The organism is Metabacillus idriensis (assembly GCF_009674765.1).
GTDB classification, from domain to species: Bacteria; Bacillota; Bacilli; order Bacillales; family Bacillaceae; genus Bacillus_P; species Bacillus_P idriensis.
The window spans coordinates 745,214-802,884 of record NZ_WKKF01000002.1 but is presented as its reverse complement, the minus strand read 5'-3'; the positions used below and the strand labels follow the sequence as shown (position 1 = coordinate 802,884).

Annotated in this window: 56 protein-coding genes (1 of these 56 cut by a window edge); 10 read left to right on the top strand and 46 right to left on the bottom strand. The window is 41.3% G+C overall.

The window, feature by feature from the left end; translation table 11 throughout:
- Positions 1-49 precede the first annotated feature (49 nt).
- From GJU41_RS12310 to GJU41_RS12270, 9 genes are all read right to left on the bottom strand, one after another.
- Positions 50-439: a hotdog fold thioesterase gene (locus GJU41_RS12310; RefSeq protein ID WP_070876095.1), complete on the bottom strand. Its 390-nt coding sequence runs from the start codon at positions 437-439 to the stop codon at positions 50-52.
- Complete coding sequence (locus GJU41_RS12305) at positions 439-1,536, bottom strand: PQQ-dependent sugar dehydrogenase (protein WP_224771273.1); 1,098 nt, start codon at positions 1,534-1,536, stop codon at positions 439-441. Before GJU41_RS12305 ends, GJU41_RS12310 begins: the two co-directional genes overlap by 1 nt.
- Before the next feature lie 267 nt (positions 1,537-1,803).
- A complete protein-coding gene (locus tag GJU41_RS12300; protein WP_083328173.1) occupies positions 1,804-2,490 on the bottom strand; it encodes an SIMPL domain-containing protein in 687 nt (228 codons plus the stop codon).
- 87 nt (positions 2,491-2,577) lie between these two features.
- Positions 2,578-3,219: a response regulator transcription factor gene (locus tag GJU41_RS12295; protein WP_154318737.1), complete on the bottom strand. Its 642-nt coding sequence runs from the start codon at positions 3,217-3,219 to the stop codon at positions 2,578-2,580.
- A gap of 80 nt (positions 3,220-3,299) precedes the next feature.
- Entirely contained in the window at positions 3,300-4,532 is a 1,233-nt protein-coding gene (locus tag GJU41_RS25000) for a sensor histidine kinase (protein WP_224771404.1), read from the bottom strand.
- Positions 4,533-5,641: 1,109 nt separating this feature from the next.
- Positions 5,642-5,803 (bottom strand): competence pheromone ComX, encoded by a 162-nt coding sequence (comX, locus tag GJU41_RS12285; RefSeq protein ID WP_083328172.1) that lies wholly within the window; start codon positions 5,801-5,803, stop codon positions 5,642-5,644.
- A gap of 3 nt (positions 5,804-5,806) precedes the next feature.
- Positions 5,807-6,718 carry a polyprenyl synthetase family protein gene (locus GJU41_RS12280; protein WP_170292786.1) on the bottom strand — a complete coding sequence of 304 codons (912 nt, stop codon included), beginning with the start codon at positions 6,716-6,718 and terminating at the stop codon, positions 5,807-5,809.
- Positions 6,719-6,893: 175 nt separating this feature from the next.
- A complete protein-coding gene (gene degQ / locus GJU41_RS12275) occupies positions 6,894-7,034 on the bottom strand; it encodes a degradation enzyme regulation protein DegQ (RefSeq protein ID WP_101567816.1) in 141 nt (46 codons plus the stop codon).
- A gap of 238 nt (positions 7,035-7,272) precedes the next feature.
- Positions 7,273-7,500 (bottom strand): hypothetical protein, encoded by a 228-nt coding sequence (locus tag GJU41_RS12270; RefSeq protein ID WP_070876091.1) that lies wholly within the window; start codon positions 7,498-7,500, stop codon positions 7,273-7,275.
- Positions 7,501-7,748: 248 nt separating this feature from the next.
- Between GJU41_RS12270 and GJU41_RS12265 the strand changes: the two genes are divergently transcribed.
- A complete protein-coding gene (locus GJU41_RS12265) occupies positions 7,749-8,039 on the top strand; it encodes a YuzC family spore coat inner layer protein (RefSeq protein ID WP_070876090.1) in 291 nt (96 codons plus the stop codon).
- A gap of 25 nt (positions 8,040-8,064) precedes the next feature.
- Here GJU41_RS12265 and GJU41_RS12260 read toward each other — a convergent pair whose 3' ends face one another.
- The 5 genes from GJU41_RS12260 to GJU41_RS12240 all read right to left on the bottom strand — a co-directional run bounded on the left by GJU41_RS12260 (position 8,065) and on the right by GJU41_RS12240 (position 14,863).
- Positions 8,065-10,044 (bottom strand): methyl-accepting chemotaxis protein, encoded by a 1,980-nt coding sequence (locus tag GJU41_RS12260; RefSeq protein WP_070876089.1) that lies wholly within the window; start codon positions 10,042-10,044, stop codon positions 8,065-8,067.
- A gap of 90 nt (positions 10,045-10,134) precedes the next feature.
- The gene (locus GJU41_RS12255; RefSeq protein ID WP_070876088.1) at positions 10,135-10,743 is read right to left on the bottom strand and encodes a pyroglutamyl-peptidase I; all 609 of its coding nucleotides are present in this window, start codon (positions 10,741-10,743) and stop codon (positions 10,135-10,137) included.
- Positions 10,744-11,278: 535 nt separating this feature from the next.
- Positions 11,279-12,181: an aldo/keto reductase gene (locus GJU41_RS12250; RefSeq protein WP_070876087.1), complete on the bottom strand. Its 903-nt coding sequence runs from the start codon at positions 12,179-12,181 to the stop codon at positions 11,279-11,281.
- 72 nt (positions 12,182-12,253) lie between these two features.
- Positions 12,254-13,489: an EAL and HDOD domain-containing protein gene (locus tag GJU41_RS12245; protein WP_070876086.1), complete on the bottom strand. Its 1,236-nt coding sequence runs from the start codon at positions 13,487-13,489 to the stop codon at positions 12,254-12,256.
- Between the two features lie 102 nt (positions 13,490-13,591).
- Positions 13,592-14,863: a helix-turn-helix transcriptional regulator gene (locus GJU41_RS12240; protein ID WP_070876085.1), complete on the bottom strand. Its 1,272-nt coding sequence runs from the start codon at positions 14,861-14,863 to the stop codon at positions 13,592-13,594.
- A 138-nt stretch (positions 14,864-15,001) separates the two neighbouring features.
- On the opposite strand from GJU41_RS12240, the gene GJU41_RS12235 reads away from it, so the two are divergent.
- Positions 15,002-15,142 (top strand): lipoprotein, encoded by a 141-nt coding sequence (locus tag GJU41_RS12235; protein WP_154318736.1) that lies wholly within the window; start codon positions 15,002-15,004, stop codon positions 15,140-15,142.
- A gap of 148 nt (positions 15,143-15,290) precedes the next feature.
- Here GJU41_RS12235 and GJU41_RS12230 read toward each other — a convergent pair whose 3' ends face one another.
- From GJU41_RS12230 to GJU41_RS24665, 3 genes are all read right to left on the bottom strand, one after another.
- Positions 15,291-16,544 carry a S8 family peptidase gene (locus GJU41_RS12230; RefSeq protein ID WP_070876084.1) on the bottom strand — a complete coding sequence of 418 codons (1,254 nt, stop codon included), beginning with the start codon at positions 16,542-16,544 and terminating at the stop codon, positions 15,291-15,293.
- Between the two features lie 467 nt (positions 16,545-17,011).
- On the bottom strand, positions 17,012-17,401 hold the full coding sequence (locus GJU41_RS12225) for a YueI family protein (RefSeq protein WP_070876083.1): 390 nt from the start codon (positions 17,399-17,401) through the stop codon (positions 17,012-17,014).
- Positions 17,402-17,482: 81 nt separating this feature from the next.
- Complete coding sequence (locus GJU41_RS24665; protein WP_170292785.1) at positions 17,483-17,632, bottom strand: hypothetical protein; 150 nt, start codon at positions 17,630-17,632, stop codon at positions 17,483-17,485.
- 280 nt (positions 17,633-17,912) lie between these two features.
- Between GJU41_RS24665 and hpaB the strand changes: the two genes are divergently transcribed.
- Positions 17,913-19,373, top strand: a complete 1,461-nt coding sequence (gene hpaB, locus GJU41_RS12220) for a 4-hydroxyphenylacetate 3-monooxygenase, oxygenase component (RefSeq protein ID WP_070876082.1) — start codon at positions 17,913-17,915, stop codon at positions 19,371-19,373.
- On the opposite strand, the gene GJU41_RS12215 is transcribed toward hpaB, so the two are convergent.
- The 7 genes from GJU41_RS12215 to GJU41_RS12185 all read right to left on the bottom strand — a co-directional run bounded on the left by GJU41_RS12215 (position 19,364) and on the right by GJU41_RS12185 (position 27,036).
- Positions 19,364-21,418: a molybdopterin oxidoreductase family protein gene (locus tag GJU41_RS12215; RefSeq protein ID WP_070876081.1), complete on the bottom strand. Its 2,055-nt coding sequence runs from the start codon at positions 21,416-21,418 to the stop codon at positions 19,364-19,366. The genes hpaB and GJU41_RS12215 overlap by 10 nt on opposite strands.
- A 302-nt stretch (positions 21,419-21,720) precedes the next feature.
- A complete protein-coding gene (locus tag GJU41_RS12210) occupies positions 21,721-22,695 on the bottom strand; it encodes a LacI family DNA-binding transcriptional regulator (protein WP_070876080.1) in 975 nt (324 codons plus the stop codon).
- 93 nt (positions 22,696-22,788) lie between these two features.
- The gene (locus GJU41_RS12205; protein ID WP_070876079.1) at positions 22,789-23,004 is read right to left on the bottom strand and encodes a spore germination protein; all 216 of its coding nucleotides are present in this window, start codon (positions 23,002-23,004) and stop codon (positions 22,789-22,791) included.
- A 408-nt stretch (positions 23,005-23,412) separates the two neighbouring features.
- Entirely contained in the window at positions 23,413-24,561 is a 1,149-nt protein-coding gene (locus tag GJU41_RS12200) for an AI-2E family transporter (protein WP_070876078.1), read from the bottom strand.
- Between the two features lie 152 nt (positions 24,562-24,713).
- Positions 24,714-26,048 (bottom strand): hemolysin family protein, encoded by a 1,335-nt coding sequence (locus GJU41_RS12195; RefSeq protein WP_070876077.1) that lies wholly within the window; start codon positions 26,046-26,048, stop codon positions 24,714-24,716.
- Between the two features lie 83 nt (positions 26,049-26,131).
- Complete coding sequence (locus GJU41_RS12190) at positions 26,132-26,545, bottom strand: MerR family transcriptional regulator (RefSeq protein ID WP_070876076.1); 414 nt, start codon at positions 26,543-26,545, stop codon at positions 26,132-26,134.
- A gap of 344 nt (positions 26,546-26,889) precedes the next feature.
- Positions 26,890-27,036: a hypothetical protein gene (locus GJU41_RS12185; protein ID WP_170292784.1), complete on the bottom strand. Its 147-nt coding sequence runs from the start codon at positions 27,034-27,036 to the stop codon at positions 26,890-26,892.
- Between the two features lie 257 nt (positions 27,037-27,293).
- On the opposite strand from GJU41_RS12185, the gene GJU41_RS12180 reads away from it, so the two are divergent.
- The gene (locus GJU41_RS12180; RefSeq protein ID WP_070876074.1) at positions 27,294-27,860 is read left to right on the top strand and encodes a TVP38/TMEM64 family protein; all 567 of its coding nucleotides are present in this window, start codon (positions 27,294-27,296) and stop codon (positions 27,858-27,860) included.
- Positions 27,861-27,878: 18 nt separating this feature from the next.
- Here GJU41_RS12180 and GJU41_RS25225 read toward each other — a convergent pair whose 3' ends face one another.
- Complete coding sequence (locus GJU41_RS25225) at positions 27,879-28,010, bottom strand: hypothetical protein (RefSeq protein WP_263596913.1); 132 nt, start codon at positions 28,008-28,010, stop codon at positions 27,879-27,881.
- 380 nt (positions 28,011-28,390) lie between these two features.
- On the opposite strand from GJU41_RS25225, the gene GJU41_RS12175 reads away from it, so the two are divergent.
- The gene (locus tag GJU41_RS12175; protein WP_083328170.1) at positions 28,391-29,896 is read left to right on the top strand and encodes an esterase/lipase family protein; all 1,506 of its coding nucleotides are present in this window, start codon (positions 28,391-28,393) and stop codon (positions 29,894-29,896) included.
- 41 nt (positions 29,897-29,937) lie between these two features.
- Here GJU41_RS12175 and GJU41_RS12170 read toward each other — a convergent pair whose 3' ends face one another.
- Positions 29,938-30,471 (bottom strand): HD domain-containing protein, encoded by a 534-nt coding sequence (locus tag GJU41_RS12170; protein WP_070876072.1) that lies wholly within the window; start codon positions 30,469-30,471, stop codon positions 29,938-29,940.
- A gap of 238 nt (positions 30,472-30,709) precedes the next feature.
- Here GJU41_RS12170 and GJU41_RS12165 point away from each other — a divergent pair, with 238 nt between their 5' ends.
- Positions 30,710-31,171, top strand: coding sequence for a helix-turn-helix transcriptional regulator (locus GJU41_RS12165; protein ID WP_070876071.1), 462 nt, complete (start codon positions 30,710-30,712; stop codon positions 31,169-31,171).
- A gap of 131 nt (positions 31,172-31,302) precedes the next feature.
- Here GJU41_RS12165 and GJU41_RS12160 read toward each other — a convergent pair whose 3' ends face one another.
- The 4 genes from GJU41_RS12160 to GJU41_RS12145 all read right to left on the bottom strand — a co-directional run bounded on the left by GJU41_RS12160 (position 31,303) and on the right by GJU41_RS12145 (position 39,384).
- Entirely contained in the window at positions 31,303-31,854 is a 552-nt protein-coding gene (locus GJU41_RS12160; RefSeq protein WP_070876070.1) for a hypothetical protein, read from the bottom strand.
- Positions 31,855-32,182: 328 nt separating this feature from the next.
- A complete protein-coding gene (locus tag GJU41_RS12155) occupies positions 32,183-32,935 on the bottom strand; it encodes a (S)-benzoin forming benzil reductase (RefSeq protein WP_070876068.1) in 753 nt (250 codons plus the stop codon).
- 163 nt (positions 32,936-33,098) lie between these two features.
- Entirely contained in the window at positions 33,099-37,619 is a 4,521-nt protein-coding gene (locus tag GJU41_RS12150) for a cell wall-binding repeat-containing protein (RefSeq protein ID WP_224771415.1), read from the bottom strand.
- A gap of 361 nt (positions 37,620-37,980) precedes the next feature.
- Positions 37,981-39,384, bottom strand: a complete 1,404-nt coding sequence (locus tag GJU41_RS12145) for an alanine/glycine:cation symporter family protein (RefSeq protein WP_070876067.1) — start codon at positions 39,382-39,384, stop codon at positions 37,981-37,983.
- Between the two features lie 278 nt (positions 39,385-39,662).
- Here GJU41_RS12145 and adeR point away from each other — a divergent pair, with 278 nt between their 5' ends.
- Both adeR and ald read left to right on the top strand, forming a co-directional pair.
- On the top strand, positions 39,663-40,895 hold the full coding sequence (gene adeR / locus GJU41_RS12140) for a sporulation transcriptional activator AdeR (protein ID WP_154318734.1): 1,233 nt from the start codon (positions 39,663-39,665) through the stop codon (positions 40,893-40,895).
- 152 nt (positions 40,896-41,047) lie between these two features.
- Complete coding sequence (ald, locus tag GJU41_RS12135) at positions 41,048-42,178, top strand: alanine dehydrogenase (RefSeq protein ID WP_070876065.1); 1,131 nt, start codon at positions 41,048-41,050, stop codon at positions 42,176-42,178.
- A 70-nt stretch (positions 42,179-42,248) separates the two neighbouring features.
- Here ald and GJU41_RS12130 read toward each other — a convergent pair whose 3' ends face one another.
- A complete protein-coding gene (locus GJU41_RS12130) occupies positions 42,249-42,980 on the bottom strand; it encodes a DsbA family oxidoreductase (protein ID WP_070876064.1) in 732 nt (243 codons plus the stop codon).
- A gap of 172 nt (positions 42,981-43,152) precedes the next feature.
- Here GJU41_RS12130 and GJU41_RS12125 point away from each other — a divergent pair, with 172 nt between their 5' ends.
- Positions 43,153-44,088, top strand: coding sequence for a DMT family transporter (locus tag GJU41_RS12125; protein WP_070876063.1), 936 nt, complete (start codon positions 43,153-43,155; stop codon positions 44,086-44,088).
- On the opposite strand, the gene GJU41_RS12120 is transcribed toward GJU41_RS12125, so the two are convergent.
- The 5 genes from GJU41_RS12120 to GJU41_RS12100 all read right to left on the bottom strand — a co-directional run bounded on the left by GJU41_RS12120 (position 44,085) and on the right by GJU41_RS12100 (position 48,781).
- Complete coding sequence (locus tag GJU41_RS12120; RefSeq protein WP_154318733.1) at positions 44,085-45,857, bottom strand: ATP-binding protein; 1,773 nt, start codon at positions 45,855-45,857, stop codon at positions 44,085-44,087. The genes GJU41_RS12125 and GJU41_RS12120 overlap by 4 nt on opposite strands.
- Before the next feature lie 197 nt (positions 45,858-46,054).
- Entirely contained in the window at positions 46,055-46,378 is a 324-nt protein-coding gene (locus GJU41_RS12115) for a YolD-like family protein (protein WP_154318732.1), read from the bottom strand.
- A gap of 60 nt (positions 46,379-46,438) precedes the next feature.
- The gene (locus GJU41_RS12110; RefSeq protein ID WP_154318731.1) at positions 46,439-46,861 is read right to left on the bottom strand and encodes a TrbC/VirB2 family protein; all 423 of its coding nucleotides are present in this window, start codon (positions 46,859-46,861) and stop codon (positions 46,439-46,441) included.
- A 41-nt stretch (positions 46,862-46,902) separates the two neighbouring features.
- Positions 46,903-47,505 carry a replication-relaxation family protein gene (locus GJU41_RS12105; protein ID WP_154318730.1) on the bottom strand — a complete coding sequence of 201 codons (603 nt, stop codon included), beginning with the start codon at positions 47,503-47,505 and terminating at the stop codon, positions 46,903-46,905.
- Complete coding sequence (locus tag GJU41_RS12100) at positions 47,441-48,781, bottom strand: FtsK/SpoIIIE domain-containing protein (RefSeq protein ID WP_224771403.1); 1,341 nt, start codon at positions 48,779-48,781, stop codon at positions 47,441-47,443. Before GJU41_RS12100 ends, GJU41_RS12105 begins: the two co-directional genes overlap by 65 nt.
- Before the next feature lie 290 nt (positions 48,782-49,071).
- On the opposite strand from GJU41_RS12100, the gene GJU41_RS25220 reads away from it, so the two are divergent.
- A complete protein-coding gene (locus GJU41_RS25220) occupies positions 49,072-49,302 on the top strand; it encodes a helix-turn-helix domain-containing protein (protein ID WP_154318728.1) in 231 nt (76 codons plus the stop codon).
- Between the two features lie 58 nt (positions 49,303-49,360).
- On the opposite strand, the gene GJU41_RS12090 is transcribed toward GJU41_RS25220, so the two are convergent.
- From GJU41_RS12090 to GJU41_RS12045, 10 genes are all read right to left on the bottom strand, one after another.
- Positions 49,361-49,849 (bottom strand): hypothetical protein, encoded by a 489-nt coding sequence (locus GJU41_RS12090; protein WP_154318727.1) that lies wholly within the window; start codon positions 49,847-49,849, stop codon positions 49,361-49,363.
- Positions 49,850-49,978: 129 nt separating this feature from the next.
- Positions 49,979-50,200 carry a phage holin gene (locus tag GJU41_RS12085; protein ID WP_154318726.1) on the bottom strand — a complete coding sequence of 74 codons (222 nt, stop codon included), beginning with the start codon at positions 50,198-50,200 and terminating at the stop codon, positions 49,979-49,981.
- The gene (locus tag GJU41_RS12080; protein ID WP_154318725.1) at positions 50,197-51,234 is read right to left on the bottom strand and encodes a peptidoglycan recognition protein family protein; all 1,038 of its coding nucleotides are present in this window, start codon (positions 51,232-51,234) and stop codon (positions 50,197-50,199) included. Before GJU41_RS12080 ends, GJU41_RS12085 begins: the two co-directional genes overlap by 4 nt.
- A 91-nt stretch (positions 51,235-51,325) precedes the next feature.
- Positions 51,326-51,625 (bottom strand): hypothetical protein, encoded by a 300-nt coding sequence (locus GJU41_RS12075; RefSeq protein ID WP_154318724.1) that lies wholly within the window; start codon positions 51,623-51,625, stop codon positions 51,326-51,328.
- A gap of 19 nt (positions 51,626-51,644) precedes the next feature.
- Positions 51,645-51,887, bottom strand: a complete 243-nt coding sequence (locus GJU41_RS12070) for a hypothetical protein (protein ID WP_154318723.1) — start codon at positions 51,885-51,887, stop codon at positions 51,645-51,647.
- A 12-nt stretch (positions 51,888-51,899) separates the two neighbouring features.
- The gene (locus GJU41_RS12065; protein ID WP_154318722.1) at positions 51,900-54,128 is read right to left on the bottom strand and encodes a phage tail protein; all 2,229 of its coding nucleotides are present in this window, start codon (positions 54,126-54,128) and stop codon (positions 51,900-51,902) included.
- 89 nt (positions 54,129-54,217) lie between these two features.
- Positions 54,218-56,125 (bottom strand): hypothetical protein, encoded by a 1,908-nt coding sequence (locus GJU41_RS12060; RefSeq protein WP_154318721.1) that lies wholly within the window; start codon positions 56,123-56,125, stop codon positions 54,218-54,220.
- A 122-nt stretch (positions 56,126-56,247) separates the two neighbouring features.
- Positions 56,248-56,646, bottom strand: a complete 399-nt coding sequence (locus GJU41_RS12055) for a hypothetical protein (RefSeq protein WP_154318720.1) — start codon at positions 56,644-56,646, stop codon at positions 56,248-56,250.
- Between the two features lie 14 nt (positions 56,647-56,660).
- Positions 56,661-57,488, bottom strand: a complete 828-nt coding sequence (locus tag GJU41_RS12050; protein WP_154318719.1) for a phage tail domain-containing protein — start codon at positions 57,486-57,488, stop codon at positions 56,661-56,663.
- A protein-coding gene (locus GJU41_RS12045; RefSeq protein ID WP_154318718.1) for a phage tail tape measure protein crosses the window boundary here: on the bottom strand, positions 57,485-57,671 show its 3' portion. 2,504 nt of this gene lie beyond the right edge of the window; 187 of the gene's 2,691 nt are visible here — the last part of the coding sequence; its start codon lies beyond the right edge, outside the window; it ends in the stop codon at positions 57,485-57,487. Before GJU41_RS12045 ends, GJU41_RS12050 begins: the two co-directional genes overlap by 4 nt.

Below are 57,671 nucleotides of genomic sequence, written 5' to 3'. Positions count from 1 at the left end.
TTCCCCTTTATATAAAACATGCCCCGATGGTATCAGGGCATGTCAGGAATTATTTTTTCTGCAAAATCGCCATCGTGCATCTGGAAATGCAGATCAGGCTTTCTCTTTCATCAACAATCTTAATCTCCCAGACCATTGTTGTTTTGCCGCGGTGCATCGGGATGGCGTGAGCAGTGACGGTGCCGTCCTGCTTTCCTCTTATGTGATTCGCATTAATCTCCAGACCAACGCACATTTCCGTTTCCTGGTTGATTAAATGAAAGGCCCCTATACTTGCAACTGTTTCTGCAAGAGCTACTGATGCGCCGCCATGAAGAATGCCAAAAGGCTGTCTCGTGCGGTCATCTACAGGCATTGTAGCTACAACGCCATCATTTGTGACGCTTTTTATTTCAATTCCAAGTGAGTTCAGAAGCGTATTTTCAACATTATATTCCATTATAGTTCCTCCTCTATCGCGGGCTTAAGTTTCATCAGCAGCATCTGATCATCATCTTTGCGCGGATTTCCTCTGCCATCACGATTGTTGGTTACCGTATATAAACGATCATCTTCAATTAATACATCGCGCATCCTGCCCCAGCCTTCCAGGTAAGTCTGCACCTCTCCTGTACGAACTTCAAATCGCTTCACTGCATTTCCCGATAAAGTAGCCACATACAGGATTCCTTCCTTATAGGCAATACCGGAAGGGGCCCACGTCTCTTCCCCGGTGTGATAGAGCGGCGCCTCCATGCCTTCCTGCTGCTCGTCCCCTTCAATGACAGGCCATCCATAATTTTTTCCAGGCTGAATCCGGTTAATTTCATCATGTGCAGACTGGCCATGCTCTGTACTGAACAGCGAGCCTTTCTCGTCCCATGCAAGCCCCTGGGGATTACGGTGACCATAAGAGTATACAAACGAACCAGGGAAAGGATTGTCACTCGGCACAGATCCGTCAAGTTCAAGCCTTAGAATTTTTCCCGCAAGAGAATTTTTATCCTGTGCAAGGTCAGGATTCAGAGAATCTCCCGCTGTTGCATAAAGCTTGCCGTCAGGCCCAATTTTGAGGCGCCCGCCATTATGGAACTGTGCACCCGGAATATCTTCTAAAACAGGCTTTACTTCCTCCCATTGGTCTGCATTTTCCTTTAGGATGACAATTCGGTTTTTCACTTCGTTTCCATCTTTATATGTATGGTAGGCGAACGCTTGCCGGCTCTCTTCAAAATCAGGGGCAAGCTGAAATCCAAGAAATCCGCCCTCGCCTTCTAGATGCAGCTTCTTTTTCAATTTCAGTTTTTGAATCACTTTTTTGTCTGAATCATGGTCCCATTTTACAACTTGACCTGTGCGTTCACTCAGATAAAAAACGGCATTATTCTTTGCAATGGACCATGGAACATCCAAGTTCTTTAGAATACTTTCAGAATTCTGCCGCTCAGACTGGCCGATCACTTCCCTGTCTTCCTGACTTTCATTCTGAACAGACTGACATCCGGCTATGACCAAACTGCTGAAAAGAATAACCCATAACCTCTTCAGGTAAATCACCTCTTATTCCCATTTTCTTTAAGTTTAACGAAAAATAAGAAATGATTCACGGATTTATACTTCCGTGATTTATTTTCGAAGGGCGTATACAGCAAAGAAAAAGTAAACCATCATCAACATAAGCACGGGCAATACCGCCATCACGTCCATCATAACCTCCTGTTTAAGAAAGCGCTTTCTAACGCTTGGATCTGTATTTAGATTTCATCTTATCGCAGGTTTGTGATGGGGATATTGAGAGAAATTATAAATTTTGTAAACTTATGCTTACTGATACGTAAACAAAACCGTCAGTTCTGCAATGATTTCTATATTCTTTACAAAGACAGGGGTCTGTCCTGACGATTGCGCACCTAAACTTAATTCTTTAGACAAAGGGAAAAATCCTCTAGATTCTTCTGTTATTTTTACAGGTTTTCGCATCAGATTGAGCTGATAAGAACGGGCAATCGCTTCTGCCTTATCCAGAGCTTGTTTTGCAGCAAGATTCAGAGCTTCATTGATCCATCTCTCTTGATTGGACAAGGAAAATTGTAAAGAATCTGCCCGGTTGGCTCCATTAGAAAAGGCTGTATCATAGATCAAGCCAATGTCATCTAAATTTTGAGTGGTGATGGAAATCGTATTGGTGACTTCATACCCTTTTAAGACTGGATCTGAACCTGCACTATAGTCGTATTGGGGAAAAACGGTGTAGGAAATGGTCTCAATTTGATCTTCTGACATGCCAATTGACTGCAAGGCTTGAATAAGCTGATTGACGCGCCTTTTATTTTCCTGCTGAGCTGCAGCAACATCCTTGTCTATTGTCACCACCGCAAGCTGCAAAACGGCAGTATCCGGTTTTGCTTCCACTCTTCCTGTTCCGCGAACAGAAATCAAATTTTGGGATTTTGTTTCTCTCGCGCGGGTTCTGTAAGCCGGATCAAAAGGCTGCCCATACATTGGAAACATACACAACACTCCTCTCAGAATCTAACACTCTTTTCAATCTATATGCCTGAACGATAAAAAAAAGTGCGCAAGAATGATTCTTGCACACTAATCGATAATTCCTTCTGATTTAGAAATCAGGACAGCTTCTGTTCTTGAGCCGACATTTAATTTATTAAAGATGGAAGTTAAACTATATTCAATTGACCGCTTGCTTAAATGAAGCTTATCGGCAATCTCCTGATTTGTTAAACCTCTTTCAACCTCCTGAAGAATGGCTTTCTCCCGATCATTCAAGGCCTCTGTATCATTTGAAGAGGAGCTGGTTTTCATTTTTTGCTGAAGAATAAGAGACTTTAAATAGGAATACGGCACAACGATGTCTCCCGAGAGAGCATGCCGGATGGAAGAAAGAATCTTTTCCTTTGTCTCTGTTTTGCTGATCGCCCCGTGAATCCCAAGGCGAATAGCCTCTTCATAATAATCCTCAACATCATATCCTGTATACAGGATAATCTTGCAATCCTCAGAATGCTTAATGATTTCAGTGGAAAGCTCCATTCCATTTATATCTCCGAGATTCATGTCCATCAGGACAGCATCGTATTCGTGAAAGCTGATGCGCTTAATAACATCAATTGAATATGGGGGATTTAAGCAGGACACCCTCACATCAGACTCTGTTTCCAAAATCGCTTTTGTTCCCTCACGTACTGCTGGATGATCATCCACTACTAAAATATGTATCATGTAATCAACCTCTCTGACCCGAGCATTTACTCTCTATTTTATAAAAAAGACCTGGCAAATGCCAAGTCTGAACTATTCTTTCAAAGTTCAACAACCACTTTAAATCCATTTCCCTTTGAAGTCTCAATATGAAGGGAGCCATTTAGAGCTTTTACCCTTTCTGTTATCCCTGAAAGACCCATGCTTTGATTATTGGAATACAGTTCGCTTTGATCAAAACCGATGCCGTCATCTTCATAATGAAGAACAATTTTATCCTTAATGCAAACAAGCATAACCAGAACATGAAGTGCATTGGAATGCTTTCCCGCATTAGTTAAGAGCTCCTGAACGATCCGGTATAAATTCAGCTGTGTATCAATATCAATCGCTTTAGTAAAGTTGCCTGTATTTAATCTCACATCAAAAGCTGCAGACTCATTATACTGAGCGGCAAGCTTCTGTAAAGCTTTTACCAGCCCAAGATCATATAACAGCTGCGGGCGAAGCTCCTGGCACGTCTCCCGCGTAGTCTTGATGATATTGGTCATCGAGCTGTTCATGTCCTTCAGCTGATCCCTGAAAACAGTCGGAGCCATTTCAAGCTCAGCCAGGGCAAGCTCGCTTTGCCGCTTTAAAGAAATTAAATCCTGCAAAACAGAATCATGCAAATCCTTAGCCAGATTAGAACGCTGCTTTTCCTCTATAGAAAATAAAACTTTCGTCAGCCAGGCAGGATTGCTCCCTTCACTCTTAATCTTCTCCAGATGATTCATCAGCTCTTCTATCTTAAGGAAGTTCTCAAGAGATATATTCGTATAGAAAGACAGTGTTTTTAACCAGGAGATTTCATCTCGATTTAATCTTGGAGTATTAAGCATAGACAAGCAAACCATGACATAGCTTCGGTCATCTGTCTCGCCTACATTAATCACAAAACCCCGATCCACTTCGACAATTTTACCTATCTCATGGGAAGCCTTCGTAATCTCTTTTTCATATGACAGATAATCTGTACCCTTCATATGAATCTCGACTGAGATGATGTTCCCGTTCTTATCAACTTCCACATAATTCGCCCTGCTGACAAGCAATACATCTGTAATCACCTGTTTCAGTTCATTTATTACATGATCAAGCTTGCTTGCCTTCCGGATGCTTTGTGTATATTTAAAAATACTGTCCTGGTAATTGTATTTTTCGGAAAATCGCTTGAAGCGGAAACGGAAGTCGAGAATTTCCTTAACATAAAAGACTACTAGCATTGTGATGTAGATAAAGATTGATAGTTTTATTGGATAGAATGTCGGGCTATTTTCTTTAATAATTAACATAATACTTACACATACAACTGTAGGTAATACTGCTAGTAAAGCGTAGTATCTGACACGTCCCAAAATAAATTCTATATCATAAATTTTAGTAGCAAGAAATTGATAAACTAATGAAAAGGGTATTAATAGTAAAAATGCTGCTAATATATTTGGAGGGAAAATATGTTTGTTTAAAAAAACATACGGTAAAATATACAGTAAAACAAAAGGTGAGAATGCAACGATATTTGTTATTATTAAAATTTTTACCAAGTATCCTTGTGCGGAGTATCTAACTTTTTTTAATCCCACAAATTTAACAATGAAAGTTAAAGCAAATAAAATAACAAATGATGCTAAGTTTAAGTTTTTCACAAAAATATAGAAAAAACTATATGAAAAATTAACAGTTTCGGTACTAAGTTCCGCAAGTATGTTAATAGCAACAATTAAGAAAGACAGGTATAAATACTTTTCAGAGAAAAGCTTTTTACCCAATTCTTTAAAGTAGTAATACAAAAATGACATATAGGTAACTGGGACTGATAAAAAGAAGCTTAGATTCAAGTACCTACTTATTACATCTCCTCTAGAAGAACCTGTCCCGCTGAAATGTGCTAAAGTAATCATTAATAAGAAAATATTTAGTAGAAACGCTGACTGCAACTTCAACTTTTTATTTGTTTTATAAATAAAATAACTGCAAAATAAACATAGAACATACAAAATAATAGGAACAACCACCAAAAAAAGACTCTGGTGACTTATTATTGAATCTTTAACAACATAACTAATTTCTTTTCCATTTCTTTCAATTGTTACATTTTCTAACTGCTCAAGCATCCCATAACGAACAGCAGGATAGTGCTCATGTGAATGATCATGATTAATACTCGTAACTTTATCCCCTGTTTTCAATCCAACTTTTGAAGCCCAAGTGTTAGGCTCAATAAGCGTTATTTCTAGCTTATCTGCATCATTGAATCTAACACTGGCACCTACATATGGATATTTAATTCCAATTGATAAAAAATATACAACTAAAATAAAACTTAAAAATAGTGTTATTATATACAATTTGTTAAAGTTTAAGTATTTCATTATAAAACCTTCTTAATTTAAGCTATACTCTAATACCAAAACAAGTTCGTCGTTCTAGCTGTACTCAACAGTCCTTCTACTAATCCTAACACTTCATCCACATTTTTCACACCCAGTAAACTAGCTTCACCGCTGGCTACTTTTTCAATTACTTCGGGGTTTTCAACTAAAAAGTTTACGATTTCCTGCATGACTTAATCTCTCCTTTTATTTTCAGATGAATTTATGATCAAATGAGACTTTAGAAGCTCAATTTGATGTTGAGGCAAGGGCGCTTCCGCTATTAGAGTTGATGCCTTTTGAATCGCAATTTGCTTCATGACGTTCAGGTAATGAACAACACCAGATTGTAACAATTTCGATTTAAATGCTTCAATACTCCCATAGTGTTGGGTAAAGGTTTGGCTGCCAGCGATAAATTCAGTCAGCTCTTTTGCATGTTCGTTAAATCCTCTGTTTAAAAAGAGAAGCGCCAGCGATTTTTTCTGTGCTGCCAGATCATTTTTATGTTCATGAAATAAATCACGGTAATCGTTCTCAATTTGTGCAGCTAGTCCTACTTGATAGGAGTACTGTTCAACGCATGTAAACTCTTCCCCGGTTGCAAGCAAGGCCCCGGTGACTGAGGCTAAAGCAATCAGTGAACCGGATTTTTTTTCAATCATAGTGATGCACTCTTCTTCATTTGCGATGTCGTTTTGAAGATCTGTGTGCTGACCTTCCATTGCTTGAAGAGCAAAACGCTGGAACGTGCTGATGATCTTCCATTTGTGATCGCTTGATAATTCATGAAGCATTTGCAGACTGATTGTGTACATAGCGGTGGCGGCATTCAGTGAAAGAGATGGGTTTATTTTCATCCATGGCTCTTCAAAGTTATCTAGGTCTTCAAGATCATCTAAAATGTCGAATGACAGCGCAAGCAGTTCTACTGCAGCTGAAAGATGAATGATTTGCTTACCTTCTCCTCCAAAAGCTGTGTAATGCAAATGTGTCAATTGACCGAACGGAAAGGTTTTTTTCGTTTCTGAGAACGACAGGATAAGCTGCAATAATTTTTCGTTCGTTATATATGAAGAAACAGCAGCTTTCAGACTGCGACTCAATTCTTCATAGTCCAAATGTAATCTAATTGCAATCACCCCTTCGAAATTATATTACAATATTCGCGACCAATATAGTAGATATAAAAAGAGCTTTTTACATAAATATAAAATTTTTAACATATTTTCGGAAAAACGGACATAAAAAAAAGACTTGGCCCGAAAGGCCAAGTCAGTCTTATGACACGTTTATAAAGGAGTATTTATCATACTTATCAATGCTTTTATTAATTGATCTCAGTGACTGTTTCGTTTCCTGAATTTCTTTCTCAAGACGTTTCAATAATTGAGTAATTTCTTCAATGTTGTGCTTTTTCATCGTTTCCACACTCCTCTGTTAAAGATCAAATTATGCATGGTGAACGAAACACTTGTTTTGATCTTTCCTACTTCAAATTTTAAAGGATTCAGAAAGTAATTTCACCGAAAATAATGCGAAATAATCAATGCGTGATACCGCAACCGGCGCAATAGTCCATTGTATCTGTTTTTTCGGCTGGAATTCATACCATCTTCATCATTTAATACAGAAAAAAAGCCCCATATTCAGGGACTTGTCACTTTGCAGCTATAATGGTGTTCAAATAAATGGATTGTGCTTCTTCCAATGCAATTTTCGTCAGTTCATCTCTCTTTTCAATCGGTCCGCTAAACTCTAAGGTGTAATCCAGAATTCCCTGTTCTGACAGTAAACACTCCATTTTAACCTTACATTCGCCTTTTATAACCGAAAAGACCGCAACCGTCTTATCATCCAGCACATATATGGATGGCTGCACGCGCATAGAGAGCTGAACCTCCCCCGAAAAAAGTAGTTTAACAATTATCCATATTCGACAGAAGCAGCAGTATTCCTGCAACTTTTTCATTTTATCGAAATAGCACGAACAAGATCCTTTACATATATATGAGGAGCAAGTTCGCTCGGAGGTGAAATTTTTTGCGGGTGCAAAGGCAACAATGGTTTCGGCCGTTTTATTTCAACCCTTATTGTCCAGTTCATTCCCCTTGTAATCATTATACGAGGAGACCAATGCCGGAAGTTGACTCAAGTCAGTTTGTCTATTCCGCATCACATATGGATGGACTGATGGCTGATGCCAAAAAATTGACCAATTATCTCTCAACTTCTAAGGAACAGGCAAAAAAGATCCTGGCTGCCGCTCAGGAATCCAACACCATTCTGGTAAAAAAACTTTTGCTCGCATCCGGCATAACAAATGAGTTAGAAACTGAGTTCAATCCTGACGGTGTCAGAATCATCCTTTCTTATAAAAATCCTGATTTGAATTGCTGCAGGTTAATATTGGTGCTGAAATGGTAAAAGAAAAAAAGGATGACAGGTTTCGTCATCCTTCCGTTTTAAACCTTTTCACTAGTTCCTGAAGCTGTTTAGTGGCTTCGCTTAAATTTTCAGCTGAATCTGCAACGGTTTCAAGAGCTCTGAGCTGCTCATCTGTTGAAGCATTTACCTCTTCTGCAGCTGCCGCAGATTGTTCTGTAATTGCCGATATATTAACTATTGATTCTATAACCTGTTCTTTTTGCAAAGTCATTTCCTTAATATCTTCAGTGATAGTCGAAATAGATTGTGAAAGATCACTCATCATCATAACAATTGTCTGAAAGGCATCACCCGAATTATGAACGGCTTTCTGCTGTTCATTATTCATTTCCTTTGTCCGATCCATTGCAGCAACTGCTTTAATCGATTCTTGCTGAATTCCTGAAATCGTTTCTGTAATTCTGCCAGTTGCTCTTGCTGACTGCTCTGCAAGTTTTCTTACCTCGGCTGCGACTACCGCAAATCCTTTCCCGCTCTCTCCTGCACGTGCAGCTTCAATGCTTGCATTAAGGGCAAGCAAATTGGTTTGATCAGAAATGGACGAAATGACCGTAACTACCTCTTCAATTTGTTTAATCTTACCGGCAAGATCAGATAAAACTCCTTCCACCGAAGCAAGCTCTTTATTCGATTCTGTTGATTTAGTCTGAAGTACATTTAATTTTTCCAGACCATCATAGCTTGCATACTCTGACTTTACAGACAATGTTTGAATATGTGAAATAGATTCATTTACTTTAGTAATCTTTAAAGATAGTTTAGTTGTGCGCCCGCTCATATTTTCAACATCCGAGGTTTGTTCAGAAGCCCCTCTTGCAACATCTTCCATTGCACCTGCAACTTGCTCACTGGCTGCCATTGTTTCTTCAGAAACCGCACTTAAACTCTCAGCAGAATCATTAATCGTTTTAACAGACAGGTTCACTTCCTCAATCATGCGTTTCATTTCAGAAACCATGGTGTTAAAGTTCTCCGCCAAGGTTCCTACTTCATCCTTATTTGAAACATTCACTCTGCGAGTTAAATCTCCCGCTGCAACTGCTTTAGCAGTTTCTCCTATACGAACAATAGGATTTGCAATTGATCTGGAGACAAAATATCCAATGACAACTGCAATTAAAAGAGCTGCAAGTGTAATAAGCAGACTTGTAAAGGAAACTGTCCTTGCTGTTTCCATTAGATCGTCATATTTATAAACCGCCCCAATTTTCCAATTTAACCCGTTTATTGTTTCAAAATATAGCATTCGGTCTTCTGATTCAAAAACGTATTCTACTAAACCTTTTTTGTTTTCCATCACAGATTTCATAAAACCTAACTTAGATAAGTCTTTTCCCTGTTCAGTCGGATGCGACAAGGCAACTCCATTTTGATCAATTAAGAAAGAATAGCCGCCATAACCAACTGTTACGCTGTTCACTATTTCATTGACTGCATCTAAAGATAAGTCAAAAGCAATAACACCTACTACTTTATTATTTTTCATAACTGCTTTTGCTCCAGTTACCGTAAAGGAACCCTTTGCAGCATCTTCATAAGGTTCGGTCCATACTACTTTTTCAGGGGTTTCTTTAGCCAGGATATACCATGGTCTTGTTGTAGGATCAAAATCCTCTGGAAGTTCTACCGAGGGCTGAATGAACAGCGATTTTTTTTCGCTTCCTGCATAAATTAAGCTCACCCGCTGGTTCGTCTCAAGAAAGGTTTGAAACTGCTGTGAAATATATGTTTCATTTCCTTCTTCACTTAACAAGCTGACTAGCTGATTATCATCTCCAAATCTGATGAGGCTTTTCTCATAATCTCTCAAACTTAATTCAATGTTGCTTTTCAGTTGCTGAATAATGCCTGTACCATTTCTTTTTGCATCTTTGTGCATTTCCGATTGCAGATAAAAATGTGAAAAAAGCTGTACTGAAGAAAGAGCTGATATGATGATGACTGCCAAAAACAAAGTAATTTTAACTTGAAGCTTTTTGAACATTATTATTACTCCCCCGCTATTTTCTTTGTATAGGGGTAATATCGTCAGTTCAGTTCAAAATATTAGTGAAAATTGAAAAAATAAAGTCGGTTACATTTCTGATAAATGCTGGATCATGACCGACACAGCCTCTGTTAAATCATGCTGCGAAAAGCTAGGAACATTCCCTATTTCCAGAGCGAGCTTATGTGAAGCAGGAACATGGATAAATCCTGACGGGATGTTTTGATTTAATTGCTTAAAATAGTGGATAGCCTGATACATAATATAATTGCATAGGTAAGTTCCGGCGGTGTTGGATATTTCAGCAGGAATGCCCCGTTCCTGAAGCACATTTACAAACGTACGGATAGGAAGTGTGCTAAAATAGGCTGCTGGACCCTCGGTCTGTATTATTTCATCTTGTTTTACCATTCCCTCATTATCTTTTTCCCCATCCGCACAATTGATGGCTACTCTTTCGGGAGTAATTTTGTATCTGCCGGCAGCAAGACCAAGCATCAATACAGCATCAGGCTTCTCTTCCTCAATATGCAGAAGACATTGCTCCCACGTTTTTGAAAATTGAACAGGGAGAACTTTCCCGCAGATTTCATAGTGACCTATCGTCTGTCTATGCAAATGCTCAGCAATTTGAGCTGTTGGGTTAATTGTATAATGCAAAAATGGTTCAAACCCTGTTAACAGTACCTTTTTCATCCTTCTCTCTCCTTATTTAGGAACTCGAATGAAATTATTATATCAGAAAATTCGTTTATTTTATTTACAACGTTAGAAAATGAATGGCTTTAATTTAGAGGAATCATAGAGTACCTTATTTCCTCTAAATAGGCTTTTCCAGGTTTTTATGGAATCATAGACCATCTTTGATTCCACTTCTCACGCTTTTTCAGATTTTTATGGAATCATAGACCACTTTGATTCCACTTCTCAGGCTTTCTCAGGTTTTTGTGGAATCATAAGCTGCCTTTGATTCCACTTCTCACGCTTTCTCAGATTTTTGTGGAATCATAGATCACCTTTGATTCCACTTTTCACGCTTTCTCAGGTTTTTGTGGAATCATAGACCACCTTTGATTCCACTTATAAGGCTTTTTCAGATTTTTATGGACTCATAGCCTGCCGTTTATTCGACCTAAACAACAGAAAACGGGTACTAAATTGCCAAGCAATTTAGTACCCGTTTTCTTCTGCACCCTGCTTTTTTCATTAAAGCAGAAACAAGGGTTTAAAACTATGCGACTTCGCGTCCCATTGCAACCTGCAGGATATCAAACCATTGGTCGCGTGTTAATCTTAAATCAAGAGCCCGGATAGCGGACTCAATGCGGTTCATTTTGCCTGAGCCGACAATCGGCATAATGTTTGCCGGATGGCTGATCAGCCATGCGTATAGGACTTCATCTATTCCTTTTGCACCGACTTCGAGAGCGATTCTCTCAAGTGTATCACGCAGGCTCTTAGCTCTCTCGTTATCAGCTGAGAATATAGAACCTCCTGCAAGCGGGGACCATGCCATTGGCGCGATTCTTTCTTCCTGGCATAAGTCAAGCGTGCCATCTTCGAAGTTCTCAAGATTGTAGGCAGAAAGCTCAATTTGATTCGTAATCAGCGGGAAGTCTAAATATGATTGAAGCATTTTGAACTGTGAGCGTTTAAAATTCGACACGCCAAAATAGCGGACTTTTCCTTCTTTTTTAAGTTGTGTGAACGCTTCTGCAACCTGTGCTGGATCCATATACGGGTCCGGACGGTGAATAAGCAGAACATCTATGTAATCTGTCTGAAAGTTTTCCAGCGATTTGCTGACTGAAGCCAAGATATGCTCTTTGCTTGTATCATAGGATTTGATGCCGTGTTCCGGGCGATTGTCTGAGACTAGTTTAATACCGCATTTTGTGACAATCTCCATTTGCTTTCTAAGCTCAGGTTTGAGTGCAAGTGCATCTCCGAATTTTTTCTCGCATGTGTAATTTCCGTAAATATCGGCGTGATCAAAGGTTGTAATACCTGCCTCTAAGCACTCCTCTATTAATTTAACCACTTCTTCATTTGACATGTTCCAGTCAGAAAGACGCCATAATCCATGAATGATTCTTGAAAATGATAGATCTTCTGTAAGTTGTATTCTCTGCATAATCATTCTCCTTTCCCTATCATTGTATACTGAAAGCGTTCGATCACAAAATGATTGGGTTCTGAATCCTTCTCAGCTTGTTTGCGCAATTTCTTCACCGTTTAAAAGATGATTTGACCAAAGAATAGCCTCCATATAGCATTCTTGGATTTCCTCAGGTTTGAGCGGCAAGTCTTGTGTATGCCAATTTGATTTTTCTATTTCAATGGCCCATTTAAATACTTTGCGAATGTCATTTTCTTTTCCGCTTAACGCTTCCCGAATTTCATCCGAAAGAGGCAGCTCGTTTAAAACGTCATCCAAATTGCGGTGCAGGAGCGCATCAACAAGAGAGAACATGCCAGTCAGCAGATACAGGGAAGGTTCTTTTCTGCCAATCTTAATGGACAGCTTCTCACAAAGCTTGGCGCGCATCAGAGACAGGCGGATCACTTCCTCCTGAATCGGATCATTTTTGAGATTCAGATTTTTAATGGAAAGGATATAAATCCATTTTTTAATTTCATTTAATCCAAGGAGGACAATCGCCTGTTTGATTGACTTAATTTTGTTTCTTGGCCTGAATGCCGGTGAATTAATTAACTTCAAAAGCTTATATGAAAGGGAAAGATCCTGTTCAATCTGCTCTGAAATTTTATCAATGTCTGGCTCCGTTTTAGATAACTCATGGAGGATCTGCAAATAGCCATGAATATAAACGGGAATATCATAGCTTGAGAGAACAACAGGCTTGCTGAAGAAATAGCCTTGAAAATAATCATAACCATCTCTTAAAGCAAGCTGATACTCCTCTTGTGTTTCTACCTTTTCTGCTAAAAAAGACACTCCATAATGCTTGTACCGGTTCATAATTTGTTTTCTTTTCTGCACCTGTGTCTGCAGAAAATCCACCTTGATAATATCAATATGCTTTAATAATTTCGGCAGCAAAAAATAGTTCTGCTGCAAGTTGAAATCATCTAGCGCAATGGTATACCCAAGTTTTTTCAGTTCAGCGCAAATCTCTATCAATTCTTCTGTAATGGGAACATCTTCGAGAATTTCCACTACAATGGAACTAGGATTAAAATAGCTTGGCAAGTTCATTTTCAGCAGGCTTTCAGTGAAATTAATAAAACATCTTTTTCCCTGCGCAAGCTCTTCAAGGCCAATATTGATAAAACTGTTTATAATGACATCAGCTGTTGCTTCATCTCCATCTATATTTGGAAATGCATTACTGCTATTTCCGTTCCGGTAAAGAAGTTCGTAGGCAACACTTTTTCCTTTTCTGTCAAATATCGGCTGCCTGGCTACAAATACCTTCATCTCTCCAACCCCTTTTGCCCTATCTCCAATCAGTACATTTGAACTATACCGATTGTACATGAAAGAAAGCATAGGTTGTGTCGAATTATGTAGTCTTTTGTTTTACATTTTTAAGTATTTTTCCACAACATAAAAAAGTGTTTTCTCATTTTGCGTCAAATAGGCAATTTCAGCTATTTTTTTCAGTACATCTTTTACGATTGAGGAATCCACGACTAGGACAGAATTATTCAAGATTTCATAATAGCACTTCAGAGCTTCTTCCTGATGACTGTTTCGACAATGCAAATCTCCTATTAAATGAAGAAATTTAAATTTAAAATCGCCGAATCCGCTTGAATAAACATCCAGGAACGTTTCATAATGTCTTAATACTTCATCATCCTGTCCGGCCTCATAATAGGTAACGGCCAGCTCATACAGCGTATTTGATATTCCTTTTACATCCTTCTCTTGTTTGTAAATTTCATGAGCTGATTGCAGATACGACATCGCGCTCCCGGCATCCAATAAGTACCTGCTGAGAATACCTAAGTTTGTATAGGTGCCCGCCAAATTCAATTGATCGTCTGTCCCTTCGAAAAACAGCAGCGCTTTTGCATAAGCAGCACTTGCGTTTTCATACTCATTCATTCGTCTGTAGCATAAGCCAAGCACCATATATACAACACCTGTTTGATAGTATATGGATGTTTTGCTGCTGATCGAGAGTGCCTGTTTCAAAAAACGGATTGCAGAATAATATTCTCCTTTTTTAGCATGGGCGAGTCCAAGGTTATTCAGTAAAGAGATTTTTTCAACTCCTGAAGCCTTGAAAGCAATCGAATCCTCATAAGCCTCATTTAAATAAGAAAATGCCTTTGAGAGCTGATCCTGGTTAATGAGCAAGGACGTCAGATAATTGCTGGTTCTGAGTCTTTGTTCAGAATATTGCAGGCTGCAGAATATTTCGTAGCTCTTTTCATAAGCTGCTATTGCTTCTTCAATTTGAAGCTTCATCCTCTGCAAAATCCGCCCCTGGCAAAAATAATAAAGTGCAAGATCACTTTGGTTTAACGATTCCAGATTCTTTTCTAAATCGTTTAAGTGTTCAGCCGCGTCTGCAAAATGATCATTGATGACTGCATATTCCAAACTGGAAAGAGCTTTCTTTATATCAAAAGACAAAAGTGATTTATCCTCATCTTCGAAAAAATCATGAATATCACATTGCAGTCTTTCGCTGAATTTCAGCAGCAGCTTATAAGAAGGCTGTACCATTCCCTTTTCAAGCTGGCTGATATAGCTGCGGTTGACGATGCCGATTGCCAGCTCACTTTGAGTCAATTTTTGCTTCTTTCTCAGCTGTCTTAATTTCATTCCAACGGTATTCATACGGTGCCTCCTGAAAAAAATCGAATATGTATTGACAAGAAAATGAATTATTGTATATATTTGAATTGTCAGTTAATTATAACAAAATGTTTTTTATTTTTAAATGTTAATATAAAAAGAACTAACGGAGGTTTTGAGATGAAGAAAATGAGAACGCATCTTTTATTACTTGCACTTGGTACGGCAATCCTCTTATCTGGATGTTCAAAAGCAGAAAAAGATATCCAGACTGCTGACGAAGAATGGCCAAGAATTATTAAAGCCCACGAATATAGTTAACATCCGCTCTAAATGTGCTTCAGAAGATTCATGACTTCACTCTATATCTATCTATTAAACCATATTTTCATAGAATTAAACCAAATTTAGTATGACGAAATAGAAAAGAGCTTACCCGATTTCAGTTCGGTAAGCTCTTTTTCTATTATTATTGAACTCTTGCAAATCCAAACCCTGATGCGTGATCATCGCCTGTTGCCGCGCCAATCCCGCCTTTAATATCATAAAGCTTTGCACGACGCTGGAGCTCTGCACGAACTTGAACATTGCTTTGTCCTTTATTTGAGGACCAGATTTTTGCAGCAAGCCCTGATACATGAGGAGTTGCCATTGAAGTACCGCTGATCGTATTGTATCCGTTGTTGATCCATGTAGATTCGATGGCAGCGCCGGGAGCTGAGATTTCAACATCACGTTCCCCTATAATGAAGTCCCCATCTGTTGCAGAGTTGCCGCGGGAAGAGAAATTCGCTACGCGGTAAGTTCCATTTTGCTGAACATTTTCAAGAGCCGCAACTGCCACAGCATTTACTAGTGCGCCGGGATATCCGATTGTATTATTGCCAGATCCTGAGTTTCCTGCTGCAGCAATAACCAATGCACCTTTGCCGTATGCATAGTCAACTGCGCTTGATATTAAACTATCTTTTGTGCTTGATCCAAGAGACATTGAGATAACGACTTTTGAACCTGTTCTTGTTCCTTCATCTGCAGCGTGTCTGATTGCAGCTGCAATATCATCTGAGTAGCCAGAACCGCTGTCAGTGAGTACTTTGTATGCCCAAAGCTCTGCTTGAGGCGCAACTCCGTAAATTCCCTGTCCGTCAGAACCGCCATTTGCAAGTGCAGATCCGGCAACATGCGTCCCATGTCCGTTGCGGTCCGTGCAGGAGTTATTTGTATAAGTAGTTCCCACTGTAAAATCTTTGCACTGCTCAGCATTTTGCGATAAATCGATATGGCTTGTCTGCACACCGGTATCAAGAACAGCAATTTTAATGCCGTCCCCACCACTTGTAGATGTTATTGAGCTGTTATTATAAATGGCTTTAATACCCCATGGAGTTCTTGTGCTTGGGTATGCCATTGTCTTAATTGGCTTTCCTGCGGCAATTTTAAAGGCTGAAACTTTTTCTACTTTGATTTTGCTGTTCTTTTGCAGGGCTTCTAATTGTTTCTGTGTAACGGTTGTTGTGAATCCATCTTTCCCAAAATCCCTGCGAACCTGATGACTTTTCTTTACTTTTCCCTTTTCAGCATCAGTCCCCTTGATCACAACTCGAATGGATTCCTGCTTTACATCTGTCTTAATCTGATCATTTGCAAAAGCGGATGTTCCAAACATTGAAAGACTCATTGATAAACTCAGTACTGCAGCTCCAAGTGCTTTAGTGATGTTCATTTCATTTCCCCTTCCAAAAATGTTAGTATTTTATAACTTTTATAACCTAGCAATTTAAATATAAATTACATTAACTATTATCACAATAATCTAAATTTACTAAAATTTTCTCAATATCCAGCTTAAGTGCTTATCCCATATCCCACCAATAGCCCTGCTTTTTATTAAAATAAATTGGAAATAGTCTTCGCAGTAAGGACAAATAGCTATAAAATCAAAAAAACCACTTACATGAAGTGGTTCTTGAATCCTATTCTTTTTCTGCTAAAAGCAATACGATGACGGATTGATAAATTACGGTGCTCGGAGATATATTAATCATAAGACTGAAATTGCGGGGTATGTCATGAGGGAAGATCAATCATTTGCAAAAGGCTGTTTTTTTGGAATGATCCTGTCAATTCCAATCTGGATTCTCCTTTATTTTCTTATAAGTAAAGGATAAAAAAACACAGGATATCCTGTGTTCATTTAAAAGACTGATCAAATATTTTATCTTTCACGTAAATTTCGTCGTAATCGACTGCATATTCAGATGCAACGATTAATCCTATTTTTGTTTTGTTCTGATCACTTACGATGGTAAATGGAATTTTTTCTTTGTTGGCAGCTTTGATATATTTAGACAGGGCTGCATAATCTATTGTGCCATTCAATAGAAGCACTTTGTCCCTTCCCGTTCCCAGTGCCTTAATTACTTCATCGTATATTTTGTTTTGTCTCACCTGACCTGCAGTGAGAGCCACATAAATTCTTTCTCTCAATGTACCGAGGAAAACATTTCTCTCCTCCGGCTTCGTTTCAAACGTTCCGTATATTCCCTGCTTCATATAGAGATCAAGCTGTTCGTCTGGCATGATGTCATTCTCCTTGTTCTAAAAGTCCAGTACAGGATTAGTCTATCAGAGAAGAAAGCTGACATAAAATCATATGTTTAACTACCATTTAGAATAAGATAAAATGATTTTCATCCACCCGAAGAAGGATACCCACAACGGAATACTAAGAACGGTCGCCCAAATCATTCCTTTGAAAAAGTTAGCATCTTGCATGAGCAGCTCTCCCTCCGAATCTTCCTTACTATTCATTTTACCCTTCTCGCTGTTTTATATAACTGAATAAAAAAGAAACCGCTTACAATAATATTCTTTTCTTTCTTATAATATCCTCCAAAATATGTTCTTCATTTTTTTCCTTTTCACAAGTCCGAATGTATTTTCTTGTCAATTCTCACCCGGACTCATGCTGCAGCATATAGTGTTTAAATCAGAGGCTGTTTTCAGAAACTTGCTGTGCTTGTTTACATGACAGGCCAGCTGATGCTTGGTCAGAAAAGAGTCAGAACAAAAGACCGCTAGGAGGAAAAAAATGCCTGCCATTTCAGGGAGAGAATATCTGCAGCGCATGGAAGCATTAAAACCCAACGTTTGGTTAAAAGGCCAGGCCATTACAGAAAATCTCATTTCACATCCAGTTTATAAAGGGGCTATCCAAACAAAAGCTTCTCTTTATGATTTGCAGATTGATAAGGATGCGATTGATTTTATGACATTCCCTTCTCCGTTTACGCAAAATCGTGCGGGAATGTCCTATCTAGAGCCAAAGACAATAGAAGATCTGCAGAAAAGAAGAAAAATGATTGAATACTGGGCGAACGCAACATGCGGGATGATGGGACGAAGTCCTGACTATATGAATACGGCATTAATGTCTATATCAGCGGCATCCGCTATTGTCAGCGCCCAAGATGAAGAGTTTTCGAAAAACCTTCGTAATATGTACGAAACTGCGCTTGAACAGGACTTATCTTTTACACACAGTTTTATTAATCCGCAGGTCAATCGTTCGTCCGCTTTTCTTGAAACATCCGGGCAGCCAATTGGAGCCAAAGTGATTAAAAAGACAGCAGAAGGTCTTATTATAAAAGGAGCCAGATTGCTTGCAACAGAAGGCGGAATGACCGATGAAGTACTGATATTTCCTTCAGGCGGCAATCATTTGGGCGACGAATATGCATTTGCCTTCAGCATCCCTGCAAATACGAAAGGACTGAAATTCATCTGCCGAGAGCCGTTTCATACTGGTGAATCTGCTTTTAACTATCCTCTGTCCTCGCGCTTTGATGAAATGGATACCCTTCTCGTCTTTGATCATGTACTAGTTCCCTGGAATCGCGTGTTTTTTTACCATAGGCAGGATATTGCCTATAAATTATTTAACCATAGCGGGTTTATTTCGCATGCCCTTCATCAGGTTGTCACACGCCAGTCAGTGAAGCTGCAATTTTTAATCGGACTTTCACAGCTGCTGATCAATACTTTGGATGTATCTGAATATGAACATATTAAACTTAAGCTGTCTGAAATGATTTTAGGTCTGGAGAGCATGAAGGCACTCCTGCTTAAATCAGAAGCAGAAGCCAAAATCGATGCTTTCGGAACCATGACTCCGAGCGTACATCCGTTATATGCGGCAGTCAATTTATTTTCAAAGCTTTATCCTCACTATATCAGTCTTCTGCAGCAGATTGGGGCAGGCGGTTTAATGGTTCTGCCATCAGAGGAAGATTTTGCTTCCCCGATCGGCAAGGACGTTGAGCAATATCTGCAGGGAACTTCAGTTGATGCAAAAACAAAAACAAAACTGTTTCGATTAGTATGGGAGCTGACAATGAGCTCTTTTGGCACAAGACAAACTCACTATGAGAGATACTTTTTTGGAGACCCCATACGCCTTGCAAAAAATTTATACAGCGGTTATGCACGAGAACAATACATTGAGAGAGTCACAGATTTTTTAAATCAAACGAAAGAGAGCCCTCACGATTGAGGTCTCTCCTTGTATTTAACGCCAACTCTTCCAGAAAAAAAGGTTGCGCCGCCGCCCATATCTGACAGCCGGTCTGGCGTAAGTGTATTCACGATCTGTTTTGTTCCGGGTGTATCCGCCCACAAACCTTGGCTTACGACTACTCCGGGCAATACGTTCTCTCCAGCTGAAACCGCCAGCTCACATTCGCCCCGCGCATTCCAAATAACAGCCATATCTCCATTTTTCAGACCAAGTCTTTCAGCATCCTTCCCATTCATATGCAGTTTAGGAGCTTTTTCAAGGGATTTATGTTTTTCATTATTTGAAAAAGTGGAGTTTAAAAAGTTATGATTCGGACCAGGAACAAATAGAAAAGGTAAATCACTTTCTTTGACGAGCGGTGTAAATGTCGGCAAAGGCGGATATCCTGCTTTCTCCATCGCATGTGAGTAAAGCTCTATTTTCCCGCTTGGCGTTTTAAGAATTCCCGGAAACAGCGGCTTTACTTTTGCTTTCACATATTTCTTCTTCTTCATTTCCTGAAAAGTGATTTTTTTTAAATATGGATTTTGAGGATTATTCAGCGCCTGATCAATCATCTCTTCCTCTGTATCTTTAAAAGCCTGGTCTGTAAATCCCATTCTTTCCGCTAAAAGCCTGAACACTTCCACGTTTGATTTTGACTCTCCAAATGCTTCTATAACCGGCTCCTGCAAATGGAGATAATGATGCCAGTATGACGTATAAAAATCTGTATTCTCAAAGGCCGACGATGCCGGAAGAACGAGATCCGCATAGGCGGCTGTTTCAGTTAAAAACAAATCATGGACCACGAGAAATAAATCTTCCCGCTCTAATCCCTTTTTCACTTTGTTAGCTTCGGGAGCTACGACTGCGGGATTACTCCCGTATACGAACATGGACTTTATTGCTGGATCAGCATTTAAAAGCTCTTCGCCAATTAAGTTCATATTAATGATTCTTGTCTGTTTATTCTGGATGAGATCCGGCCGCTGCAGAGCCTCTGTATTGAATGCCAAATATCCAGAGTTGCCTTTAATAGCACCTCCTCCTTTTTTCAGCCACTGACCAGTCAGAGCCGGGAGACAGGCGATGGTCCGGATGCACATGCCACCATTATCATGATGCTGCAGACCATTGCCGATTCGAATACAGGAAGGAGATGTTTGGCCGTACATTCTTGCCAGTTTTAAAAGATCCTCGGCTGGAACTCCTGTTATTTCTGCTGCAGTATGCGGATCATATTGAACAACATGCTCTCTTAATTCTTCGTGTCCAACTGTCCACTCCTCAAGAAACTCGCTGTCCACCAGGTTTTCCTTAAACAAAATATGCATAATTCCAAGAGCAAGAGCGCCATCTGTTCCCGGAAGAATCGGAATAAACCAGTCTGCAAGTCTTCCAGTCTGATTTTTGTGAACATCAATGACGATGATTTTGGCCCCGTTTTTACGGGCCTTCTGAGCAAGGGTTATTTGGTGCATATTGGTGCTCACTGCATTAATGCCCCACATAATAAACAGCTTTGTATGTACCGTATCCTCAGGATCGATCCCAAAGCTTCCGCCCATTGTATACTTATACCCTGTTGATCCTGCTATTTGGCAAATAGTCTGATCAAGTCTGCTTGCGCCAAGTTTATGAAAGAAACGGCGATCCATCCCTTCTGCATTCAGATTGCCCATATTCCCATAGAAGCTGTATGGAAGAATGCTCTCCGGGCCATCCGTTTCAATAAGTGTTTTCCATTTCGAGGTAATGATGGAAAGAGCTTCATTCCAGCTGATCCGTTCAAATTGCTTTGATCCTTTTTTCCCTGTTCTTCTCAAAGGATATTGCAGCCGCTTCTCATCATAAATACGTTCAGCCATGTTCCTCACTTTATTGCAGATGCTGCCTTTTGTCACTGGATGCTCCGGATCTCCTTCAACTTTCATGATTTTGCCGTTTTTTTTATGGACAAGAAGTCCGCATTGATCAGGACAATCCAGCGAACAAACAGATGGAAACACTCCATCCCGCTTTTCAGTATATGAATCCATATGGTTTCTCCTTTACCGTGAGAATCGTTTTATTAATGATAGAATAGTTTTAACATTCAATCAAGAATTCGCAAAAGAAAAGTGCAAGCGCACGTTTAGCGCAGGCATGACAGATAAGGATTCGCTCTCCATCGAAGCGCAAAATTTTATACTTTCTTATCTCTGAACAAAAATCAGATCCGACAGGAAGGCGCCGGAGCTTACCGGAGATATCCTTATTGCGATATCCACAATCTATAAATTTTATAATTCCCAAACAGTAAAAAACTGAAGAAAGAAACCCTTCTTCAGCATGGATGGAATTATTTTGTTGATGTTGATTCTCTCATTTTGAGAGTGGATGGAACGAGTACTTTCAGAGGCGTATCTCTGTGTTCAATGACTTGTTCATGCAATAGTTTCAAAGCGATTTTTGCGATTTCAGCTGGTGACACATGAATGGTCGTCAGAGAGGGTGCAAAGTAATGAGCTTCAGGCACATCATAAAAGCTGACAATAGAGACATCCTCTGGAATCTGCACATTTTCCTCGCGCAATGCCATGATGGCTGCAAGAGACATGACGCTGCTTTGAATAATATAGGCATCAGCAAGCTGGCTGTTTGAAGCAGCTTCCTTTAGAATCCGATATCCTTCCGTCCCATATGGTTCTGTCAAATATATATGTTCTTCTGACAAAAGGTTCGCTTTTTCCAGCTGCTCTTTCATTGTATGCCCCCAATTCGAAGCACCTATGTAGCCAATCCGTTCATGTCCCATTTCCTTCAAGTGAGAGATCACGAGTTCCGTCATTTGAACAAGGTCTATACTTACCAGATCTGTAGAGGAGTCCGTATCCCAATCTGTAACAAACACAATATTTCCCGAAATTTTTTTAAGCTTTTCCATATCGCCTTCCTGTAATCGGCCAATGACAATGATTCCATCCAACGCTTCCATTTTATTGGTTGAATCAATATTTTCATAACGGATGATCTCTTTAATATGAACGCCGCCAAGGAGACATGCCTGCTCAACATGTTTTCTTAGTGCGATATAAAAAGGATTTTCAAGCTCTCCATCGGCAGCATCTAAAATCGCAAGTGCTATATGGATGCTGTTCTTATTTGCGGAAGATGATTGCTTCTCTGCTAATCTATAATTTAATGTTTCTGCAGCCTGAAAGATCCTCGCCTTTGTATCTTCTGAGGCCGTTGATTCAGCATTTTCATGGAGCACTTCATATGCCGCTGCAGCAGACACCTTGGCAAGCTTTGCTATATCTTTAATGGTTGTCATCCCTACACCTCTTCATTCATTGAATTCTTATGTTTAATACCCTTTTCCCGCCAAAAAGAAAACCCTCTCTCAGAAAAAGAAAGGGTCAGGATTTTATCCATTAAAGATAGTCGGCTGATCAATAATGTCAGCATCATACAAATTAGTACTGTTTTTATCACTTGTAATGACCATGAAGTCTCCTGTATTGAGGACACCTGAACCTACAGAGAATTTACTTGTGCTTTTTGGCGAGAGTGCAAACACATCCCCGGCACTGACTGCACCGGTGCTTGAATGAATTAAAATAGGACCAACAAAAGCCGGCATAAAATTTCCTCCTTTATTTCTTAGGCTCTTTTCGTAAACATTGTTGCTTTAGCTAGTCAGTGAAAAATCAGGTTTTGGATTTTTCACAATCCTTACCCCGTCTAAAGTAGCCCTGTATCTTCAAATTCGAGGAAAAGAGCACGACAGATGACTATACGCAAAGCAACAATCAATGCGAACACAGCCATTTCTTATTAGCCTATGCCGGGAACCGCTTTTGGTTTTCATTTTCATAAGAAAAGCGCAAGCGCCCGTTTAGCGGAGGCATGACAAATAAGTATCCGACAGAAAAGGCGCTTTTTGCCAATACTTGCGGATCCGTTCTGGCCGAGGAGCCTGAGCGATTCCGCTCGCCATCGAAGCGCAAAATTTTATATTTTCTTATCTCTTAAATGAAAAAGCCGCCATTTAAATCGGCGGCTTCATGTCTTTTTCTACAGTGTTTCGGTTCTCTGTCTCCTGCTTATATCTGTTTCTTAATTTCACCAGTCTTATGACATGTAATAAAACAGCTTTTAACACCGCATAAGTCGGCACAGCTAAAATCATCCCTAAGATACCGCCAAAGCTGCCTGCGCCTATCAGAAGGAGAATGATGGTCAGCGGATGTGTGTTTAATCTCTTTCCGATAATTAATGGTGAAAGAACGTTTCCGTCAATCTGCTGAACAACGGTTACCACAACTGCAGCGAGCAAAGCTTTAGTCGGTGAATCAAGGATAGCAATAACCACTGCTGGTGCAGCACCGATAAAAGGACCTAAATAAGGAATGATGTTTGCAATAGCTACAACAATCCCGAGAATCAGGGCATAATCAAGTCCAATCAGTGTATACCCGATAAAGCAGCCTGTCCCGACAAAGAGAGAAACCAGCAGCTGGCCCTGTATATACGCTGCAAGAGTCTGATAAAGATCTTCAAAAATTTTAATGCCTTCCCGTCTATACGCTGCAGGCAGAATTTTGACTGCTGTGATGGGGAACTTGTGCCCGTCCTTCAGCATGTAAAATAAAATAAATGGGACCGTGATGATGGTAAGAGTAATATTCGTCACAACACCCAGCACCTTTGTTACAGATGAAGTAATGCTCTCAGGGAGCGATGTCGTCAGACTGCCCAATGATTTTTCCATTTTATCAATCGTTTCCTCAATCGAAACATATTCCTGTGTCATCACCCATGTAAACCAGCGCGATTCAGACAGGTTCATGATGAACTGCCTGAATTCAGTTATGTATCTTGGGAAGTTTTTAAACAGGTCAGTGATCTGCTGAGAAACAACCGGGCCGACTGTTGATAACAGCAGCATAATCAATCCGATAAAGATGAGGTACAAGATGAGGATCGCAAGCGTTCTTGGAACTTTATTTTTTTCTAACAGCTTAACGACCGGGCTGAAAATAAAAAACAGGATGCCCGCAATCAAGATCGGGAAGAACAGCGTAGATGCAAAAACAATCAGCGGCTGAAACAAAAACGAAACCTTCGTGCTTACGTAAAAAATTAACAGCAGCAGCAAAATTTCAATCGTCCAAAAATGAACCTTTGACTTATTCAGTTTACATCCTCCTCCTGCTTCAATATTCCTGTTTCAAACGTACTATGAGAATAAAAGGGTGTCAAATTAAGATTTGGTGAAGGTTAGAATGCCGATTTTTATCATATATAAGAAAAAGCTATGCCCGTAAGCATAGCTTTCAAAAATAACTATTAATTTTCTCCTGCAACCAGCTCTTCTTCAGCCTCTTCAAGCTTAAAGATTTCGATTACACGGATAAGGTGGCCTTCCATTTCTTTTGCAAAAAACTCATAGCCATCTAAAATAATGCTCTCGCCTTGCTGGATGTCGATATTCTCTGTCAGCATCCATCCGCCGATTGTATCTACATCCGTATCATCAATTTCGAGTCCCAGCAGATTATTTACTTCATAGATAAGGACCTTACCGTCAAGCAAGTAATGGCCTTCGCCTTTTTTCTGAACCTCAGGAACCTCATCCTGGTCAAATTCATCACGGATTTCTCCAACAATTTCCTCGATAATATCTTCAACAGTTACAAGTCCGGCTGTTCCGCCGTATTCATCCACAAGGATTGCCATATGAACGCGTTCTTTTTGCATTTTAATTAATAAATCATGAATTGGAATCGATTCTATGACTTGAATAACAGGACGGATGTATTTATCAATCGTGCTCTTTTTGCGCTCTTCTTCGGATAATGAAAAAATGTCAGTGAAGATCTCCTTGAGATTGATCATACCAAGGACGTGATCTTTGTCTCCGTTTACAACCGGATAACGAGTATATTTCTCCATACTCATAGTCTCAAGGTTGTCTTGAAACGATTTCTCTACTGAAGCAGCTACAATTTCAGTTCGCGGCACCATAATTTCTTTTGCTACACGATCATCAAATTCGAAAATTTTGTTCATATATTTTAATTCAGATTGGTTGATTTCTCCGCTCTCATAACTTTCTGAAAGAATAATGCGAAGCTCTTCCTCAGTATGGGCAAGCTCATGCTCAGACGCAGGCTTCAGTCCAAAAAGACCTGTTATTACGCGTGCTGAACCATTTAATACCCAAATAAATGGGAACATGATACGGTAGAACCAAATCAATGGAGTTGCAAATAAAAGTGTCACAGCCTCTGCTTTTTGGATCGCTACTGTTTTAGGAGCAAGCTCTCCAATTACAACGTGCAGGAACGTAACAGATGCGAATGCAATACCGAAAGTTAACACATGGGAAATCGATTCGTTAATTTCAAAATTATCGAATACCGGTCTGAGAAGACGTTCGACTGTCGGCTCCCCCAACCACCCAAGACCTAAGGCTGTTACCGTTATTCCAAGCTGACACGCTGATAAATATTCATCTAAATGAGTTGTTACTTTTTTTGCAGCAACTGCCCCTTTTTTACCTTCTGCAATCAATTGATCCAATCGTGAACTGCGGATTTTGACAATCGCAAATTCTGATGCAACGAAAAAAGCTGTTAAAGCAATTAAAATCGCCACGAATAACAAGTTAACTATGTCCAAAACACCCTTATCCCCTAATAGAGAATAAGGAGTCACCTCCTAAAATAGTAAGTTATCAATTTTAATATCCGTAAACTATAAAATCAATGCAGCAGAACCATCAATGATTGCATAAGCGCCATGCTCTGCGGAGAGATGCGGCTTGCAATGATTTCCTGGTTTTCCCCATTCATTTTATCAAAAATTGGTTTCAGCTCTTTTATTTCATATTCGAGCTGTTTCATATGATTAGCCAGTATTTCGGCTTGTTTGATTAGCTTATCTTCTTCATTGGTTTGACTTCTCTTAAGTTCCAGTCTTTCTTTAATATCCTGCAGACACATATTGAATAACTTGCATTCCTCAATAAAATGAATGTCGTTAAGCGCCTGTGTAGAATAGAGGCGATAGTTGGACTTAGATGTCTTATCTACATGGAGCAGCCCAATTTGAGTATAGTAATCAATTGTTCTCTTAGATACGTTTGCCAATTTTGCTAGTTCGCCAATTCGATACAATGCCCCATCTTATCACCCCAATAAAAAAAGATTACTCCTATCATACCTTTTTTTTAACTGTACAGTCAAACGTTACGGTTACGAAGCAGCTTACTGATGAATTATTTTCAAAATTCAACTAAAATCCGATGAATATTCCAATAATTAACAAATAAAATAAAGGTTTATTCAAAATAAATAGAGCTATAAGGAGAAGCTCAATGTTAAACATATCTTTTATAGTTGAAAATCCCGAACAGTTAAAAACGTTATCCTGACCTATGCTAATAAAAATACTCTGAATAAAGGCCGCGGGAAATTCATTTTAATCATGATCATGGTGATTGCTGTTTTCTATCTTTGTATTAGCCTCTCAAATCAGCTGTCATCCTAATCTTATTCAGCTTGCTGATGGGAGTGACGATTTCACTCATCAATACACCCATAAACGCCATCGTACAAACAAAAACAGATCCTGCAATGCTTGGCAGAGTGATGTCATTTATCATCATGGCAGCTCTGGGCTTAACTCCCCTTTCCTATGGATTAACATCCTTATTTATATCTGCCGGCGCAGATGTACAAACAATTTTCCCATTCCTTTGCTTCTTGCAGGCCCCTTTGTATATTTCAAAGTTCTGCGCTGCGGAATGAACAGTAACATGAAAGATTCTTAAGAATTCTTTATTAGTAAGTGAGCACATCAGAGTTTAAACTATAGCTGGGTGGAAAGTACTCTAAAAATTTTACTAACGATAGCGGTGAAAGTATGAAAGAGCAATTAATCGAATGGCTCGAAATCAGCGGCCATTGGGCATTTATTATAAGTCTCGCTGCAAATACACTCATAAGTTTATTGGCATTTGTGCCGAGTGTTTTTGTTACAGCTGCCAATCTATCTTTTTTTGGATTTGCAGAAGGGCTTCTCCTCTCTTTTTCTGGTGAAATGATTGGAGTTATGGTCAGCTTTTATGTATACCGGAAAGGTTTCTCATTCCTGAAAAAAAAGAAAGTGCCCAAAAATACCATGCTTCAAAACCTTTCAAAAACAACAGGCAGAGATGCATTTATGCTTATCCTTGCTTTAAGGATTTTTCCTTTTGCGCCATCAGGTGCTGTCACACTTGCAGCAGCATACAGCAATGTGAGCACAGGAATTTTTTTCAGTGCAAGCTTGATTGGGAAAATTCCTGCCATTCTTATTGAAGGGTTTGCCGTGCATCAAGTCCTGAAAGCTGACTGGCACATTCAGCTGATCATGGGAATTGGATCTATCCTCATTTTGGTCATTTTCTGGATGCATAAAAGAAGGAAAAATAAAAAGCTGCAGGAGTAAGTGTTCTCCTGCAGCTTTTTACTTCTCACTGATCTTTTTCAGCAAAGAGATCATCTTTTCATTTTGTTCGATGATCTCCTTATTTTGATTTCTTAGTTTTGTAAAATCAAATAAAAAGATGATTAAGATGATGGCTATAAAGAAACCCATATGTACACCCCGTTCTGTTTCACAAATTTTCTATATTATTGTAACTTAAATTATAAATGGAAAATATATGAATTTTAAAATTAAACCAGTGCAAGCTCCTTCTAATAAAAAGGCTGTTTTCGCATAGATTGTTGTTTTTCATGTTAAATGTTGTCCGTTCCTTTCCGCTCCACTCAAGTTTTTTATCATTAAGTCTAATAGCAACAATATTCACGAAAAGAGCCAATAAAAAAAGGAGCAAATAGGCCCATCCTAATTAATCAGGCATAACGCTCATTTTCTTAATCGAACATCAAAATAAGCAATTGTTCCTCCTTCTTTTTCAAATAAGCTCCCCATATATTTGTAAAGGCTTTCATCACAATGCAAAGGAGTTTTATATGATCAGAAAACTGATAATTTTATTTACGGCTTTCTTGCTTATTGTTCCAGCAGGCACATATGCCGGCTCTTTTGGAGATCAGGATCCTCCGGGAAATCCGGGTCAGTGGTATGCAGGCGATACCCCGCCCGGGAGCACATCATCAAAATCGCCTATTGTATTCATTCATGGTTTGAACAGTTCATCAAATACTTGGTGGAATCAAAATGATATGTACAGTACCGCATATGCAAATGGATATCGTACAGCTTTTATCGATTTATATCCTACTAAAAACATGTGGGATAACGGGGCGCTGCTGGCTCAGAAATTAAGCGAAATTTATCAGTATTTTGGCGGCCAAAAGCTTGTTCTGGTTACTCACAGCAAAGGAGGAATTGATGCTCAATCTGCGCTTGTTCATTATGGTGCGCATCAGTATGTAAGCAACTTGATTACGTTATCGTCACCGCATTCAGGATCTCAGCTTGCAGACCTTGCTTACAGCAGCTGGGCTGGCTGGCTGTCAGGAATATTAGGAAGCAAAAATGATGCCGTTTATTCCCTGCAGACGGGCTACATGAGCAATTTCAGAGCACAAACGGATGCACATCTAAATTCCAGAAAGAATCGAATCTATACGTTCGGCGGAACAAAGTGGGGAAGCTTCGGTTCATCCCTCTATTGGGGAGGATTATATTTAAGCTCCTACGGCAGCAATGATGGAGCGGTTACGGTGCAGTCTTCAAGATTATCTTATGGCACTGAAATCAGAACGGGCAGCTGGGACCATACTTCCATAAAAAAAGGAAGTTCAACCTTTCTGCTATTTGAACCGTACCTAAGAACAACTGCTTCTTCTCAAACAAACCTAAATATGAGTAAAGAAACTAACGCTGCCACCGCTTCATCCTATTTCCGCGGGGGAGAATTTACCGGAACACGGCAAGAATCCTTCAATGTTGAGGCATCAGTAAGTGATATTCTCATTAATTGGATGAGCAGCTCTCCTGCAACGAAGCTTTCCCTGCATGCTCCTGATGGGAAAACAGTTTATCATTCGTTCAAAACGATAAAAGCAGATGGAATTTTTGAAGGAGCGCATCATCATCAGCTTGTCATTCAAAAACCTCAAAAAGGAACATGGCGTTTGTCTGCATTAAACTCTTCAGGTGAAGCTTATTTCATGAACGTTGCTTATCTTTCAGCCGAAAATGAGGCCATTTCACTTCAAACAATCAATAACCAAAATCAGAACCTTGCCTTTAAAATAAACCAGGCAAAACTTCAAAAAGAGGTCGAAGCTGTCGTGACTGTTGATCACTTTCAAAATAAAATAAAGAAGCAGACAAAAACGTTCATAAAATCTAAAAAACAATCGGGCATCGTCCTTGGGCTAAAGCAGGAAGGAATCTATAATATAACGGTTGATATTAGAGGAAAAACTCAGAATGGAGATGTCTTTGAAAGAACGATTGTTCAATCAGTCTACGTAGATTCATCAGGAAAAATATACAGTCAATAAAACGAATCAAATCCACCATTTCCTTGGGTGGATTTTTTAATTCAGACAGATTTTTTCAAGGTGGGGTTTTGGAGCTGATTGATTTTTTCATCCAGCTTTTGAATTTTCTTTAAGGCAGTCTTTTCACTAATTGTCCGGTAATGATGGCCTCCGCCTGGTTCTTCATCCATTTCATCAGCTAAGCGAACTACTTTTTGAAGGGAACTTTGATTGAGCGAGCCTTCGGGCAGATAAGAATCAGTATGCAGCAGAATGGCTAAAGCGATCTGTTTGGCAGATTGCGGATCCTCACCAAGACGGATCAAAAGCTTGTGGGCACGTTCTGCACCTTTTATCGCATGAATATCATTCTCTTTGTACTTTTCATAATCCCATTCCCCGTCTGTATACCACTCATAATGTCCAATATCATGCAGCAAGGCTGCTTTGGTTGCAAGATCGGGATCGACACCGTGCTGGATGGCTAATCTATATGCATGGCAGGTTACTGCAATTGCATGCGCTACGCCAGAACGCTGTAGATATTTTTGAGCAATAGGATGCGAATAAACCTCTGTCAATGTTACATTTCGCATGAAATCTCCTCCCTGTAAATAGTGTGAAACTTGTAAAACCTATATAATTAAGCAGTGCATTCTTAAAAATATTTCTGTATACATTAACATAATACGGCATTTGCCGCAACAATCCTGTTATATTGTATGACGTGATGATCAAATCTATCTAACTTCTTATATATTTTCAAGCGGAATACTTGAGTTGCTTTCCATTTCGTGTAGAATTACACTATACCAAGGTAAAAGGAGCTCTTTCATGAAAAAGCATGAACTTACTGCCACTCTATCTAAAAAAATGCTTCTGATCCGGACCGAATCCCGTTACACTCAAGAAGAAATGGCTGAAGTACTCGGGCTCTCCAAAAAAACGCTCGTACAGATTGAAAAAGGCCGGCAGGAGGCCTCTTGGTCAACAATCGTAGTATTGTGTGCTCTCTTTAGACACAGCAATGTTCTTCAGCAGACAACAGGCGGTGACCCATTGGATATTTTGCAGCTCATCGCTCATCAAAAAATGGAGACCCGCAAGGAAAAGACGCTCGGAGGAAAAATATGGTGGAAAGACATTCATCAGGTTGAAGGCTTTAAACTGCAGCAAAACGTAATCAGCTTCCATTTCCGGATCATTGATGAATACGATTATCGCTGGTGTTCTTCATTTGACAGGACAGAGATGGAAAAAAAGCTGAATGAGCTGACAGACAGCAACTTATCGTAACGATTTTAGAGTTTGTCTTGTATTATATATATGTCATTTTAAATGTGTTGCCATAGGGAAATTCATTAAAAATGATCTAGAGATTGATCTACAGGAAAAGGGACGCCATTTTGGCCGTCCCAATCCGCCGTTTATCCTTGCTCTTTTATCAGTGTTTTCATCTTCTGATTATGTTCTTTCAGATGCTGTAATCTTGCATGAAGCAGTTCTTTTATTTTGACCTTATCCTTGCTTTCGATCGCTTGTTTCCACTGCTTTCTCATCTCTTGTCTTCCTTGTTTGTGCTCCATTTTATGTTCTCTGAAAGCTTCCATCTTCTCTCTCATTTCTTCCTTCGTTATTTCACCTTTTTTTACTTTTTTTTCAAGCTCAGCCATTTCCTGTTTTTTCTTTTCTCTAAGGGCATGATGCTTCTCTCTTAATTCTGTTTGATCCAGCTGCTTGATCAGCGCTTCTCTTTCCTTTAAAACATTCTCCCATTCTTGCTTCGTTTCAGGTGAATACTTGCTGACTAATTCAAGGACCTTTTGTTCTCTTTCAGCTCTTCTTTCATGCCAGTCCTTCCTCATTTCTTCATGGGCTTCAGGTTTACTTAGCTGTTCCTTTCCCGTATTAGCCATCGCCGTTGTCGGAATGACAAGTGTCAGTGCTGTGAAAGCAATAAGCCATTTGTTCTTTTTCATTTTTCCATCACTCCTTATTTATTTTCTCCCTTATCTTATCCATTTGAAGGCATAACATAATGAAAGAATTATGTGAAATGATGTGAAAAAGATTTTAAGAGATTTCTAAAGAGAAATCCGGCATACTTGGAAAGTATCTTTAAAGGCAGGAAAGATTGTTACGCTGCTTTAGATAAGGATCCGACAGAAAAGGCGCTTTTTACCAATACTTTCGGATTCGTTCTGGCCGAGGAGCCTGAGCGATTCCACTCGCCATCGAAGCGAAAAATTTTATACTTTCTTATCTCTTCAAAAAAGAACACCCCCGTAAGGATGTTCCGTTCTATTATTAAATAAGTTCTTTTATATCGTAGACTCTTCCATTTTCAAGCGGACTATTTAATAACTTAAGCAGTTCACTTGCCACAAATTCAGCGGATCTAAGCTTCCCTGACTCATGATATTCCTGAAAACGTGCAACTTCTGCAAAATCCTCAGGCTGTGTATTCCGTATACTGCCCTGCATATCCGTGTCCATAATTCCCGGTGAGAATGAGAGGACTGTAACAGGATGCTCTTCTTGTTTCTGTTCAAGTCCAAAAGCTTTAGTGAACATATCAAGACCTGCCTTTGAGCTGCAGTATGCATTCCATCCGTAGATTGGATTGTTGGCAGCTCCAGATGAGATATTAACAACCACTTTTTCAGCTTGTATATTCTTCGTTTCAGCTGCAAAAGCATTTGATAATACCATCGGAGCGATCAAATTCAGCTGGACATGCGCTTCAAGCTCAGCTGCTTCTGCTTTTCCAACAGGCTTCATGGGATCAACCGTGCCTGCATTATTGATCAGAGTGATTTTTTCTGCAGCACTCATATCAATATTTTCGAAAATTTCAGGGATGGCCGCTTCAATATGAGGAGTATTTGATAAATCGCAAGGTACAAACTGGAGAATAGCGCCATTTTCAACGGCAAGGCGTCTTAGTTCTTTATTCTCAGACCTTGAGAGATAAATAATTTGATGTTCGGGTTTCAGCAGCTGTTTAACAATAGCTTCACCGAGTCCACGGGATGCACCAGTAATAATCGTCGTATTCATAAAATCGCTCCTTCCTTCTTACCTTGTATTTTATCAAAGTTTTAATCGGTCTAATAGAAATTAGATTCAGGACCTATTTTCGCAAGCAGCTTTTTGGAGTAAATGAGAAAGGCAGATTCTAAAAAGCCGCCGGGAATTTCCCGGCAGCTCGATCTCTTTCCTATTACTTTTTCAATTGATTTACTACTTCTTCACTTACTGCATTTTCGCCGCCCAAAACATTAAATTCATTAGCTTTGATAGCATCTAGAGCTGTTTTTGTCTCAGAAGGAATCTTTTTAGGCTGAACCAGCATCATTGAAGCCTTTTCTTTAGCTGCAAGTACGGAACCCGCCAATGCATCAGCAAAGTTTTCCCCTGTTGCAATATAAACACGGTTTGACGGGTTAAGCTTTGTTGCAATTTCAGCAGCTGTGCCATATCGGTTTAGCCCGTAGTAACGATCAGGTTTTGATAGCTGCTTGAATACTTTCGTATTTACTGCAGCTTCGCCGCCAACTACGATTGTGCTGCCGATATTTTTTAAAGCTTTCTTTGAAGCATTTGGAAGCTTATCTGCTTTAGTTAATAGGATCGGGTATCCATTTTGCGCTGCATAAGGAGCAATTGAAAGAGCGTCTGGGAAGTTCATTCCATTTGCAATGACAGCTTTTTCAGGTGAACCGCCAAGGATAGCCGCAATGTTTGCTGCTGTTTCAAAACGGTCCGCTCCGCCAATACGCTGTACTTTTAATTCCATGCCTTTAAGCTGATATTTTACATAATCGCTTACTGCACCTTTTCCGCCAAGTATTACTACTTTTTCGGCACCAAGACGCATGATTTCTTCTTTAGCTGACTTATTTAATGATCCTTTTTCTGTAAGAAGAATTGGTGCGTCAAGATCGTAAGCAAGCGGTCCTCCGGCAAGTGCGTCAGGGAAAGAATCCCCGCGGGCAAGGACAACTGTTTTCGCTGTTTCCCAGCCTGATTTAGAGATTTCAACAGCTGTTTCATATCGTGTTTCACCTTTAATGCGTTCTACAGGCTTCTCTGTCACTTCTTTTCCTTCAATAATTCTGCCTTCAACCTCAGGTGAAACTGGATTATTCTTTGCAAGGTATGATGTGAAGACTTCATAATCTACAACGAATAACTCTGTCATGCGGCCTTCATCTTTAGCTTTTTTAAACATTGTATAGCCGTCCCCGCCATCTGCTGTAAATGCATTGGTAGCGACTCTATATGTCTTCTTGACATCTATTGCTTCAAATCCATTGTCTGTTTTCGCTTCAGCAAACCAAACACGATCACCGGCAGGCTTGCTTACGTCATACTTATATTTAAGGCCTGATACTTGCAGGAAGCGGCCTTCGCCTGTTTCAACTCCGCTTACACTGTGCTCCAGAGCATCCAGGATTTCCTGGCCCGTTAAGTCTAGTGTTACTAAGTTGTTTCCAAACGGCAATACCGTCAGAACTTCACCTAGAGTAATTTCACCTGCATCAATCGATTCACGAATCCCTCCGCCGTTTTGCATGGCGATATGCGTTTTAACAGATTCGTTTGCTTTTGCAGCCATGCCGTCTGCAATCAAGTTTCCTAAGTTTGTTTCTTTAGTGCGGACATCTGCTCGGAGCCCATTAAGGCTAACCGCAGAATTTCCAACAACTTCATTTTTAATTTCTTCTAAAGGTGCTTTGTATTCCAAAACTTTCTCTTCAGCAGCTGCATCTTTTTCATAGTTGCCAACTGCTTCTAAATGACCAGCATGACCAGTTACTTTCCCTTCTTTGTCGAACGTTACATCCAGTAATCCAAGGAAGTTTAAGTATTCACCAGCTTGTACAATAACTGTCGGTTCCTCTTTATCAATTAAAACCGGTGCATCTAATTTTGTATGGGAATGGCCTCCGACAATGACGTCAATACCATCCACTTCATCAGCAAGCTTTAGGTCCGGAGAGTAGCCTAAGTGAGAAAGGACGATGATTTTGTTGACCCCTTCTGCTTTAAGCATATCTATTGTTTCATTTGATTTTTGGACTACATCTTCAAAAACAACATTTTCTCCTGGGCTTGCAAGGAATGATGTATCTGGAGTCGTTAATCCGTAAATACCTACTTTTTCTCCGTCTATTTCTTTGATGATGGCAGGGTAGATGTTTCCGCCATTACCCGGAGTCCCAATTTCATTTTTGAATAGCGGGCTTAAGTCTGTATCCTTTGTTACATTAACATTTGAAGACACCATTGGGAATTTCATTTCATTAATAAAGTTTGCAAGTGTTTTAGAGTCTTTATCAAATTCATGGTTTCCGAAAGTCATAGCATCATAGTTCAGCTGATTCATGAAATGCAGATCAGCCAGACCAAGATATTGACGGAAATATAGTGTTCCTGAGAAAACGTCTCCTGCATCAACCAGTAAACTGTTTTCTTTTTGTGTGCGCAATTCGTTTACAGCTGTAACTAATCGAGGATACTGTTCTACATGAGCATGAGTATCATTCGTGTGCATAATTGAAAGATTGAACTCATCATTATCATCAGAAGATAAGTCGAACTGGCCAACATAAGCATCGTGGTCACTTGCACGGCCATGCTCTTCCATGTAAGGAGAGTTAAAGTTTACAATATCAAATGCTGCACCTGCAGCTAAACGATTTGAAACAAGCATGTGATCAAGAACCTGTGCATTTCCTTGGTATGAGTACGTATAGCGCTCAGAAGGAGGAAGAGTTTCTACCAGATTCGTAAGCTCAGAGCCTTTAAGAGTCTGAAGCGGTGCCGAGAATTCAAAGTCGTTAAGGTCACCTGTTACGACGACATTTGCATTTTCGTTTTTCGCATGAATATCAGCTACAAAGGCATTGACGATTTCAGCGATTTCAAGACGCTGGGCTTCACTTCCAAGTACAGGAGGCTGTTTTTTGCCGAATAACGGTTCGTCTCCGCCTTTTGAGTTGAAGTGATTGTTGATGACAACAACATCTTCGCCTTTGAATGTAAATTCTGCAGCAAGCGGTTTGCGGCTGTCTGTGAACGCTGGATCCTGAGGTGCAATGCGTCCAGGATTAAGTGTCAAAGCCCCATTTTCGTAAGCTGCCGCTTCTGTAGCAGAACCTTTTGTGCCTTCTTTCAGTGTTACTCTTTCAGGGTTATACAAGAATCCAACACGGATATTGCCGCCTGGTACTCCGCCGTCAACTTTATCTTCCGGAGCAATTTCAGTCCAGGCATAAGTCGGACCGCCGAATCCTGCAACTGCATCGCTTAATGCTTTGTAGTTTGCATCTCCTTTAACTGTGCCGTCGTCCGTCTCTCCGCTCTCATCAAGTACTTCAACAAGTCCGATGATGTCAGGAGATTTTAAGTTTTCAACAATAGACTTAGAAAGCTTATCGCGCTTTTCCGTATCAGAAGCTGCGAAGTTTTCAATGTTATAGCCTGCAATAGTCAATTTGTCCTCAGCTTTTTCTATTGTTGTTACTTCCGGCGTAAATTCACGCTCATTCAATTGAGGCAGATCCGCTTCTTTTACAAGAATTTTAAAGTTGCTGAAACCGTAGCTGACAACACCTGTAACTGTGCCGTCAAATTGATCTCCAGCTTTCGCCACAAAATTGCGGTTATCAAGAAGAAGGAACATTCTTTCCGGATTCTGATTTTCTTTCGTCAGAAGTGGAGCACCTTCTTTTGTGTACGTTTTGCCTTCCGCTTTTCCAGCAATAACTGTGACTTCTCCATACTTCTGAGGACCAGTTACTGACGGGCTTTCAAGGGAAACGCGCATGCCTTCAAGACTTTCATAAAAGTCGATGCCGTCTTCTTTTGGATCAAACGTTCCAAGCTGATCATTATCAATGACTTCCGTAGGAGGAATAACATCTTTGCCGATAACGACTGCAGCTGGAAGTGCCTGCCCGCTTGATTTCACCATTACATTGCCGTATTGGGCATTAATTTCAGTCATGGCTAGATCGGTTTGCAGCTTTTCAGCATAGCCGTCAAGCACCCATTCTTTCACTTGTCCATCTACAGAAACAAGATCTCCCTCTTTAACACCATGAGATGGTTTATAAACAAGAACAGCTTCAGATGTGTTTGCATTATCATCAGGTGCCGCATCCTGCATGTAGAAGTTGCTTGCATCCGCTACATGAGTGACGACTCCTTCAACTGCTTTTACATTTTGAGTGTCATAAGGAGATTTATGGCCTTCGCCCTGGACATCATGAATGCGAAGTCCTTCAATGCCTTCAAATGGCTTCGGCTCTTCAGGAGTTTCGCCTTCAAATACTATGGCTGTTGGATTTTTAAGGCCAGGTTTTGAGAAGTAAGCTTCAAGTGTACCTGTAACCATCACTTTTTTGCCGACAATATCAGGGTTTGTCATCAATCCGAATTTACTGCGGAAAGATGATGGAAGCTGTACAGGCAGAATTTTTGAAACATCTTTCTCGTCTGCACTGTCAGCGATTGCAAAATTTGTGTCAGCAGAAAACGGCTCTTCAAAATCAATATTCGTGCCGCTTACCGTATATCCGACAATATATCCTTCCACTGTGCCTGTTCCGGAATTATTCGCTATTGCTTCTTGAACAGTCAGATTTCCTTCTGCTTGTGCCGGTTCCCCAAATGGGACCATAAGCGTTACAAGCAGAGCAAAAATAGTTGTCAGAGCAATCAACTGTTTTTTCATGATCTTCAAACTGGTTCCTCCTTAAGTTAAGTAAGATGATGAAAATAAGCGTATGTAACATGAATCTGCTTATTTTAGACTGCGGGTAAAATGTAAGCGTTTACTTACCTGGACATGTCTAATAAACAATTAAATGTCTGCCCCTGGTTTTATCTCCGTAAAACACCTCCGGTCGAATCATGTAATTTAGCACCCTTCTAATATATCACTTTTTTGTCAATTTTTAAGGAATTTACAGATGATTTGCAAAAAAACCACAATTCATTTACATAATGTAAATAATTATCACCTTTTCCGCTGGAAAAGGTGAACAATTTGAACCAAAAAAAAACGCGAACTTATCGTCCGCGTTTCTTTCTTCCTAACTTGCTTTCTTATATTCTGTTATTTTATAGTGATTTTCGAAATAATCGTTTGTTTCATTGACAATGACTTTCCATAATAAGATCAAAGCAACTAAGTTCGGAATCATCATGAGCGCATTTGCCATGTCTGCAAAAGCCCACACAACTGTCAGCTGTGCAACCGCACCGTATCCGCATGCAAAGATATAAATGAGACGGTAGCCGAGAATTCCCTTAGAGCCAACAAGGTATTCAAAGCATTTTTCACCGTAAACGTACCAGCCGACAATCGTTGAAAATCCGAAGAAGATAACTGAGAACGCAACGATGTATTCGCCAAGTACGCCAAGTGTTGATGCAAATGCAGCAGATGTCAGTGCACCGCCGTCAAGTGCCGCATTATGCTGAACACCTGAGATTAGTCCGCCTGACGGATCCCAGAAGCCTGTAATAATTAGGACAAGTCCAGTCATTGTACAAACAACGAGCGTGACTATAAATGTTCCTGTCATCGCAACAAGTGCCTGCTTAACAGGATGATCTGATTTAGCATTTCCTGCTATCAGTGCAGCTGTTCCAAGTCCGGCTTCGTTTGAGAAAATCCCTCTGGAAACACCGCTTCTGATTGCCTCAACAACCGCCACTCCCACAAAACCGCCGGCAGCTGCTACAGGATTAAACGCATAATGAAAAATAGTTCCAAATGCAGGGATAATTAAATCGTAATTAATAACAAGGATTATCAGTGCTCCGCCAATATACAGAAAGGCCATTACCGGAACAAAGAAGCTTGCCACTGTACTGATTCGCTGAATTCCGCCAAAAATGATCAAACTTGTTAAGAGTGCAAGCACAATCCCTGTAACAAGACCGCCGACGCCAAAGCTGTCGTCCATTACTTGTGCTATCGTATTAGACTGAACGCTGTTTCCTATTCCAAGTGCCGCAAAGGCTCCAAAAAGAGCAAACGCAATCGCAAGGAATTTCCACTTTTTCCCCAAACCTTTTTCAACATAGTACATTGGACCGCCAGAGTATTCACCGTTCTCGTTTTTCACACGGTATTTCATTGCCAAAAGTGCCTCTGAATATTTTGTCGCCATTCCCAGCAATCCGACAATCCACATCCAGAAAATCGCTCCTGGACCGCCGAGTGTGATGGCAGTTGCAACCCCTGCAATATTTCCGTTGCCAATCGTCGCTGCAAGAGCCGTCATTAACGCCTTAAAGTTACTTACGTCTCCTTCAGCTCCGTCATCTTCCTGATGCTTTTTCGAAAATCCTAATTGAAATGCATATAGCAATCTTCTAAACTGTAATCCTTTGAGAACAAACGTCAGAAACAGGCCTGTCCCAAATAATAAGATTAAACTTGGTGTACCCCATAATATCCCATTAATCTTCGCCAATATATCCATCATGTGTCATCACCCCTGAGATGTTATTTCTTTGTTAGCGCTTTCATGCCATATTAATATAATAAAATTTTTTATACAGGTCTGTAATTGTTAAAAACCCTAAAACAGATTCACCCTTTTTGTTGATTTTTACAAACGCTAGTTACATAATAGCCATAAGGGTGTATGTTGTCAAAGTTAAAAAAGTACCAATTTTTTTATCGAATTGCACTTTTTGAAGTGATATACAAAGATAAGAAATCAAATAATATATTTTTTATAGAAGAAGCAGGTGAAATGCGTTGAATAAACCGGCTAATGAAGCCTTTAATTATAATGCCGACCGTCTTGAAGATGTCGCTGACCGCATCAGCGAGGTTCTTCAATGTCCAATCACGATTGAAGATATCAATCATCGCCTTCTCGCTTACAGTACACATGATGACTGTACAGATCCGGCGAGAATATCAACGATAATCGGCAGGCGGGTTCCGGAGAAAGTCATTAACAGCTTATGGAGAGACGGCACAATTCCGATGCTTTTGCAAACAGATGAGCCTATCCGTGTAAAAAACATTGATGAGGTTGGTCTTGGCAACCGCATTGCCATATCCATCTGGAAAAACAATGAAGTTCTCGGTTTTATCTGGGCTTTGGAAATAAATAAAAAGCTGACAGATGATGAGCTTGATCTATTAAAAAAAGCAGCCCAGGTTGTTAAAAATAAACTTCTTAACCTCCACAACCGCAAATCAAAAAAAGAAGAGCGGAACCAGGAATTTTTCTGGAAATTGCTCACTGGCCATATTCACGAGGAAAATGACATCATCAATGGATTCCATGATATCGGCATTACTCCTCCCGCTCAGCATTCCGTTGTCTTATTCCGTTTCAGCGATGAAATTAAAGAACCGACTGAAAAACAAATTAATTATCTGCTTCAAACAACTCAGCAGGTTCAAATTATCTTGTCCACTCTAGATCAGAATGAACTGATCATCCTGCTTGCTCCTAAGAGCGGAGAGCCTCTTTCGGATATTAAGCAATTTGTTGACTGGACCATCCTTCAGCTTAAAGAGCGTTTCATGATTGATGATGTGAAAGCCGGAATAGGGAGCATATATAAAGAAACAGAACAAATTGAACTCAGCTATAAAGAAGCCATTGCCGTTCAAAATATAAAAAAGCGGTTTGTAGATGAAACAAAAGGTTTGATCAGCTTTTCAGAGCTGGGCATTTATCAATATCTGGATTTGCTTCATGAAAAACGGAAGCAGGAGGGCTTTGTAAACTATCCTCTCAGAAAACTGAAAGAATATGATGAGATGCATCACACAAACCTTGTTGAAACGCTGGAAGTTTATTTAGACAAAGACAGCAATGTCAACGACGCTGCCAAAGCGCTGAATGTTCATGTCAATACTTTAAGCTACAGAATCAAGCGCATATCGCAGATCGCTGAGCTTGATTTAAGAGATCCAAATCAAAAAATAACTGTTTATCTTAACTTAAAGCTCGATAAAATGAGTTTGTGAAATTTCACAAAAGATCAGAAATCCTTTCTCTTTTTTAAACAAACAAATGTGTGAGAAAACGCTTTATACTAATCTCATATTCAAGAAATCATCACACATTTCAAGATAAGCGGCACAGTTTAAGCTGGCAGCTAAAGGAGGAAGGGTTTCAAATGATTATTGGAGTACCTAGAGAGATTAAAAATAATGAAAATCGTGTTGCATTAACGCCTGGCGGGGTTACACAATTTGTGGCAACTGGACATAAAGTACTTATCGAAAAAGACGCAGGAATTGGAAGCGGTTTCACGAATGAAGATTATATCGCTGCTGGTGCAGTAATTGCTGAAGATATTAAGGATGTATGGGCTGCTGAAATGGTCATGAAGGTTAAAGAACCTTTAGCCTCTGAATATGAATACTTCCGCGAAGGGCTTATTCTTTTCACTTACTTGCATTTAGCTGCTGAACCAGCTCTTGCAGAAGCACTGAAAAACAAAGGTGTTACAGCTATAGCATACGAAACAGTGACAACTGGACGCACACTTCCATTGCTCACACCTATGAGTGAAGTTGCTGGTCGCATGGCTGCACAAATTGGCGCGCAATTCCTTGAAAAACCAAAGGGCGGCAAAGGCATTCTGCTTGCAGGCGTTCCTGGAGTAAGCCGCGGCAAGGTAACAATCATCGGCGGCGGTGTAGTTGGAACAAACGCTGCGAAAATGGCAATCGGATTAGGCGCAGACGTTACAATCATTGATTTAAGTGCAGATCGTCTTCGTGAATTAGACGACATTTTCGGCAATCAAATTAAGACATTAATGTCTAACCCTATCAATATTGCTAATGCAGTTGCAGAAGCTGACCTATTGATCTGTGCTGTTCTAATCCCTGGTGCAAAAGCTCCGACACTTGTATCTGAAGCAATGGTTCAATCAATGAAACCAGGCTCAGTTATTGTTGACGTAGCAATCGACCAAGGCGGGATTGTTGAGACAGTGGACCACATTACGACTCACGATAACCCAACTTATGAAAAGCATGGCGTTGTTCACTATGCAGTTGCAAACATGCCTGGCGCTGTTCCAAGAACATCAACACTTGCACTTACGAACGTAACAGTGCCATACGCACTTCAAATTGCAAACAAAGGCGTAAACAAGGCAATTGCTGAAAACCTTGCACTTAAAGCAGGTGTCAACGTTGCAAAAGGCGATATCACGTATGAAGCAGTAGCGCGCGATCTTGGCTATACGTTCGTCCCTGTTGATGTAGCTCTTGATAAAGAAATCGCTGTAAACTAATTCGGATTAATATTGGATCATCTATAGAAATAGCCTGGAGGCCGCCTCCAGGCTATTTCTTTCATATTGACTACTCTTTGTTCTTCGGTACAGCACAGCTGCCGTCTGCGCAAAAAGCGTCATTACCGCTGCCTTCAGTGAGATCCTGCAATTCAGGTGCAGGATTTTCTTCTTCCCAAACCTTCTTTAGTGCACCTGCAAAAGTTTCTGCCCGCTGCGCCCCTGAAATCGCATATTTTTGATTAATGACAAAATAGGGCACGCCGCTTATCCCGTACTGCTGTGCAATTCCTTCATCATTTCGCACCTCAGAAGCGTATGCAGTTTTATCACCAAGGACTTCTAAAGCTTCCTTGCGCTCAAGCCCTGATGCTTCCGCCAGATCGGCAAGGATATGATGATCTCCCAAATTTTTATTATCGGTAAAATAGGCGTAAAGAAGGTTTTCTGTAATATCATCCTCTTTACCCTGAGTTTTAGCGAACTTAGCAAGCCGGTGAGCATCAAATGTATTTGTTGGTTTCATCTCGTCAAAGCGAAAATTCAGCCCAACACTTTTTGCCTGCTGTCCGATTCCGGCATTCGCTTCCTTCGCCTGTTCAATCGTCATGCCATATTTGGATGCCAATGCCTCATCAATCGTTTTCCCGCTGTTCAGAGGAGCATTTTGGTCAAGTTCAAAGCTTTTATATTCAACTTCAACCTGATCTTTATGCGAAAACCCGGCAAGCGCTTCTTCTAATCTGCGCTTTCCTATATAGCAAAATGGACAGACAAAGTCAGACCACACTTCAATTTTCATAAGAACACCTCATTCATTCATAGAATGCTTCTATAGTAGCATAACCAATCAAAAAACCATCAAACACTGCTCATGCATCTGTCAGTAAATTTTAAAAAACGAATCAGAACTGATAAAAACCACAAAAAAAGTGGTAAGGTGAACATAAGAATTTAGAAACGGGGAATGAAAGATGAAGAAAGAACAGGTGCTTCCTTACCTTGGCGCTGTATTAAATGCCTCAATAGTCGGACTTACCTTTTTATTTACAAAGCTCGCCCTTGAAGACGCTTCGCCGGTTGATACCCTTTCATACCGGTTTACACTTGGTTTTCTTGTTCTGATGCTTCTGCAATTTTTTGTGCCTATTAAAATGCCTTCATTTAAGAATAACGGAAAATCTCTTGCTTTTCTGCTGTTGCTTGCTTTATTTTATCCAACCATGTTTTTCAGCTTCCAGGCTTTCGGACTCCTTCACACAACATCTGCAGAAGGCGGCATCCTGATGGCATTTGCACCAATTTTAACCGCTTTGCTTGCTTCTGTCTTTTTAAAAGAAAAAACAAGCTTGATTCAAGTTCTGTTTATTTCCATGTCCATATTCGGTGTCGTTTTTATTTTTTTGATGAAAGGGTCAAGCATCGAATTTAACAGTATGCTTGGTTTTCTTTTCTTATTTATTGCCTGTTTGTCGATCGCAGGCTACACCGTGCTTGCGAGATTTCTGTCTGTTTCTTATTCTCCCCTGCAGCTCAGCTTTATAATGGTAACATTCGGGTTTATCTTTTTTAATCTATATGCCGTTATTCAGCATTTGGCTGCAGGTGATTTTGTTCAGTATGTTTCCCTGTGGACAAACGTGCCGTTTTTATTATTCACGTTCTATTTAGGGGTTTTTGCAACTCTATTGACTTCTTTTTTGTCAAACTACATTCTTTCGAAAATCCCAGCTTCTCAGATGAGCGTGTTCGCTAATTTATCAACTGTCATTTCAATTGCTGCAGGAGCCGTTATCCTGAGCGAAAACATTTATTTCTATCACTGGATAGGCGCTTTTTTCATCATAGCCGGGGTTATCGGAACAAATGCATTTAAGCAAAAACAAGTTAAAACAGAAGATGCAAACTAGATAGATTCTGCGGGAAGGATAAGATGAACAGTCGTTCCCCGTCCTTCCTCGCTTTCAAATAGAATCTCTCCTGCGTGCTCTTCCCGGATAAATTTATAGCAAACCGTTAATCCAAGACCTGTACCTTTATCCTTTGTTGTATAAAAAGGTTCTCCCAGTTTCTCCATTCTTTCTTGACTTAACCCGATTCCCTCATCAGAAATTGAGATCCGGATGCCGCCATCCTCTAAATGCTCAATTGAGGTATGAACGGTTCCTCCCTCAGGCATGGATTCAATTGCATTTTTTATTAAATTTATAAAAACCTGTTTTAAGTGATTTTTATTCCCTCTGACTTTAAATACTCCGTTCACTTCTGGAGTAAGCCTAAGACTGACGTTATTTTGCAGAGCGCTGCTTTTCATCAGCGTCATGACGTCCTCGATGACTGTCCTCAAGTCAACAGATAAGATTGTTTGCACCTGCGGTTTTGCAATTAGGAGCAGTTCGCCCACTACCTCGTTGATTCTGTCAATTTCCTCTGACATGACTCTTAAATGTTCTCTGCTCTGCTTCAAATGCTCATCTTCCTGCAGAATTTGCACAAATCCCTTGATGGATGTCAGCGGATTTCGGATCTCATGTGCAATGCTTGCAGCTAACTCTCCAATGACATTCATTTTTTCTGTTATTAAAATAACCTCTGCATCCCGTTTCTTTTGTGTCACATCATTGCCGATGCAAAGAATGTACGTTTCCCCTTCTAATCTTACAGGGATCTTTGTCACTTCAATCCACCTTGTATTCCCAGCTGAATCAATCGCAAGCTCCGGCTCCGCCCATTTTTCTGTTTTCCAGGCAAGAATCTGAAGCTCTTCATCTCGGATTTTCTTGATTTGATCCGGCTGATCGTTAAAGTCAGAATCAATCTTTCCTATTAATTCATGTACTTCTTTGGCGTATAAAGCAGACATCGCCTTATTGGCCAGCACAAACTTAAGCTCATGGTTCTTTACATAAATATAACTTGGATTTAAATCCATCACTTTATGAAGAAAATCCTTCTGATCTCTTAAATCTCTGTTCATCAATTGAATTCTTTTTGAATGCATATTGAAGTAAGCCATAAAGATAATCAAAGTCGAGAGAACCGACCCAAAGCTGGATAAAAAAAGAGGAATCAATTGATAGCCAGACAGCACTCCATTAATAAACACGAATAAAATCGATGTGCAGAAAAAAAGACTGAAAGAACGCAAGTCCTTATTTAATAGTTTCTTCGACACAATGATAAGCAAAATGATGTTAATGAATATAAAAATGGCATTTATGTAGTACGTCCAGTTTAAAGGTCCAAAAACCGGATAGTAATGATCCGGGAAAAAGTCGTCTTCTATTACTATTAATCCTGATACTCCATAAGAAGTTAAATTAATGAAAAAAACAGACAGGCTCCAAATTATGATGATGATTAGTGATTTGATGTTAACAATACGGAGCCAGTGCTTTTTCTCAGCTCCGTTTTCATGATTAATCATTAAGTACATAAAGTAAAATAAAATCGGCATGATCATAATTGATCCGAAGCGGCCTATTTGAAACAACATTTCTGCCGTTTCCTCAGAAAACAAATCCGTTCCATATAAGAGAGCAACATCTATCTGCCAAATAAAAAGCATGATTAAGAAATAAACGATTGCTCTTGAAAGAATCGTTTTCTCATTCATATATATAATCATCCCAAGCAGCAGCGGGATAAGAGAAACAAGGCCAAGCACGGTAAAATACATTGTAAGTCACTCCGAACATTCGTATGAAATTGCCAGCCTTCTCATTATAGACGAAGAAAGGAAATTGCGCCTATCCGTTTTTTTTAACAGGTTCATAAAATGATAAAAAGACACCTGAATTGAACAAGTGCCTTTCGCTAATCCCATGTAAACCGTTCTTCCTTCCAAGGATCTCCGTGACAATCATAAAGTAACCGTTACATTATCCCGATAATATCCTCGAAATTCACCCGTACCGCCATCCCGTCCGCATTAATCATCCGTAGCTCTCGCGTCACTGGATCGACGAAATGCACCTCCGCCACTATCGTTTTTCTCCATCCGTTCTGCCAAACGTTAAATGTTAACGCCTCGCCGGCTTCCATTGCGCAGAATATCCGCGCTTCTATTTCCGCGACTACATCGTCGTCAATCTCCGGCTTATCCGAGCGACCGTCCTCTTCGTCAAATTCGCGCAGCCATTTAACGTGCTCCGGCAACATCATCGCTGTCCATTTTATCGTACCTCTGTCGCGTATCATAAGATTACCTCCGCAATCGTTTTCCGTTAGTATAACACGAACGCGCGTTCTTATTCAACGTTAGAATGCTTTCGCAACTTCAACGAGCAGCTTCATGAACATCGGCGCCATCTGTACGATAATATATCCGAACCCTGCCCGCTGAATCATCGTCATTGCGCGGTCTTGATTTCCGATCATCCAAATGATTCCCGCAGATAACATAACGATAAGTGCGACCGGATACGATAGTCCTTGTATTAATCCGATGATAGGCTCGAACGCGTGGACGGTCTTCTGAACGATAACGCCTTCTACCGCGCCAGCACTCGCCATTTGCGGAGTGAACATCGCAGTCACTGTCGACATGGTTGCGGCGATTAGCGCTGCCTTCTGCTGCTTTTCCGTAGATATGACGGCTTTCCGCTTCTGTGCGCCATAGTTGCCCGCCATGAAATCTCTAACGCTGATTACTTCCGTCTTGCTTCTCAATGCGTACGCCATTCTAATCGAACTCCTTTTTTATTCGCTTATTTAATCGAACCTCACACGAAGTCATTCACCGTAAATATCTGCGCATCCATTCCTTCGCAAAGCTTCTGCAGTTGCTTTCTTCGATAATCTGTAACGGTCATCCATACGAAGGCTGGCGCCGTCTTGAACGCTCCAATTTCGATTAGCTTCCGGTACTTCTCAATCTTCGTGCGATTGACCGCCATCTTCTGCGTATGATCGATTTCTACGATATGATAGCGTCCGTCTTTTACGAAAGTGGCATCGGCTTTTATCGATAAGTCCTTGCGCTCCTTTATCGCGAATCGCTGCTCGTTCTTCCAAGTAGGCGGCGCATTGAACGCGATGTATAAAGAATTACGCATGATATAATGGCGCGCCTGCACCGTCTTCGTTCTAATGCGACTGCTTCCGATTCTCTCGCGTCCTTCACGGCTGAGATAATAAACCTTTTCGCCATCACGGAAGCTGTTAACGTAACCTTCGTCTTCTAGCGCCTTCATTATGCGCGAGGTCGTTCGAGAGCTTCCCATTTCGTGTAATACTTGGATTTGCGAGCGCGTCAGATAGTCAAGCGTCTTCAACGATAAGAGTAATCCCTCCGTTAGCTCCTCGCGTTTTATCACTGCTTTCATTTACGTTAGGCTCCTTCCTTGCGCGAATATTTACGTACGGCTCGATGGTCTTCCGGATAAATTCGTTCTCGATGAACGGAGTCTGCACGATTTGCTTTCCGTCGGGTGTCATATAAATTGCGCGTCCTTTTATCTGCGGTAATGATTCCGCACCTTCTTCGTCTAAAACGACAGTACTTGCTATCGCGGTCTGCAGCCGGAAACAAACCTTCGTGTCACTATTCTGCTTGATCTGGCGCGGCAAAGTATCGGCGGTCGGATATTGCGTACAGAAGATAAGCCGGTAGCCAAGTCCGCCACCTATTTGCGTAATCTTAGCGAGGATTGTCTCGCATTCAATCCGCATCTTTCTTTCGTCTGAGTCCGTGATTCCTTTGCTTGCTAATTGCGCCGCTTCATCAACTACGATAAAGTGTCTGCGCGGATCTTTCGCTTCTTTTATATCTTCGAAATTATTGGCGAGATATTCGGCTTGCTTGGCGGTCATCTCTTCGAGTATCGTTCTTAGTGCTTCTAAGGTTTCCGGCACATCTTTCGCAATCGTTTCGACTTGCTTTGCGCCATTATATCGGGCAAACGTTAAGCCGCCTTTGAGGTCGATAAGCGTAAATTTTACGTTAGAGGATTGGCGCGCGATAAGTGTAGTTATAACGTTCTTTAGAAAGACGGACTTACCGTATCGAGTCGCGCCAGCTACGACCATATGGCCGAGTTCAGTGTCATGCGTAACGAATCCCTTCCGCGTTTCTCCTAACGGAATCTGCCACGCCTTGCACCGCTGTAAAGTATCGTCATCGAACGGAACGAACTCGCTTATACCGTTATCATACACGCGAATCTTCAGCATGCCGTCGTACTCCATTTCGATTTCCTTGTGCTGCTTCGCCCGCTTATTAATGACTTTCCGGATTTGTTCGGCAATCTTCTTCGGATGTTGGCGCCAATTTATCGCCTTGAAGTCCGCAAATGAAACGTCGATTACCACCCGCTTAACGTTCAATCCGTCTTGGAAGTTATCTTGCTTCCTTTCGAAATCGGCGAACGATAATCCTAACGGAATTTGATAAACGTACTCCGCGTAATTCTTTCCTTTTGCGCGACGATGAATCCGAATGCTCCGTTTGTTTCCTCCGTCATTTACGACAAGACCGCAGGCGGCCGCTATTTTTTCGATTTTACGATGATCGTCGCTGCCTCCTCCCGACTGATAAAAATACGTTCCCGCGAGTATACCGCTCATAGCAACCGAAGAAACAATTTCGATAATCAAGCGCATCACCTCCACCGTTTAATTACGAAGTATAGTCCCGACTGTTCCGCCACGTTTTAACGCGATTCTAGCGTGATATTAGCGTGTTTGTGCTGGCGGTATACCTGACGTACCCTGCCGATTAATACGCGCTGATTTGCGCCTTAGAATGCGATATGCGACGCGACGATTTATACGTCATTTGTTTCGTATGATATAGCGTATTAGCGACTGCTCGTTCGTTATGACAACAATTTTGCCACCGTTTAAAAAAAGTTATTTCGGGACATGCTGATGCTAAAACGGAGTGATTGGCGATGGGTTTATTCGATGTAAGAAAGCCGAGAAGTAGGTTTGGCGCGTGGTTGGATCGGAAAGGATTAACGCAGAAGGAAGTCGCAAGGAAAGCGAAGATAAGCGAGATGTCATTGACGCGGATGTGTAGCGATAGGGATTATGTACCGAAGATTTCTACGTGGGTTAAAGTGGAGCGCGCATTGAAGTCGATGGGCTATAGCGTTGACCGCGATAAGTTCTTCGATGCCTAAACGAAGAAAAACGCCCCAACCACGAAGGTCAGGGCGCTTATTTGCGGCGTTATTTATTTTACCAGGAAATGCGATGTGTGCCTTTCGCCATTGCTCCGGTTATAATTTCGTTTCCTTGAGGATCTACCGCGGTAAGTAATACGTGGTACTGGTCGTAGACTTCTCCGTAATAATCTTTCGTCGGTCCTTTGCCGTCAAGTCCGATTGTTAGACTCCGTACGAAATCTTCTAGGGATTGCTTGGCGGATTCTTTAGTAGCCGCGTTACCAATAACAACCGCCATACTAATAGTATCGTCTTTTTGTTTAAGCGCAATTTCTTCAACAAACGGGTTATTATTTTTAACGGTTTCGTCTGCCATATCGATAGCAAATTGCGAAATCTCTATTTTATCGCTTTTCGGTTCGGTTTTCGCTTCTTTGGCTGGCTCTTTCTTTTCTTCGGCTACTGGTTTCGGTTTTGCAGGCGATTCACTTCCGGCTTCATTCGAGCACGCACCGAGGACACATAATGATGCCGCTAATAATAACCATCTTAATTTCTTCATATTTTCCGCATTCCTCCTTGTTTACCGTAATTATACATTCCGTCTAAATATTGGCGCAATAACTATTTACGCTAGATATGTATGCGGAGCCTCGCGTTAATATACGCAAAGACTCCGTTAAAAGTTTCGTTATTTTTCTTCGTCGTTAAATCCGGTACCGTTTGAAGGATTCGTAATAATACCCATCGCAACAAGTACGCCAAGAATCGCGTTAACCGCGACCATAATTTCGCTTACCTTCGCATCCTCTAACGTAAATCCGACGAGTGCGCCTACCGCTTGAACCGCGAGTAAGACTGCGCTGACTAATGCGATCCATAATCCGTAATTGCTCCATCTACTATTTTTCATTGTAGCACCTCCGCTAATTTTGCTTTCGTTTTGCTTCCGTAAATTCCGTCAACGTCATACGGTAAACGCACCGATTGGAACCGTCTAAGCGCGTCCTCTGTATCTGCGCCAAAGATTCCGTCTGAACCTTTCGGATCGAATTTCGCTGCTTTAAGCGCAATCTGCAGGAGTTTAACGTCGTTGCCGCGATCGCCTTTGCGTAGGATTCCGCTAGGTAAGGCGTACTTCGGTTTAGCCGGTGCAACGACCGCTTTCTTAATCGGAGCCGCCTTTCTTAGTGCCGCGAACGTCTTTTCGCCAACGATGCCGTCTGCCGCGAGTCCTTGCGCCTTTTGGAACGCTTTGACTGCCGCCTCTGTTCCTCCGCCAAAGATTCCGTCAAGAGCGATATTAAATCCGTGCTTCTTTAATTCCGATTGAACCGCGCGGACAGTTTCCCCTTTGTCGCCTTTGCGGATGAGGCTGACGCTAGGTTTCGGCGCCGGCTTTGGCGCGGCGATGATTTCCGACTTAACTTGTTCCGCCGGAGCTGGCGCGACATTGATTCCGCCTTTGTCTGCGCCGTTGATGACCGCTCTATAGTCGAACGCACAGCAGTCTTTCCATGCATAGCCCGGAAATTCTTGATGCTGACGCGTACGCTTGTAATTCGGCATGTCGCGCTTCAAGCATTCGTGTAGCGCAAATAGCGATGCCTTTTGTTCTGGCGTCGGTTCCTCGCTGCGGAAATCGCCAACTACGCAGATGCCGACCGCAAACTTATTCGAGTTGCCGACATGGTACGATTTGATTCCGAGATTATGATTCCATTCGATTGTGCCGTCTTTCAGAATGACGAAGTGATACGCTACGCCTGGCCATCCGTTCGCTGTAACGTGATAGTTCGCAAACGCCGAGCTGCTTCCGACTTTTGTTAGCGAGTGATGAATCGCAATGTCTGTCTTGCTTCCTGCGCCATGATCCGTGTAACTCCCGCGCGATAACGTCTTTCCGCGAAGGTCTTTCAATTGCGGTAATTTTTCGAAACTTGCCATTGCTTGACCGCTCCCTTTCGTATATGATTTATATAAGGTCGACACCGCTTCAAGTAACGAGCCAACGGAACCTTTAGCGGTGTCGATCGACTTACGTAAAAATAGCGATGCCTATCGTTACCATGAATCCGGTGATTGTTAGGATTGCGCCAATGACTACGTTAAACCGGAATTGATTTCCGGATTTCATCTCCGCAATGTCCGCTTTGTTCTCTTCCGCCATAGATAGCGCCTTGTTCGCTTTTGTATCTACTTCGGCAACCTTTTCGTCCACTTTCTCGACGTCGCGCTTCAATTCCATAAGAAAGTCCAGCTTCGTATTTATCTGCGCTAAATCTACACGCATCTCCGACCATTTATCGTACAATTCTCTTCCGCTTGGTTCCGGCACTCGTTACACCTCCTTGCGATTAAATTCCGTCCGGTAATTCTGACGTTTTGATTTCTTCGAGAATTTCACCGTCTTTTAACGCAAGGTCAGGCTTGAAGTCGTTTATCACAACGCGGAATTTCGTTATATTTTCTAGCGTTTGCCTGTCGCGGATAAAGAAATAGTTGTACTCCGTTTCTGGCACCGGATTAGTTCCTCCGATTCCTGTCGTCACATTTCCTTCGTTGTCCACGTTAACGTAGATAAACATTTTAACTTCCATGACCTACACCTCTTATCCGTATTGCGTAACCCAGTTGATACGGCAGCGTCCCGGGTTAGGCGCATTGTCTGAGCGCATTTTTATATAGAATAGCGACCGCGCATATGTCGGCTTTCCTAAGTCGAGCGTAATTGTGAACGGCTTGGCACCGGTCGCGCTCGTATCTTTCGCGATAGTCGTCGTCTGATAAAATCCGAGTCCGGCGTACGATTCGACCGCCACTCCGACGCCTGCTTCGTTAACGATGGCGTATCCTTCGATGACCAGATAGCGCCCTTCGTGATTCATTTGATAAGCGCCGATAAAGTCGTAGTCAGATTCAGTCGCGCGGAAATATCGAGCAACCTCCGTAATCGTGTCTCCGTAGAATACCGGCGTTGTTTGCTGAACGACGAGGCTGTTGCGGACGATTCCGTCTTGTACCCATATGCGGCCATCGCTGCCTTCTACCGTCAATGCGCCTCCTGCGGAGTAGAGTCCGCTACTGTTCAAGCGCGTAAATTTATTCGGATCGGCTGCGTTAATAGCGATGAGCGCGTTTCCGTCCCAATAAAAAAGATCATCGTTTCCGATAATCTGTACGTTGTTCGTTTTAATTTGCCCGGCGGTAAGCAGATTCGTCGTAACGCCATCAGCCGTGATTGCATTCGCGAACGTGACTCCGCCATCTGTTGTAACGCCAAGTCCTGCCGAACGTAACGCAACGAATCGCAAAGGATCGTTAGGGTCGACCGCAACGATACCCATGCCGGCCGGATATTGCAGCTCGGTTAGCGAATTGTTTAGCGCCTCGGTCGCCCGCTTGACCGCTTCGCTGTATACATTTTCGCGTAGCTTTCCGGATGCCTCGTCGTAAATCTTATCGAGCAGCGCTTTGTTGTAATTATTGATTGCGCCGGCGAACGTCTTTAGCGCGTTAGATAGAACGACCTTCGGCGCCTTCTTGCTTTCCGGATATTCCTCGATTTCCATTACGCGCAAGTCTACGTCGATGCCTAACGGCTCGTATATCGTCGGAATGATGTCGCCAAGATTTACGTAAGGCAATTGCGTCGCTTCAATCTCGAACGTCATCTCCGGTTTTTCTTGAATCAGCGTTTTAATCTTCCGCAGCAATGTCGTGTAATTCGTAATCGAGTCCGACTGATATGGCGGAGCATGCTTGATTCGCGGATACTTGCCGGCATCAGGCGAAGTATATTCGGCAACTGTCGCATAAAACTCATCGCCTACACGAGGACGAAATAGTTCGAGCGTCTTGTATTCCGGACCATAATGAATCCATCCGCGAGCAGTTCCGCTGTGAGGCTTATGATTCGGATCGGCGCCTTTGAACGTTGCAACTAGCGTATGGTTTCCGTCAGGCAAGTCGCGGAACAAGTCGATAACCTTCCGCCCTTCCGTCTTCGCCCACGTGCTGACGTTCTTGCGCTTGCTTCCGTCGATTACGACTTCCCATACGCCGCCATCTCGGTCGGACCAATGCCGCATCTGTACGCCTGTTCCGGTAAAGCTCGCGGAAAAGGTAGCGCCTACTTGCGTCGTATAATGGATAGGATCCGAAGTGTCCGCCCATGTGCCGGTCTTACTTTCGTAGTTCTTTGATTCGAAAAGGATATCCGCCTGTTCGATTTTCTTTCCGTAGCCTTTGATATACGTCGATAAGTTCAAAGTGTTTACCGACTTGCTGAACGTTTTGACGTTATGACCGAATCGGAATTGATAGTCCGCTGTCGAGCCGATTTTCTTGCGTAGCCTGACGTCATTTCCAACGAGCTCATATTCCGCCTGGAAACGTTCGAGCGCGTTCGTAAACAAAGCGAGCGCATTGTCATTTCCGAACCCTTCGAACTCTTCGTTATCGAACGAGTCAATGACGCTGAATGTGTACGGAGTGTCGGCGAACACAAACGACATGATTTGCGCGATTGTCTTCGTACCTTTCGTTAGTTCGGCGTATTTGTATTCGTCGATTAGGTCGAAGAAAGTGTGCGGCGCATTGACGACTTTGTACGGCGTTCCGTTGATTGCGCGTTCCTCAATCGCCTTGACGCGGTAAGTAATGCCGTCGTATTCGACTAGCGCTTCCTCTTCGATCAGACCGAATGAATGAGCGTTGTTTGACGTTTTAGGGATTGCGACTGTTAGCGTATGTTCTCCGTTGATTTGGCGCTTTATTGTCATGCCGGTGTAGTCCGTTATGGCTTCGACTGTGCCTGCGAGGTTAGTAACGGTTACCATTGCGTTGATGGCGATTCACCTCCGTTTTGTATCGTAAAAAAGACGCCGTTTGACGGGCGTCCGAAGTTGCGCTATAGAATTCCGTTAGTTTAAGTTACAAGCGTTGATGGATTAGTATAAGTGTCAGTCGTGAACTTCGATGGAGCAAAGTCACGTTTGAAGATTCGCGATACCAAGTCATAACTTCTACCTGACGCCGTTAAATCTTCAATGTAGGCACCGTAAAGAATCCACGATAATCCAGAACTTACATTGTCTGCATTCGGTCCCGTTCCGAATCTTACTAAGTTTATATCTGTCCCAACGCTAGGCAATTTGGAGACAGATCCATCAACTATAAACGGTGTGTTTAAAGGTGCTGGCGTCGCTGTTTCTGTAAAGAATGTTCGATGAGCTGACGGCACAATAGAAACTTTGTTATTTGTGACAGGTCGGATGTTCAAACTATCACTTTTCGACGTTCCCCACATACCGAACATTTTGTGTGCTGCTGAGACAGGAACAGAAAATGTTGATTGCCGAGTTACTACTGCCGATAACGCAATGAAGTATGAATTATTCGGGTTTGCTGCCATATAGTCTCTGATAGCTTGCGAATCAAGTCCTAAAGTTCTTCCTAAGTTTGCTGATGTCTGACTAACAGCAACATGTAAACCTCCAAGTGACGTTCTTTCAGCAACTCCATCCGCACTTGTCAGTGAGTTTACAACGGCAAGTGTAGAACCATCAACCAAGTTAGGAACTGTACTGTTTGGAACACCCGCAGTCCATTTAGGTGCATCTACCAAAAGAAGAGAACCTTGCGTTAACAATTGGAAGCTGCTCGAAATCGGAATTTCGTTGACTGTAGGTAAGGTTGGAGAAGCAACAACATTTTCAGATATGTCTGTCTTGATTACCATCTGATCTCCGTAGTAATCTTCATAAGTATCAGTAGCATATCTCCAATACTCAATACCAGTGAAAAGACCAGTTCCTTCTGCACCCCAAGGGATTTGTGGTCTTCCTAGTTTTCCATCAGAGCTTAATTTAATCGTTTCAGATAATCCCCAAACGCCGTTGACTTTCTTCCAGTTCTCCATACTCCATACGCCTGATGATTCTCTAGCTAACCACACGCTGTCATCATTCCCACCGAATACCACACCACCAACATACGAAGACTGATAATATCCGACTGGAATTCCTGAGTGCGTAATAGGCTCCCAATCCCAAGTTGCAGAGTTTTTGAAACGATAAACACCGTAAGTTCCACCAAGCTGCGGATTGGTTTTATCGAATTTCATGGCCGCAATAGAACCATTTCTACCAACATCGAAGGTTCTTAACGTTTCTGGATCAGTAACTTTCCCAACTAAAGTCGGTTTGTTAGATCCGATTACAGCAGTTCCATTCCATAAGTTTTCAATCGGCGTTCCGAGACTAGAATCATAAACATCTCCACTCACTGTATCGATCTCGAAATATCTAATTTCGTTATCAACTGATGAAATCGGATGGTTAGTAATGGCGTATTTAATTCTGTGTCCGACTTGCTTGAATGTACAATAAGAAAACGCATGAAACCTTCTCGCAGGGCTCCATGTTTTACCCCAATCGAAAGAAATCCGCACATACCATCCGTCACTACATCTAGTTAAAAGAGCAAGATAACTGTCTGTCGGTCTTCTGATTAAGTGCGCATATGTGCAAGCGTTAGGAAATGATAATTGTACTTCTGTAGCAGCTTCAAGAGATTTTAAGTTGTGAGGATAACTGCCGATTCTAATTCGTACAAACGACTCTTTTGCGTGTCTGACGATAGCGACAATGGGATTTTTATCATCTTCAAACAAGAACGCAGGAACATTATGGTCATCCTTTTCGTACTTGCCGAGATCAACTGTTTCTGTTGAACGTCTCCGTAAATCGAATTTTGTAATTTGCATCATACCTTCTCGATTTACTCCACCCTGATAGAAGCAGCCTCTTAAATCGTTATAAAGGGAACGGGGCAAGCACCACCAAGAGTTTACAAAGTCTGATTTATTTCCGTCTGAGGCATTTCTTAATTGATTACTAATTTCATCGCTGATATCTACTTGAATTATATTTGGATTATTCTCGCTGCCATACCCCATCATGCGTACCTCGTAAGAATATAAGATGTTGAGCCAGTAACAGTTACCGTAGCTCTTGGTGTTCCTCCGATAGCTGCCATGAATGACTTACCTTTTGGAACTTTAATATTAATGCCGTTTACGTTAAAGGTGCCATCATTTGTAGCATCAGAATTATAAATCTCAATAGTGCTGATATTAGCGGCGAAAGTAACTGTTCCGGCGGAGGCATCCGAATTGGTCTTTTGTTCTTGCACTTTACTCCCAGATAGTTTAACTTCTTGCGGCTCTTTGAACGTCACATATTGCGCGCCATCTTTACCCTGCAACGCCTCGTAATCGTCAATCGTCGGATTGAAAACCTGCGGTACTGGATTTTGCCGTTGGTCGCGCTTAATTATCTTATTATTGTACGCCATTATTATCGCCCCTTTTATAATAAGTAAAAGCGGAAGTCAAACGTAATCACGTAAGAGCTCCCGCCTATCACCGTAAAATCGTTCATCCCAGGCGCAATCGTAAAGAACTTCCGGTTAGTCAGCGAAAATATGCTAACGATATCGTTCTTCACGTAGCGCACTCCGTCTAATTTAACGCGAGCAGTAGCGCCAGCACTTGCGCCTGTCGTATACGTCCATACTTCTCCGGTTGTGTTATTCCGGATAGATAATTCCGCAGGAAGTACACCGTCATATTCGACTTTAATGTATTGCCTGCGCGGATCTGTAGCGACGTCTCCTCCGTTAAGGATTTGAAAGTTCGTCGTTCCTGCGCCGTTTATCGTATATTGTGAAATCGGAATCATAGACGTAGCGCTTCCGAAATAATACGTCGGATCGAATCCGTCCTCTAGCGTTGACTTCTCGGACTCCGCGTAAGGACTTGCGCTAATAAACTCGACTTCGAAACGTCCGAACTTGCGCATCTGCTCCATCGAAAATGCTGACGCTACTTTAACGAGCCAACGTTTGCCAGGCTCGCGGTCATCGACGAGATAGAACGCTTCTTTCGACGCAAACATTCGGAAGACTTCGTTCCGCAGTAACGGATAGTCCGCTAAGTCTACCGCGTACATCATGAAGGAGCCGCGCATAGACCGGCCGTCATACGTCGTACCCATGTCGATAAAGCCGTCAGCTCCGTCGATGATTTCCGTTTCATGGCGCGGAGAAGGGCTGTCAATAACGAAGTCGAGCGTCTTGATGCCGTAATCTGCGAGTGAATACGTTGTGCCGTTTAATCGTGTTACCGTTAAATTCATCGTAATTTTACGCCTCCTACCCGCGCCTGATTTCCGAATTGTCGTTCTAGTCCGCGCGATACGAAGTCGAGCATTCCTTGCGCGTCGTCTGCCGAACCGCTTCCGCTATAGTTCAGCGTTACGTTTATCGGCGTATTGTTCGTTACGCTAGGTCTTGCGGATGCGTTACGGACGGATTGACCG

Excerpts from the sequence above, each read along its gene's own strand:
- GJU41_RS12310 (WP_070876095.1), bottom strand. The coding sequence starts at position 439 with ATGGAATATAATGTTGAAAATACGCTTCTGAACTCACTTGGAATTGAA.
- GJU41_RS12300 (WP_083328173.1), bottom strand. The coding sequence starts at position 2,490 with ATGTTTCCAATGTATGGGCAGCCTTTTGATCCGGCTTACAGAACCCGC.
- GJU41_RS12295 (WP_154318737.1), bottom strand. The coding sequence starts at position 3,219 with ATGATACATATTTTAGTAGTGGATGATCATCCAGCAGTACGTGAGGGA.
- GJU41_RS25000 (WP_224771404.1), bottom strand. The coding sequence starts at position 4,532 with ATGTTAATTATTAAAGAAAATAGCCCGACATTCTATCCAATAAAACTA.
- comX (WP_083328172.1), bottom strand. The coding sequence starts at position 5,803 with ATGCAGGAAATCGTAAACTTTTTAGTTGAAAACCCCGAAGTAATTGAA.
- degQ (WP_101567816.1), bottom strand. The coding sequence starts at position 7,034 with ATGAAAAAGCACAACATTGAAGAAATTACTCAATTATTGAAACGTCTT.
- GJU41_RS12270 (WP_070876091.1), bottom strand. The coding sequence starts at position 7,500 with ATGCGCGTGCAGCCATCCATATATGTGCTGGATGATAAGACGGTTGCG.
- GJU41_RS12265 (WP_070876090.1), top strand. The coding sequence starts at position 7,749 with ATGCCGGAAGTTGACTCAAGTCAGTTTGTCTATTCCGCATCACATATG.
- GJU41_RS12260 (WP_070876089.1), bottom strand. The coding sequence starts at position 10,044 with ATGTTCAAAAAGCTTCAAGTTAAAATTACTTTGTTTTTGGCAGTCATC.
- GJU41_RS12255 (WP_070876088.1), bottom strand. The coding sequence starts at position 10,743 with ATGAAAAAGGTACTGTTAACAGGGTTTGAACCATTTTTGCATTATACA.
- GJU41_RS12250 (WP_070876087.1), bottom strand. The coding sequence starts at position 12,181 with ATGCAGAGAATACAACTTACAGAAGATCTATCATTTTCAAGAATCATT.
- GJU41_RS12245 (WP_070876086.1), bottom strand. The coding sequence starts at position 13,489 with ATGAAGGTATTTGTAGCCAGGCAGCCGATATTTGACAGAAAAGGAAAA.
- GJU41_RS12240 (WP_070876085.1), bottom strand. The coding sequence starts at position 14,863 with ATGAATACCGTTGGAATGAAATTAAGACAGCTGAGAAAGAAGCAAAAA.
- GJU41_RS12235 (WP_154318736.1), top strand. The coding sequence starts at position 15,002 with ATGAAGAAAATGAGAACGCATCTTTTATTACTTGCACTTGGTACGGCA.
- GJU41_RS12230 (WP_070876084.1), bottom strand. The coding sequence starts at position 16,544 with ATGAACATCACTAAAGCACTTGGAGCTGCAGTACTGAGTTTATCAATG.
- GJU41_RS12225 (WP_070876083.1), bottom strand. The coding sequence starts at position 17,401 with ATGCCAGACGAACAGCTTGATCTCTATATGAAGCAGGGAATATACGGA.
- GJU41_RS24665 (WP_170292785.1), bottom strand. The coding sequence starts at position 17,632 with ATGAATAGTAAGGAAGATTCGGAGGGAGAGCTGCTCATGCAAGATGCT.
- hpaB (WP_070876082.1), top strand. The coding sequence starts at position 17,913 with ATGCCTGCCATTTCAGGGAGAGAATATCTGCAGCGCATGGAAGCATTA.
- GJU41_RS12215 (WP_070876081.1), bottom strand. The coding sequence starts at position 21,418 with ATGGATTCATATACTGAAAAGCGGGATGGAGTGTTTCCATCTGTTTGT.
- GJU41_RS12210 (WP_070876080.1), bottom strand. The coding sequence starts at position 22,695 with ATGACAACCATTAAAGATATAGCAAAGCTTGCCAAGGTGTCTGCTGCA.
- GJU41_RS12205 (WP_070876079.1), bottom strand. The coding sequence starts at position 23,004 with ATGCCGGCTTTTGTTGGTCCTATTTTAATTCATTCAAGCACCGGTGCA.
- GJU41_RS12185 (WP_170292784.1), bottom strand. The coding sequence starts at position 27,036 with ATGATGATAAATGACATCACTCTGCCAAGCATTGCAGGATCTGTTTTT.
- GJU41_RS12180 (WP_070876074.1), top strand. The coding sequence starts at position 27,294 with ATGAAAGAGCAATTAATCGAATGGCTCGAAATCAGCGGCCATTGGGCA.
- GJU41_RS25225 (WP_263596913.1), bottom strand. The coding sequence starts at position 28,010 with ATGGGTTTCTTTATAGCCATCATCTTAATCATCTTTTTATTTGATTTT.
- GJU41_RS12175 (WP_083328170.1), top strand. The coding sequence starts at position 28,391 with ATGATCAGAAAACTGATAATTTTATTTACGGCTTTCTTGCTTATTGTT.
- GJU41_RS12170 (WP_070876072.1), bottom strand. The coding sequence starts at position 30,471 with ATGCGAAATGTAACATTGACAGAGGTTTATTCGCATCCTATTGCTCAA.
- GJU41_RS12165 (WP_070876071.1), top strand. The coding sequence starts at position 30,710 with ATGAAAAAGCATGAACTTACTGCCACTCTATCTAAAAAAATGCTTCTG.
- GJU41_RS12160 (WP_070876070.1), bottom strand. The coding sequence starts at position 31,854 with ATGAAAAAGAACAAATGGCTTATTGCTTTCACAGCACTGACACTTGTC.
- GJU41_RS12155 (WP_070876068.1), bottom strand. The coding sequence starts at position 32,935 with ATGAATACGACGATTATTACTGGTGCATCCCGTGGACTCGGTGAAGCT.
- GJU41_RS12150 (WP_224771415.1), bottom strand. The coding sequence starts at position 37,619 with ATGAAAAAACAGTTGATTGCTCTGACAACTATTTTTGCTCTGCTTGTA.
- GJU41_RS12145 (WP_070876067.1), bottom strand. The coding sequence starts at position 39,384 with ATGATGGATATATTGGCGAAGATTAATGGGATATTATGGGGTACACCA.
- ald (WP_070876065.1), top strand. The coding sequence starts at position 41,048 with ATGATTATTGGAGTACCTAGAGAGATTAAAAATAATGAAAATCGTGTT.
- GJU41_RS12130 (WP_070876064.1), bottom strand. The coding sequence starts at position 42,980 with ATGAAAATTGAAGTGTGGTCTGACTTTGTCTGTCCATTTTGCTATATA.
- GJU41_RS12125 (WP_070876063.1), top strand. The coding sequence starts at position 43,153 with ATGAAGAAAGAACAGGTGCTTCCTTACCTTGGCGCTGTATTAAATGCC.
- GJU41_RS12120 (WP_154318733.1), bottom strand. The coding sequence starts at position 45,857 with ATGTATTTTACCGTGCTTGGCCTTGTTTCTCTTATCCCGCTGCTGCTT.
- GJU41_RS12115 (WP_154318732.1), bottom strand. The coding sequence starts at position 46,378 with ATGATACGCGACAGAGGTACGATAAAATGGACAGCGATGATGTTGCCG.
- GJU41_RS12110 (WP_154318731.1), bottom strand. The coding sequence starts at position 46,861 with ATGGCGTACGCATTGAGAAGCAAGACGGAAGTAATCAGCGTTAGAGAT.
- GJU41_RS12105 (WP_154318730.1), bottom strand. The coding sequence starts at position 47,505 with ATGAAAGCAGTGATAAAACGCGAGGAGCTAACGGAGGGATTACTCTTA.
- GJU41_RS12100 (WP_224771403.1), bottom strand. The coding sequence starts at position 48,781 with ATGCGCTTGATTATCGAAATTGTTTCTTCGGTTGCTATGAGCGGTATA.
- GJU41_RS25220 (WP_154318728.1), top strand. The coding sequence starts at position 49,072 with ATGGGTTTATTCGATGTAAGAAAGCCGAGAAGTAGGTTTGGCGCGTGG.
- GJU41_RS12090 (WP_154318727.1), bottom strand. The coding sequence starts at position 49,849 with ATGAAGAAATTAAGATGGTTATTATTAGCGGCATCATTATGTGTCCTC.
- GJU41_RS12085 (WP_154318726.1), bottom strand. The coding sequence starts at position 50,200 with ATGAAAAATAGTAGATGGAGCAATTACGGATTATGGATCGCATTAGTC.
- GJU41_RS12080 (WP_154318725.1), bottom strand. The coding sequence starts at position 51,234 with ATGGCAAGTTTCGAAAAATTACCGCAATTGAAAGACCTTCGCGGAAAG.
- GJU41_RS12070 (WP_154318723.1), bottom strand. The coding sequence starts at position 51,887 with ATGGAAGTTAAAATGTTTATCTACGTTAACGTGGACAACGAAGGAAAT.
- GJU41_RS12065 (WP_154318722.1), bottom strand. The coding sequence starts at position 54,128 with ATGGTAACCGTTACTAACCTCGCAGGCACAGTCGAAGCCATAACGGAC.
- GJU41_RS12055 (WP_154318720.1), bottom strand. The coding sequence starts at position 56,646 with ATGGCGTACAATAATAAGATAATTAAGCGCGACCAACGGCAAAATCCA.
- GJU41_RS12050 (WP_154318719.1), bottom strand. The coding sequence starts at position 57,488 with ATGAATTTAACGGTAACACGATTAAACGGCACAACGTATTCACTCGCA.